Source organism: Kutzneria chonburiensis (assembly GCF_028622115.1).
Lineage (GTDB): Bacteria > Actinomycetota > Actinomycetes > Mycobacteriales > Pseudonocardiaceae > Kutzneria > Kutzneria chonburiensis.
Window position 1 is genome coordinate 1,474,991 of sequence record NZ_CP097263.1, and the last position, 57,671, is coordinate 1,532,661.

At 69.9% G+C, this 57,671-nt stretch carries 35 protein-coding genes and 2 pseudogenes (2 of these 37 running past the window's edge); 18 read left to right on the forward strand and 19 right to left on the reverse strand.

Annotated elements, in window-relative coordinates; genetic code table 11:
- The 6 genes from M3Q35_RS07040 to M3Q35_RS07065 all read left to right on the forward strand — a co-directional run.
- Positions 1-1,189 carry the 3' portion of an EAL domain-containing protein gene (locus M3Q35_RS07040; RefSeq protein WP_273940831.1) on the forward strand. 2,039 nt of this gene lie to the left of the window's left edge, so only the last 1,189 of its 3,228 coding nucleotides appear in the window; its start codon lies beyond the left edge, outside the window; the stop codon is at positions 1,187-1,189.
- Complete coding sequence (locus M3Q35_RS07045) at positions 1,186-2,730, forward strand: ABC transporter substrate-binding protein (RefSeq protein ID WP_273940832.1); 1,545 nt, start codon at positions 1,186-1,188, stop codon at positions 2,728-2,730. The genes M3Q35_RS07040 and M3Q35_RS07045 overlap by 4 nt, the downstream gene beginning before the upstream one ends.
- Positions 2,727-4,022 (forward strand): four-carbon acid sugar kinase family protein, encoded by a 1,296-nt coding sequence (locus tag M3Q35_RS07050; protein WP_273940833.1) that lies wholly within the window; start codon positions 2,727-2,729, stop codon positions 4,020-4,022. The genes M3Q35_RS07045 and M3Q35_RS07050 overlap by 4 nt, the downstream gene beginning before the upstream one ends.
- A gap of 91 nt (positions 4,023-4,113) precedes the next feature.
- Entirely contained in the window at positions 4,114-4,758 is a 645-nt protein-coding gene (locus M3Q35_RS07055; RefSeq protein WP_273940834.1) for a cupin domain-containing protein, read from the forward strand.
- Positions 4,667-4,942, forward strand: coding sequence for a hypothetical protein (locus M3Q35_RS07060; RefSeq protein WP_273940835.1), 276 nt, complete (start codon positions 4,667-4,669; stop codon positions 4,940-4,942). Before M3Q35_RS07055 ends, M3Q35_RS07060 begins: the two co-directional genes overlap by 92 nt.
- Before the next feature lie 11 nt (positions 4,943-4,953).
- Positions 4,954-5,172, forward strand: a complete 219-nt coding sequence (locus tag M3Q35_RS07065) for a hypothetical protein (protein ID WP_273940836.1) — start codon at positions 4,954-4,956, stop codon at positions 5,170-5,172.
- Here the strand turns inward: M3Q35_RS07065 and M3Q35_RS07070 are convergent.
- Positions 5,169-5,831, reverse strand: coding sequence for a response regulator (locus M3Q35_RS07070; protein ID WP_273940837.1), 663 nt, complete (start codon positions 5,829-5,831; stop codon positions 5,169-5,171). The genes M3Q35_RS07065 and M3Q35_RS07070 overlap by 4 nt on opposite strands.
- A complete protein-coding gene (locus M3Q35_RS07075; RefSeq protein WP_273940838.1) occupies positions 5,828-6,925 on the reverse strand; it encodes a sensor histidine kinase in 1,098 nt (365 codons plus the stop codon). The genes M3Q35_RS07070 and M3Q35_RS07075 overlap by 4 nt, the downstream gene beginning before the upstream one ends.
- 157 nt (positions 6,926-7,082) lie before the next feature.
- On the opposite strand from M3Q35_RS07075, the gene M3Q35_RS07080 reads away from it, so the two are divergent.
- Entirely contained in the window at positions 7,083-8,231 is a 1,149-nt protein-coding gene (locus tag M3Q35_RS07080; RefSeq protein WP_273940839.1) for a serine hydrolase domain-containing protein, read from the forward strand.
- Positions 8,232-8,273: 42 nt separating this feature from the next.
- On the opposite strand, the gene M3Q35_RS07085 is transcribed toward M3Q35_RS07080, so the two are convergent.
- Positions 8,274-8,978 carry a class I SAM-dependent methyltransferase gene (locus M3Q35_RS07085; RefSeq protein WP_273940840.1) on the reverse strand — a complete coding sequence of 235 codons (705 nt, stop codon included), beginning with the start codon at positions 8,976-8,978 and terminating at the stop codon, positions 8,274-8,276.
- A 92-nt stretch (positions 8,979-9,070) separates the two neighbouring features.
- Between M3Q35_RS07085 and M3Q35_RS07090 the strand changes: the two genes are divergently transcribed.
- Positions 9,071-9,634 (forward strand): TetR/AcrR family transcriptional regulator, encoded by a 564-nt coding sequence (locus M3Q35_RS07090; RefSeq protein ID WP_273940841.1) that lies wholly within the window; start codon positions 9,071-9,073, stop codon positions 9,632-9,634.
- Between the two features lie 85 nt (positions 9,635-9,719).
- Positions 9,720-10,901 (forward strand): cytochrome P450, encoded by a 1,182-nt coding sequence (locus M3Q35_RS07095; RefSeq protein ID WP_273940842.1) that lies wholly within the window; start codon positions 9,720-9,722, stop codon positions 10,899-10,901.
- Here the strand turns inward: M3Q35_RS07095 and M3Q35_RS07100 are convergent.
- The gene (locus M3Q35_RS07100) at positions 10,895-12,865 is read right to left on the reverse strand and encodes an AfsR/SARP family transcriptional regulator (RefSeq protein WP_273940843.1); all 1,971 of its coding nucleotides are present in this window, start codon (positions 12,863-12,865) and stop codon (positions 10,895-10,897) included. The two genes, M3Q35_RS07095 and M3Q35_RS07100, sit on opposite strands and share 7 nt — an antisense overlap.
- A 533-nt stretch (positions 12,866-13,398) precedes the next feature.
- On the opposite strand from M3Q35_RS07100, the gene M3Q35_RS07105 reads away from it, so the two are divergent.
- On the forward strand, positions 13,399-13,602 hold the full coding sequence (locus M3Q35_RS07105; RefSeq protein WP_273940844.1) for a hypothetical protein: 204 nt from the start codon (positions 13,399-13,401) through the stop codon (positions 13,600-13,602).
- A 44-nt stretch (positions 13,603-13,646) separates the two neighbouring features.
- Positions 13,647-14,450: a class I SAM-dependent methyltransferase gene (locus M3Q35_RS07110; protein ID WP_273940845.1), complete on the forward strand. Its 804-nt coding sequence runs from the start codon at positions 13,647-13,649 to the stop codon at positions 14,448-14,450.
- A 106-nt stretch (positions 14,451-14,556) separates the two neighbouring features.
- On the opposite strand, the gene M3Q35_RS07115 is transcribed toward M3Q35_RS07110, so the two are convergent.
- From M3Q35_RS07115 to M3Q35_RS07145, 8 genes and pseudogenes are all read right to left on the reverse strand, one after another.
- Positions 14,557-14,766, reverse strand: coding sequence for an MbtH family protein (locus M3Q35_RS07115; protein ID WP_273940846.1), 210 nt, complete (start codon positions 14,764-14,766; stop codon positions 14,557-14,559).
- Positions 14,763-20,054: a non-ribosomal peptide synthetase gene (locus M3Q35_RS07120; RefSeq protein WP_273940847.1), complete on the reverse strand. Its 5,292-nt coding sequence runs from the start codon at positions 20,052-20,054 to the stop codon at positions 14,763-14,765. The genes M3Q35_RS07115 and M3Q35_RS07120 overlap by 4 nt, the downstream gene beginning before the upstream one ends.
- The gene (locus M3Q35_RS49130) at positions 20,051-21,280 is read right to left on the reverse strand and encodes a condensation domain-containing protein (protein WP_476408948.1); all 1,230 of its coding nucleotides are present in this window, start codon (positions 21,278-21,280) and stop codon (positions 20,051-20,053) included. The genes M3Q35_RS07120 and M3Q35_RS49130 overlap by 4 nt, the downstream gene beginning before the upstream one ends.
- Before the next feature lie 132 nt (positions 21,281-21,412).
- Positions 21,413-25,974 (reverse strand): annotated as a pseudogene (locus tag M3Q35_RS49135) (amino acid adenylation domain-containing protein); the annotation flags it as partial.
- Positions 25,963-30,279: pseudogene (locus M3Q35_RS07130) on the reverse strand (amino acid adenylation domain-containing protein); the annotation flags it as partial. The pseudogenes M3Q35_RS49135 and M3Q35_RS07130, both read right to left, overlap by 12 nt.
- Positions 30,276-39,266, reverse strand: coding sequence for a non-ribosomal peptide synthetase (locus M3Q35_RS07135; protein ID WP_273940850.1), 8,991 nt, complete (start codon positions 39,264-39,266; stop codon positions 30,276-30,278). The pseudogene M3Q35_RS07130 and the gene M3Q35_RS07135, both read right to left, overlap by 4 nt.
- Before the next feature lie 73 nt (positions 39,267-39,339).
- On the reverse strand, positions 39,340-40,101 hold the full coding sequence (locus M3Q35_RS07140) for an ABC transporter permease (RefSeq protein ID WP_273940851.1): 762 nt from the start codon (positions 40,099-40,101) through the stop codon (positions 39,340-39,342).
- On the reverse strand, positions 40,098-41,033 hold the full coding sequence (locus M3Q35_RS07145; protein WP_273940852.1) for an ATP-binding cassette domain-containing protein: 936 nt from the start codon (positions 41,031-41,033) through the stop codon (positions 40,098-40,100). The genes M3Q35_RS07140 and M3Q35_RS07145 overlap by 4 nt, the downstream gene beginning before the upstream one ends.
- A gap of 150 nt (positions 41,034-41,183) precedes the next feature.
- On the opposite strand from M3Q35_RS07145, the gene M3Q35_RS07150 reads away from it, so the two are divergent.
- On the forward strand, positions 41,184-42,167 hold the full coding sequence (locus M3Q35_RS07150) for a clavaminate synthase family protein (protein WP_273940853.1): 984 nt from the start codon (positions 41,184-41,186) through the stop codon (positions 42,165-42,167).
- Here M3Q35_RS07150 and M3Q35_RS07155 read toward each other — a convergent pair.
- The 6 genes from M3Q35_RS07155 to M3Q35_RS07180 are packed head-to-tail and all read right to left on the reverse strand — an operon-like array spanning position 42,152 to position 49,137.
- The gene (locus M3Q35_RS07155; protein ID WP_273940854.1) at positions 42,152-43,171 is read right to left on the reverse strand and encodes a hypothetical protein; all 1,020 of its coding nucleotides are present in this window, start codon (positions 43,169-43,171) and stop codon (positions 42,152-42,154) included. The genes M3Q35_RS07150 and M3Q35_RS07155 overlap by 16 nt on opposite strands.
- 9 nt (positions 43,172-43,180) lie before the next feature.
- Complete coding sequence (gene sbnA, locus M3Q35_RS07160) at positions 43,181-44,128, reverse strand: 2,3-diaminopropionate biosynthesis protein SbnA (protein ID WP_273940855.1); 948 nt, start codon at positions 44,126-44,128, stop codon at positions 43,181-43,183.
- 15 nt (positions 44,129-44,143) lie between these two features.
- Positions 44,144-45,178: a 2,3-diaminopropionate biosynthesis protein SbnB gene (gene sbnB, locus M3Q35_RS07165; RefSeq protein WP_273940856.1), complete on the reverse strand. Its 1,035-nt coding sequence runs from the start codon at positions 45,176-45,178 to the stop codon at positions 44,144-44,146.
- Positions 45,175-46,155: a TauD/TfdA family dioxygenase gene (locus M3Q35_RS07170; RefSeq protein ID WP_273940857.1), complete on the reverse strand. Its 981-nt coding sequence runs from the start codon at positions 46,153-46,155 to the stop codon at positions 45,175-45,177. The genes sbnB and M3Q35_RS07170 overlap by 4 nt, the downstream gene beginning before the upstream one ends.
- Before the next feature lie 13 nt (positions 46,156-46,168).
- The gene (locus M3Q35_RS07175) at positions 46,169-48,211 is read right to left on the reverse strand and encodes a non-ribosomal peptide synthetase (protein ID WP_273940858.1); all 2,043 of its coding nucleotides are present in this window, start codon (positions 48,209-48,211) and stop codon (positions 46,169-46,171) included.
- Between the two features lie 56 nt (positions 48,212-48,267).
- Positions 48,268-49,137 (reverse strand): LysR family transcriptional regulator, encoded by an 870-nt coding sequence (locus M3Q35_RS07180; RefSeq protein WP_273940859.1) that lies wholly within the window; start codon positions 49,135-49,137, stop codon positions 48,268-48,270.
- Positions 49,138-49,210: 73 nt separating this feature from the next.
- On the opposite strand from M3Q35_RS07180, the gene M3Q35_RS07185 reads away from it, so the two are divergent.
- The 4 genes from M3Q35_RS07185 to M3Q35_RS07200 are packed head-to-tail and all read left to right on the forward strand — an operon-like array spanning position 49,211 to position 51,686.
- A complete protein-coding gene (locus tag M3Q35_RS07185; RefSeq protein ID WP_337960569.1) occupies positions 49,211-50,035 on the forward strand; it encodes an aspartate/glutamate racemase family protein in 825 nt (274 codons plus the stop codon).
- Complete coding sequence (locus M3Q35_RS07190) at positions 49,968-50,900, forward strand: GTPase domain-containing protein (protein ID WP_273940860.1); 933 nt, start codon at positions 49,968-49,970, stop codon at positions 50,898-50,900. Before M3Q35_RS07185 ends, M3Q35_RS07190 begins: the two co-directional genes overlap by 68 nt.
- A complete protein-coding gene (locus M3Q35_RS07195; RefSeq protein ID WP_273940861.1) occupies positions 50,884-51,330 on the forward strand; it encodes a hypothetical protein in 447 nt (148 codons plus the stop codon). Before M3Q35_RS07190 ends, M3Q35_RS07195 begins: the two co-directional genes overlap by 17 nt.
- Positions 51,327-51,686: a hypothetical protein gene (locus M3Q35_RS07200; protein ID WP_273940862.1), complete on the forward strand. Its 360-nt coding sequence runs from the start codon at positions 51,327-51,329 to the stop codon at positions 51,684-51,686. The genes M3Q35_RS07195 and M3Q35_RS07200 overlap by 4 nt, the downstream gene beginning before the upstream one ends.
- On the opposite strand, the gene M3Q35_RS07205 is transcribed toward M3Q35_RS07200, so the two are convergent.
- Positions 51,664-53,187, reverse strand: coding sequence for an AMP-binding protein (locus M3Q35_RS07205; protein ID WP_273940863.1), 1,524 nt, complete (start codon positions 53,185-53,187; stop codon positions 51,664-51,666). The genes M3Q35_RS07200 and M3Q35_RS07205 overlap by 23 nt on opposite strands.
- Before the next feature lie 243 nt (positions 53,188-53,430).
- On the opposite strand from M3Q35_RS07205, the gene M3Q35_RS07210 reads away from it, so the two are divergent.
- Together M3Q35_RS07210 and M3Q35_RS07215 are read left to right on the forward strand one after the other, a co-directional pair.
- Positions 53,431-56,646: a S8 family peptidase gene (locus tag M3Q35_RS07210; protein ID WP_273940864.1), complete on the forward strand. Its 3,216-nt coding sequence runs from the start codon at positions 53,431-53,433 to the stop codon at positions 56,644-56,646.
- 100 nt (positions 56,647-56,746) lie between these two features.
- Positions 56,747-57,671, forward strand: partial view of an MFS transporter gene (locus tag M3Q35_RS07215; protein ID WP_273940865.1) — the 5' portion only. It continues 257 nt past the right edge of the window; 925 of the gene's 1,182 nt are visible here — the first part of the coding sequence; it begins with the start codon at positions 56,747-56,749; its stop codon lies beyond the right edge, outside the window.

Genomic DNA, 57,671 nt, shown 5'->3' on the forward strand with positions numbered 1-57,671 from the left:
CCTTGACGGCTTCAAGGACGTCAACGACAGCCTCGGGCACGACGTCGGCGACGAGGTGCTGACCGAGGTCGGCCGGCGGTTGCAGCACAACATCCGCCCGCTGGACACCGTGGCCCGGCTGGGCGGCGACGAGTTCGTGGTGCTGTGCCAGGACCTGGCCAGCGAGCAGAACGTCGTGGAGATCTCCGAGCGGCTGGCCGGTGTGCTGGCCGAGCCGGTCGTGGTCGGCACCTTCGAGGTCGTGGTCACGGCCAGCGTCGGTATCGCGCTGGCCAACGGGCACCATCCGCAGCCCGAGGACCTGCTGCGCGAGGCCGACGCGGCCATGTACGGGGCCAAGACCCGGGGCAAGAACCGGTGCGAGATCTTCGACGCGGGCCTGCAGGAACGGGCCGTGGACCGGATCGCCATCGCCTCGGCGTTGCGGCAGGGCCTGCGTGACGACAGGTTCGTGCTGCACTTCCAGCCCGTGGTCGACATGGGCACCGGCGACACCGTGGCCGTGGAGTCGTTGGTGCGCCTGGACGATCCCGACCGCGGGCTGCTCGCGCCGGACACGTTCATCCAGGTCGCCGAGGACAGCGGGCTGATCGTGCCGATCGGCACGTCCGTGCTGGAGCAGGCCTGCCGGCAGCTGGTGACGTGGCGGGCCAACGGGGCCGCGCCGAAGGGGATGCGGACCGCGGTCAACCTGTCGGCCCGGCAGGCCACCCGGCCCGATCTGGCCGCGACCATCGAGCGGGCGCTGGCCGAGACCGGCCTGGAGCCGTCCGGGCTGACCCTTGAGCTCACCGAGACCGTGTTGATGGAGGCCGACGCGGCGACCCTGCGGCAGCTCGAGCGGATCCGGGAACTCGGGGTGGGGCTCGGCATCGACGACTTCGGCACCGGGTACTCGTCGCTGACCTACCTGAAGCGGCTGCCGGTCAGCTTCGTCAAGATCGACCGGTCCTTCGTGGCCGGCCTGGTGACCGACCCGTCCGACCGGGAGATCGTGACCGCGGTGATCCGGCTCGGGCAGGCGTTGGGGCTGACCACGATCGCCGAGGGTGTCGAGGAGCCCGAGCAGTTCCAGATGCTGCGGGCGTTGGGCTGCGACCAGGCCCAGGGCTATCTGCTCGGACGGCCCAAGGCCGGGCCGCCCGGGGAGATCACCGTGTTGCGGGCCCTGCGGGCCGCGGTCTCGTGACCGTTTCCCGTCGGAACTTCCTGCGCGCCGGTGCCTTGGTTGGCCTCGGCGGGCTGGCCGCTTGCTCGTCCGACCAGGACAGCCGGGCGGTCAGCGCGGCCGCCCTCGGGCCGTCCAAGCACGGCGGTGTGTTGCGGGTGGGGATCACCGGCGGGAGCGGCGCCGACGGGCTCGACCCGCACCATCCACCGACCTACACCGACCAGGCGCGGGTGTCCAACTTGTACGAGCCGCTGTTCGTGCACGACGCCGCGTACAACCTGCAACCCGTGCTGGGCGAGTCGATGGAGCCGTCCGACCACGGTCGCGTGTGGACGCTGCGGCTGCGGGACGGCGTGGAGTTCCACAACGGCAAGCGATGCGACGTCGACGACGTGATGTTCACCTTCCGGCGCATCGTCGACGTGAAGGGCAACGGGGCCGCCGCGCTGGGCATCATCGACTTCGCCGGCCTGCGCAAGCTGGACGCCCGGACCTTGCGGATTCCGCTGACGCAGCCGTATGTGCAGTTCCAGGACGAGTTGGCGCAGTACTACAACGGGATCGTGCCGGTCGGTTTCGACGTGGCCAAGCCGGTCGGCACCGGGCCGTTCCGCTTCGGCTCGTTCACGCCGGGGGACCGGAGTTCCTTCCCGCGCTTCACCGGCTATTGGCGCGGCGACCAGCCGTACGTCGACGAGCTGGTGATCATCGATTATCCCGGCGCCGAGCCGCAGTTGGAGGCGTTGCTGGGCGGTGACGTCGATGCGATCGACAATCTGCCGGCCGAGCGCATCGCCACCGTGAAAGCCGCCGGGCACAGCGTGTTGGTGTCCGAGACCGGCAATTGGACGCCGTTCACCATGCGGGTCGACAGCGGTCCGTTCGCCGATGTCCGTGTGCGCCAAGCCCTTCGGCTCGTCGCCGACCGGGAGCAGCTCGTCAGCCAGGCCCTCGGCGGTCAGGGCCGCATCGGCAACGACCTGTACGCGCCCTATGACGTCGCCTACGCCAAGCAGTTGCCGCAGCGGCAGCAGGATCTCGACCAGGCCCGGTCCCTGCTGCGCAGCGCCGGGCAGTCTTCGCTTCAGGTCGACCTGCACACCTCCACCGCCGTCGACGCTTCCTCGGTGAGCGCGGCCCTGCTGTTCGCCCAGCAGGCCCAGGCCGCCGGGATCAACGTCCGGGTTCGCCCGGTCGACAGTGGTGAGTTCTACGGCAAGCAGTACCTGTCGTGGCCGTTCGCTCAGGACTATTGGTACACGCGCAACTATCTGCCCCAGGTCGCCCAGGGTTCGCTGCCCAACGCCCCGTACAACGAGTGCCACTGGAACGACCCGGCTTTCATCTCCGTGATTTCCAGCGCCCGCGCCGAGCTCGACGCCGGTCGCCGCACCCGGCTGCTCCAGGACGCGCAGCAGATCGAGTACGACCGCGGCGGATATCTGGTGTGGGGCTTCAAGAACCAGGTGGACGCCGTCAGCAGCAAGGTCACCGGCTTCGTGCCGGACCGCGGCCTGCCGTTGTCGTCGTTCCAGTTCCGCACCGTGTCGTTCGTGTGAGACCGGTCAGGGTGGAGAGCATCCGGTTCGTCGTGTTGGCCGACGACCTGACCAGCGCCGCCGAGGCCGCCGGCCACCTGGCCGACACCGGCCGTCCGGCGTCGGTGATAGTGGACCCGGCGGCCGATGCCGGTCGCGGGGCATCCGAGCTGCTGGCCCCGGCCGCTGACGGCGGCGGCGAGGCGTCGGCGCTGATGGCCGAGACCGGCTGTGGGGTGTTGTTGGCGGCAGCAGCTGGCGGCGGGGCCTGGCCGTGTGTCGACCTGGACACGCGACACCGGCCCGAGGCGGAGGCCGCAGCCCGGCACGCGCGGGCGATCGAGCTGCTGCCGGCGGTGGGCATTTACAAGACCATGGACAGCTCGTTGCGTGGCAACTGGGCGGCCGAGCTCGCGGCCGTGATGAGGGCGTCCCGCCGCTCGCTGGCCGTGGTGGCACCGGCCTGCCCGGCCTACGACCGCCGGACCGTCGGCGGCCATCAGCTGGCCAACGGCGTGCCCGTCCACCTGGGACCGGCCGGCCGTGACCCGGTCCGGCCGGTGCTCACTTCTTCGGTTGTAAGACCCATAAGCCGCCAAGGTCTTACAGTCGCCCCGGTAAGGCCCGAGAACCTCGCGTTGGCCGGCACATCGGGGGTGCTGGTGGTGGACGCGGCCACGACGGCGGACCTGGAGCGGATCGCGGCGGCGGTCAAGGGTCACCTGGCCGAGATCGTGCTGTGTGGCAGCCCCGGCCTGTGGGAGGCGCTGCACCCACTCGGCCAGGCCCCCGGGGGCGGGCCGACAGACCGGGGCCTGCTGGCCGAGCGGGGCCCGGTGGCCGGTGGGGGCCTGCCGGCTGCCCGAAAAGCGCTGGTCCTGATCGGCAGTCTGCATCCGACGACCCGAGAGCAGCTGGCCAAGCTGAAATCCAGCGGCGTGCCGGTGCTGACCACGGACGATGCCCACGAAGCGGTCGCACTGTTCGAGACCGCGACAACGGTCGCAGTGGCCACGCCCGAGACGTCGGTGGTCGGGCCGCATCTCAGTGCTCTTGGCGAGATCGGGGCCCGGTGCGCGGCGGCCGTACCGGGCCTTGGCTTCGTGCTCAGCGGCGGGGACACGGCCCGGGAACTGACGGTTGCCCTGCGCGTCAACGAGATCCGTGCCGCCGGCACCATCGCTCCGGGCATCATGATCGGCACGGCTATCGGTCCGAACCTACCCGTGATCACGAAGGCCGGTGGCTTCGGCGACCCGGACATGCTGATCACTGCCGTCGAAGCACTCACTCGGAGCTCGCGACGGCCCTGACGATCTCGACTGTTGCTCGCCTTTGCTACGTACAACGGTAGCGTCATGAGACGGTCGCGATCGCCGAGGTCGGCTGGTTAACGTCCGGGACATGATGAATCGTCGCCAGTTGGCCCGGGCGGGCGGCGCCGCTGCCGCGCTCGGGCTCACGGCCGCCTGTGCTTCGACGGCGGCTTCCAGCCCGACGGTCGCCTCCGGTCCGACGACGTCGATCGGACCCGGGCCGACCGACGGGGTGGTGCGGGTGCAGCTCCAGCGGCTGGCCTCGCCCAATCCCGGCTGGGACATCGTGCAGACGCGGTTCGAGATCCCGGTGGGCAAGGAATCGGGCCGCCACCGGCATCCCGGCCCGGAGGTGGGCTACATCGTCCAGGGCGACGTGGTGATCGAGTTCGACGACCGGCCCTCGATCACGGTGCATTCCGGCCAGCCGTTCCTGATCCCGACGGGCGTGGTGCACAACGCCCGCAACATCGGCCAGGTGCAGACCATGATGCTGTCGACGTACGTGATCGACGCCGGCAAACCGCTGGTCACGGTATGTCAGGGGAGCAAAGGCGACCCTGCGGCTGATCGGCGGCCCGATGGGGCAGCCCGGCGCGAAGCGGCGGCGCCGGGGCGAAGCGAACCGGATGGTGGTGGGCATGGACCAATGGTTTCTGCCCGATCCCCAGGGGATCAACGGGGCATACATCTATCCCGGCGGCGACGTCACCTGGGACTTCGGCTGGGGTGACGTCACGTTCGGCCCGGCGATCCTCGCGGTCGCCATGCCGGGCTCGCTCGTCACCGCCGGCGGGGACGTGACGACCGTCAGCAATGGCTTCTACCAGGACAACACCGCCCACACCCACTACACAACGCGGCTGACCTCGACCAACGGCGGCGGCTACCGGCTGCTGGTCAGCCGGCTTCGGTGAAAGGACGACCCATGAAGATCGCCGTACTGTCCGACGTGGACGGCCGCCTGATCGGCATCGCGCCCGTGCACAACGAGGTCGAAGGCGGCCCGGTCGGCCGGATTGTCGCCCAGCAGGGTCAGGTCCTGCACGAGATCGAGGTTGCCGACGAGATCCTGGCCAACCCGGAGCGGGTCGCGCGGCTGCACGAGACGCACCGGGTCAGCGCGGGGCGGCTGGTCGAGAGCTAGTCGGACCGGTCGAGCAGACCGGGTACCACCAGGCCGCTCTCGTAGCCGGCGACGACGGCCTGGGCGCGGCTGGACAGGCCGAGCTTGCCCATCAGGTTCTTGACGTGCGTCTTGACCGTCGACTCGCTCAACACCAGCCGCGCGGCGATCTGGGCATTGCTCAGGCCGTGGGCGACCAGGCGCAGGACCTCGGTCTCGCGGGCGGTGAGACCGGCGAGGTCGGCGGTGGCGCGCCGGTGGTACAGGGCGTAGGTCTCGACCAGCCGCTGGGTGACGGCCGGGCTGATCAACACGTCCCCGGCGGCCACGGCGTGCACGGCGGCGACGATGGCGGCCGGCGGGGTTTCCTTGAGCAGGAAGCCGGCCGCGCCGGCGGCGAGCGCGCGGTAGACGTACTCGTCGAGGTCGAAGGTGGTGAGCACGAGGATGCGGGTGCCCGGCGCGGCGGCCAGGATCCGCTCGGTGGCGTCCAGACCGTCGAGCACGGGCATGCGGATGTCCATGACGATCACGTCGGGACGCAGCGCGGCGGCCAGTTCCACCGCCTGGACGCCGTTCTCGGCCTCGCCGGCCACGTCGAGGCCGGCGGCGCGCAGCAGGGCCGACAGGCCGGCGCGGATGAGAGCCTGATCGTCGGCGATCAGCACACGGAGGCTCACACGTCCTCCACGTACGGAAGTCGCAGCACCACGGCGAATCCGCCGCCCGACCGGGGTCCGGCGGTGAGCACGCCGCCATAGAGCTCGGCCCGCTCGCGCATGCCGACGATGCCCCGCGCCGCACCGGCTGGCCGCACCTTCGCCCCGCGGCCGTCGTCGGTGATCTTCAACGTCAGGGTGCGCTCCCCGTAGTCCAGGTCGAGACGGGCCGCAGCGGGCCCGGCGTGCTTGAGCACGTTGGTCAACGACTCCTGCGCCACCCGGTACGCGCACAGGTCAGCTCCGGGCGACAACGCCCGCGGTGGGCCCGTGACGGCCAGCGTCACCGGCAGACCGGTGGCGCGCAAGCGATCCAGCAGACCGTCCAGTTCGGACAGACCGGGCTGGGGCTGCGTGCTGTCGGGCTCGTCCACCCGCAGCACGGCCAGCAGCCGGCGCATCTCGGCCAGCGCCGAGCGGCTGGTGTCGCCGACGATCACCAGCGCCTCCCTGGCCGCGTTCCGGTCACTGTCCACAACGTACTCCGCGACCCCGGCTTGCAGCGAGATCACCGACATGTGGTGCGCCACCACGTCGTGCAGCTCGTGGGCGATGCGGATCCGTTCGTCGGCCACCGCCCGCGACGCCTGTTCGGCCAGCCGCTCCATCCGCCGCGACCAGCGGCTGGTGCTCAGGCCGAGCCCGAACGCGGTCAGCACCTGGAGCATGGAGCTGCCGAACACCGGCCACTTGTGCACGTCGCCGACCAGCACGACGAAGTTCGTCACCAACGCCGCGAGCGCGACGACGAGGGCAACCACGGCGATCGGCCACGGGCGCAGCAGGGCCACCGAGAACAATCCGATCAGCAGACCGATCCCGCCGGTGGGGGAGTCGGGGTAGCCGAGCAGCAGGCCGACGACCAGGGCCGCGCCCATCACGACCGTGATCGTCAACGGCAGCAGCTGGCGCAGTGCGACCGGCGCGAATCCCAGGCCGGTCAGCACATACGCCGGCCACGGCACGTGCTGGTCGACCAGCGACGCGACGGCCAGCACGGTCAACGCGACGGCCAGCACCACATCGACCGGAACGGATCGGAGTATCCCTCGCACCGGCCAACGGTAGCCGGGAAGCCCGGGCCACCGCACCGCCCCACGGGCTGATCCGTGTCTACCCCCAGCGGGGTAGGCCAAGATCCCCCGCCAGACGATGTCGGCCACCCGGTCCCGGCTGGTTCGCTGTGAGGGCAGTCAACTGAGGGGAAATCCGATGTACAGGACAGTGATCGCGCTGGTCGCCCTGACCGGGGTCATGGCGGGCGCCGCGCCGGCCAACGGCGTGGACCGGTCGGTGCTGCAACGGGACGCGGACCAGCTGCTGGACTACGGCGCGCCGGGCGTGCTCGCCGAGGTGGACACGCCGTCCGGCAAGGTGAAGGTGCGCAGCGGCTACGGCGACACCGCGGCCAAGACGCCGGTGCCGTGGAACACGCATTTCCGGGCCGGCAGCGCCACCAAGACGTTCACCGCGACCGTGTTGTTGCAGCTGGTCGGCGAGGGCAGGCTGGCGCTGGACGACACCGTCGACCACTGGCTGCCCGGTGTCGTCACGGGCAACGGCAACGACGGCACGAAGATCACCGTGCGGAACCTGTTGCAGCACACCAGCGGGCTGCCGGAGTACACGCAGGATCTGACCTTTCTCAACAACGCCAAGGACTTCGAGGCCAACCGGTTCCGCACGCTGACCGCGCCGGAGATGGTGGCCATGGCCATGAAGCACCCGTCGAACTTCGAGCCGGGCACGGACTGGCGGTACTCCAACACCAACTACCTGCTGGCCGGGATGATCATCAAGAAGGTCACCGGGCACGACTGGCAGCAGGAGGTGCAGCGGCGGATCATCGCGCCGCTCGGCCTCCACAACACCACGACGCCGTACACGAATCCGTACCTACCCGAGCCGCATGCCGTTGGCTACCAACGGTTCGCCAAGGACGAAGCGGACATCGACGCCACCGTGCTCAACCCGACATGGGCCGGTGCCGCCGGCGCGATCGTCAGCGACACCAGCGATCTCAACACTTTCCTCCGGGCCCTCGTCACCGGGAAGCTGCTCAAACCGGCGCAGCTCAAGGAAATGCAGACGACCGTCCGTGCGTCCGAACTCGATCCGGTGTGGCCGGGCGCACGATACGGTCTCGGCTTGGCGTGGGTGCCGACGTCGTGCGGCGGCTACTGGTCGCACGGCGGCGACATTCACGGCTTCAAGACCCGCGATGCCGTCAGCGCGGACGGCACGCGCAGTGCCGTGATCACCATCAACAGCGACTCGCCGGTGGCCAAGCCGGGCGTGCCGCCGCTCACCCAGGACATGACCGCCAACCTGGTGCGGCACGCCATCTGCGGCACGTCGTGACCATCGTTGTGGCGGCGGCAGAATCCCGCCGCCACAACGGTTTCAGGCGCGGATGGCCCTGATCTGCCAGATCGGGAGCTGCACGTGGCCCTGCGCGTCGACCGCGGAATCCGTGGACAGCAAGGCGGCGGCCTCCGGCGGCATCGCCGCGGCCCACTGCTCGGCGGTGAAAGCCGTGGCATAGCCCCGCATCTGCATGCGGTCGATCCGCCAGTGCTGGCCGAGGTCGCGGCGCAGGCTGGCCGCGTCGGTGTGACCGGGCATCGGGAACAGAGCCTCGGTCTGCTCGGGGAAGCACAGGATGTGCAGCACCGCACCGGGATTGGTGACAGCGTGCAGCGCGGCGAGGTAGTCCCGCCGCTGCTCGTCGGTGAGGCAGTGCATCATCGCCGAGTCGAGTGCCGAGTTGAAACGGCCGTCGATGCCGTCGAGCGTGGTGGCGTCGGCGATGGCGAAGTCGACCTTCAGGCCGCGCTCGGCGGCCTTGGCCCTGGCCTGCGCGACCGCCGTCGGCGCGGCGTCGAACGCGGTGATCTCCAGCCCCCGCTCGGCCAGGAACAGGGCGTTGTCACCGAGTCCACAACCACTTTCCAGCACCGAGCCGGTGAACTCGCCGGCGTCGGCCAGCTCGACCACCAGCGGCTGCGGACCGTCCAGCCGCCACGGGATGACGTCCAGCTCCACGTCGCCGACGGCCACGCTCTGCCCCTGGTAGAGCGCGTCGAAGTCCATCATGTGATCGCTCACCGATCGTCACCCCAGTTTTTAGTAGACGGAGACGTTCACTATGACCGAGCGTAGTGCTGCGCATTGGGAACGTCAACGTCTACTATCGGGTGGTGAGCGCGTCGACAAGCACCCGCCGCCGTGGGGCCGAGCTGGAGCATGCCCTGTACGAGGCGACCGTCCGGGAACTGGCCGAATCCGGCTACGGCCGGCTGACCATGGAGGGCGTCGCCGCCCGGGCCCGCACCGGCAAGGCGGCCGTCTACCGGCGGTGGTCGACCAAGCAAGCCCTGGTACTGGACGCGTTGCGGCACAGCCTGCCGCCGCTGCCCGGCTTCGAACCGGAGATGCCGCCGCGGGACAACCTGCGGGCCGTGTTCACTGTGCTGTGCCAGATCTTCGGCGGCCGCACCTCGTTCCCCGGCCTGGCCGTGATCACCGGCCTGGTGGCCGATCCCGTGCTGCGCAACGCCATCGTCGAGCACATCGTCAGCCCACGGCTACGGGTGATCGAGTCCATTCTGGACAATGCCGTGCGGACCGGCGAGATCGACGCCGTCCGGCCGATGGCCGTCCACATCGGACCGGCGCTGGTCATGCACTCCTTCCTGCTCACCGGGAACCCGCCCGACGAGGCCGAGATCGACCAGATCGTGGACACCGTGCTGGGCGCCTGAGTTGCCACCCGTCCGGCACATCACCGCCACGCCCGCTGACGGGTACGGTTGGGCCCTGGATCGTTGACACCCCAGGGAGTTCGCGATGTCGGAGCCCTACCCGTTCGGCGAAGCCGTGGCGCTGGACCTGCACGACCGGTTCGCCGAGCTGCGGCAGGGCGGCGCGCCGATCAGGGTCACCATGCCCTACGGCGGCGAAGCCTGGCTCGTCACCACCTATGAGCAGGCAAAACTGGTCTACGCCGACCCGCGGTTCTCCCGTGCCGCCGTCGCCGGGGCGGACGTGCCCCGGTCGCGGCCGGGCTACGAGCCGGTGGGCAACATCCTGACCATGGACCCGCCGGCCCACGGCCGGATCCGCACGCTGGTGGCCAAGGCGTTCACCGCCCGCCGCGTCGAGCTGCTCCAGCCGCGAATCCAGGAGATCGTCGACGGACTGGTCGACCAGCTCACCTCGCCCGGCGACCTCGCCGAGACGGTGGCGTGGGAGCTGCCGGTGCAGGTGATCTGCGAGCTGCTCGGCGTGCCGGTCGAGACCCGGCACCAGGTCCGCCGGTGCACGGAGACGATCGTCGCGGTCGGCGGCGTCACCCGGGACGACGTGGTCGCGGCCCGGGACGAGCTGGCCGGACTGCTGACGTCCTTGATCGCGCAACGACGATCGGAGCCCGGCGACGACCTGCTGACCGCCCTGGTCGTGGCCCGGGACGTCGGGGATCGCCTGTCGGACAACGAGTTGCTGATGCTCGGCATCGCGCTGCTGGCCGGCGGCCACGAGACCACCGCCAACCAGATCGGCAACTTCGTCTACCAGCTGCTGACCTCACGCGAACGCTGGCAGGAGCTGGTCGAACGGCCGGAGCTGGTGCCGGCCGCGGTGGAGGAGCTGCTGCGGTACAGCCCGCTGGCCACCGTGGCCGACCTGCCGCGGATCGCCAAGGAGGACATCGAGATCGGCGGCCGGCTCATTCGCGCCGGTGACGCCGTCCTGGTCCAGGCCGACTCGGCCAACCGTGACGAGCAGGCGTTCCCGCGCCCCGACGACCTCGACTTCGCCCGTGCCACGAACCGCCATCTCACGTTTGGATTCGGTGTGCACCACTGCATCGGTGCGCCGCTGGCGCGGCTGGAGCTGCGCGTCGTGTTGACCACGCTGGTCCGACGCCGCCCCAGCCTGCGCCTCGCGGTGCCGGCCGCCGAGATCCGGTGGCGGACCGGCCAGCTGATGCGGGGAGTGCGAGCCCTGCCCGTCGAGTTCGATCAGTAGGCGGCGCGCAGGCTCGGGATGGCGTCGGCCGGCACGTCGAACAGTGTGCTCGGATCGCGCAGCAGGTCCTCCAGCCGCTGCCCGTCGAAGCCGGTGCTGCGGCGGCCGTCGACCGCCATCGACAGCCAGCCCGAGAACACCCGTTCGCACGCGCGGAGCCGGACCTGCCTGCTGTCGTGCTCCTCGCAGAGTTCCTTGGCGTACAAGCGGATCAGCTCCGGCTGCCGGTAGCGCACGGCGCCGGTCGGGTCGGTGCCGACCACGTCCAGCAGCTGGAGGTCGACCAGCCGCTCCATGTGCTTCTCGGCGCGGTTGGCGGTGGTGTCCAGCAGCGCGGCGCCGATCCACACCGACACCTCGGGCACCGTGAGCAGCCCCAACCGGCGGAAAAGCGCCGACTCCGGCTCGGTTAATTCCCGGCAACTGACCGCGAAACCGGCGCGCAGATCGTGCTCGGCCCCGCTGAGCTCGTCCAGGCGGTGGGCCTCGTCGGCGACCTTGTCCAGCAGATGCCGCACCGACCAATGCGGCTTGGCCGCGAGACGTGCGCCGGCTGTGCGGAGCACGAGCGGCAGCCGGTCGCACAGTTCCGCCAGCTGGTGGGTGGCCCCGGGATCAGCTGTGACACGGGCGTTTCCGGCGACGGCGCCGAGCAGTGACACGGCGTCGGTCGGCGCGAGGGCGCCGAGCCGGAGCTGATGCGCGCCGTGTTGACCGAGCAGGTCGTAGAGCTGTCCGCGGCTCGTGACGAGCACGTGGCACTGCGCGCTGCCCGGCAGCAAAGGCCGGATCTCGCCGAACGAGGCGGCGTTGTCCAGCACGACCAGCGCCCGCCGGTCGCGCAGGATGCTGCGGTAGAGCGCCGCCCGCTCCTCGACGTCGTCCCGGATCAGGTCGTCGGGCACGCCCAGCGCCCGCAGGAATGCGCCCAGCACGGCCTTCGGACCGGCGCTGACGTCGGCGAACAGCTGACCGCCCGGGAAGTCGTCGGCCACCCGGTTGGCCCAGTGCACGGCCAGTCCCGTCTTGCCGACTCCGGCACCGCCGGTGATCAGGCCGATGGTCAGCTCGGTGTCGCCGACCATGCCGTCCAGCGCGGCGATCTCGTCGGCACGGCCGGTGAAACCGGGCACGTCGGCCGGCAGCTGCGCCGGAACCCGGTGCCGCAGCGGGGAATCCGCGGTGCGGACCGGGCGGGCCGCGGTCAGGCCCGGGTCGTCACGCAGGATCGCGTCGTGCATCTTGCGCAGCGACGGGCCCAGTTCGAGGCCGAACTCGCTGATGGACAGGCGCTGCCCGTCGCGGAACGTGGCCAGCGACTCGGCCCGGCGACCGGCCCGGTACTGGGCCAGCATGAGCTGGGCCCGGGACTGCTCGCGCAGCGGGTGCTCGCGAACCAGCGTGGTCAGCTCGCCGATGAGGTCGTTGTGCTGGCCCAGGTCCAGTCGGATGGCCGCGTGCTTCTCGTGCACGGCCAGCCGCAGTTCCTCCAGCCGCGCCGCCTCGATCTCCACCGACAGGCCGGAGACCCCGGTCAGCGCCGGTCCGCGCCACAACTTCTGGGCCGCGTCAAGGCATCTGGCCGCCTCGGCGAGGTCGCCGGCCTCGGCCGCCGCCTCACCCTTGTCCGTGAGCTCGGCGAACTCCACCGCGTCGATCCGCACGCCGTCGGTGCGCAGCAGGTAGCCGGGAGCGCTGGTGATGATCACGTCATCGTGGAAACCGGCCGTCTTGAAGGTTTTCCGCAGTGCGGCAACGCAGATCGCCACCTGCGTGCGGCCGGTGGCCGGCGGTCGGCCGTTCCAGACCGCCTCGACCAGCGCGTCGACCGAGACGACCTGGCCCGGGGCAAGGGCCAGCATCGCCAGGATGGTGCGCTGCCGCGAGCCGCCGATGGCGATCTGTGTGTCGCCGACGCCGGCTTGGAGCATTCCGAGCACACCGATGTGCAAGCGGTTGTTCATTGACCCCCCAGTGGTCACGAACGTCATATTCCAATGTGGCCCGGTTTCCCCATGAGTCCCCACCCCTGGTTTCCCGACTCATCCGGGCGATCACAGTGAAGCACGAAAAAGATTGCTTGAGTTGGACTCGACCGTGACACCTGGTGAACTCACCCGCCGTGTACGAACAACCACGGTCTGTCGAACACGTCGAACACGCTACGCACCAGTTGGTCACCTGGATGTCACTTATCAACCACCGGGCGAACATGATATTGATTCGAGTCTCCTTCTGACCAGCATGTATAACTGAGAGTAGCTCTGGATCGATACAAAGTAGCGTAACGTGACAATCGTGATGGAGCCCACCTGAAAAGTCACGCAAATCCGCTCGATAACGGGAAGAAAAGACCCGTGAGTAGAGTCCCGCAGGCCGGCAAGAAGGCGGGCGGTCCTCCGGGCGGTGGCAGTGCGCCACCGCCCCGTTGGAAACGTGACTCATTCGGTCGTCAGGGAAACGGTCGGGCGGGCGACGACGATTGTGGAGGACTTCGATGGCAGAGACGGCAGCGACGGTGGCGTGCATGGTGGCCGTGCTCGGCAGCGTGACCGTCTGGATCGCCCTGCTCGCCCGCAGCCGCGCCCGCCAGTCCGCCGCCCGCGACCTCGCCGACCAGCTCGCCGACCTCGACGGCCGGATGCGCGAGATGAGCGCCGAGGTCACCGCCATCCACCGCCTGTTGCGCGACGTCGACTAGAAACCCGATAGGAGCGGCCCCGCGCCGTCGGTAGCTTCGGGTTCGTGACCGATGTTCCGCAGGGCCGTGCTCTCGGCCGGGTGTTCAACGAGGTTCCCGCACTCTACGACCGTGTTCGGCCGGGCTATCCCGACGAACTGTTCGCCGATCTCGCCGCTGTCACCGACCTGACCGAACAGTCTGCGGTGCTGGAGGTCGGCTGCGGCACCGGGCAGGCGACCCGATCGCTGGTCAAACTCGGCTGCTCGCTGACCGCCATCGAGCCGGGCGAGGAGATGGCGTCGATCGCCCGCCGGCGGACCGATGTCGACGTTGAGACGTCGAGGTTCGAGGACTGGGCCGACCGCGGCCGGCGCTTCGACGTCCTGGTGGCGGCGTCGTCGTGGCACTGGGTCGATCCGGCGATCGGCTGGCGGCGGGCGCACGAGGTGCTGCGTCCTGGCGGCTGGATGGCGCTGCTGGGCAACGTCACCGTCCGCCGGCCGGGCGAGCCTGAGGTCTACGCCGAAACTGCTGACCTGCACGAACAGTTCTGTCCCGGGCACAAGGGCTGGGGTCATCCGCCGCTCGAGGACGAAGTCCGTGCCACGGATCAGGGTTGGGGTCTGGTCGACGATCCCGGCACTCTGTTCGGTCCGACGATCGTGCGCTGGTACCCGACCGTGCAGTGGTTCGACGGCGCCGGCTTCGCCGACCTGCTGCGTTCGCTGTCACTGTACCGAAGTCTCGCCGCCGACGTCCGGGAACCGTTGCTGGCGGCCATCGCCGAGCGCATCCGCACCCGAATGGGCGATCGCGCGCCGCGCCATTATCTGAGCGTCCTTCGCGTGGGACAACGCGCTGAATGAGGCCGGTGTCTTCCTGTTCACCTGCAACCCGGGCTACCAGGACCAGTACTGGCTGGCGGGATGACGGCGTGAGAAGAGGGCCGTGCCGAGGCACGGCCCCTCAGGGTCACTCGGCCATGGCGGCGATGAGGCTGGCCGGGCGCATGTCGGTCCAGGTCCGCTCGATGTAGTCGAGGCTGTCCTGGCGGGGCGCCGGGCCGTTGGCGACGGTCCAGCCGGCGGGCACGGCGACGAACTCCGGCCACAGCGAGTGCTGGTTCTCCTCGTTGACGAGCACGAGGTAGCTGGCGTCGTTGTCCTCGAACGGGTTGGTCATCGCATTTCTCCTTGGTTCATCCTGGTGGCCACGAGCCGCCCGATGGCGGCGCCGTGGTCGGCGTGCAGAAGCTGCTCGTGGGTGGCGTGGAACGGGTGCTGGCTGACGGATCGGACGTGCGGGGCCCAGAGGCCGGGATCGGCCCAAGGGCGCTGGTCCTCGGTGGCGACGACCAGGAGCAGGTCGCCGTCGAAGACGGGGGGCTCGCGGTGGGCGGTGACGACGACATTGGCGACGGTGGCGTCGAGGACCCGGGCGAGCTGGGCCTCGGAGAAGCCACGCATCTCCTCGTCGGTGCCGAGCAGACGGATGAGCTCGGCCGGCCGGTCGGCGGGTGCTTCGCCGGAGGCGACGCCGAGGCGGACGTAGCCGGCGTAGAGGTCCTCGTGCACCTGAGCAGCGGACATGGGCCGGCGCAACGACGGCTCGACCGGATAGGCGTCGAGCGCGGCCAGCAGTGCGACCTCGTCGCCGGACTGTTGGAGGGCGGCGGCGACGGCATGGGCGAGATGCCCGCCCATGGACCAGCCGAGCAGGTGGTACGGCCCGGTGGGCTGCACCTTCCGGATCTGGTCGACGTAGTCGCCGACGAGCTCCTCCAGGCTCGCGGGCGGCTCGCCGCCGGACAGGTTGCGCGACTGGAGGCCGTAGACGGGGGTGTCGCGGTCCAGACCACGCAGCAGGGTGGAGTAGCACCAGCTGAGCCCGCCGACCGGATGCACGCAGAACAGCGGGAAACCGTCGCCGCCGGTCCGTAGCGGCAGCAGCATGGCGAACGGGTCCCGCTCGTCGCCCTCGTCGAGCTGCGCGGACAGTTCGGCGACAGTGGCGGCGTCGAACAGCGTGCGGATGCTGAGCTGTGCGCCGAGCACCACGCCGATCTTGCTGACCAGCTGCGTGGCCAGCAGCGAATGGCCGCCGAGGTCGAAGAAGTTGTCGTCGATGGACACCGAGTCGACCTTGAGCACCTCGGCGAACAGCTGGCACAGCAACAACTCCCGCGGTGAGCGCGGCCCACGGCCCTCGGTGGCGACGTGGGTCGGCGCGGGCAGCGCCCGGCGGTCGACCTTGCCGTTGGGGGTCAGCGGCAACTCGGCGAGCGGCACGAACACCGAGGGCACGTAGTACTCGGGCAGCGACGCGCCGACGAATCGCCTCAGCGCCAACGGATCCAGGTCGTTGCCGACGACGTACGCGACGAGCGCGGCGTCGTGCACGGCGACCGCGACGGCGGCGATGTCAGGGTGGCGCGCCAGAGCGGCCTCGACCTCGCCGAGCTCGATGCGCAGCCCGCGAACCTTGACCTGGTCGTCGCAGCGGCCGACGAACTCCAGCTGCCCATCGGCCCGCCGCCGCACGACATCGCCGGTGCGGTACATGCGGCTTCCGTTGGCGGCAAAGGGATCGGCGATGAAGCGTTCGCCGGTCAGCCCCGGTCGCCGCAGGTAGCCGCGGGCGAGGCCGGCACCGGCGAGGTACAGCTCGCCCGGCACGCCAACGGGGACCGGCGTCAGCCGGCTGTCCAGCACGTACGCCGTGACGTTGTTGACCGGCGAGCCGATCAGCACCGGATTGGCTTCGTCGCCCCAGATCGCGAAGGTGGACTCGATGGTTGCCTCGGTCGGCCCGTAGGCGTTGATCAGCATCCTGGTGGCCGACCACGCCTTGATCACCTCGGGCCGTGACGGCTCGCCGCCGGTCACCAGCACCTCGAGCTTGGGCAACTCGCGTGGTTCCACCGTCGCCAGCACCGCGGCCGGCACGGTGGCGTGCGTGATGTCCTTGGCCGCCAGGTAGTCCCCGAAGTCGGCGCCGGCCGGCGGGATCACCAGGCAGCCGCCGAAGAACAGTGCCTGCGCCAGCTCGGACATCGACACGTCGAAACTGGGGGAGACGAAGGTCAGCACCCGCCGGTCGGGGTTGTCACCGAAGCGCCGGCCGTATTCGGCGATCAGGTTGAGCAGGGCGCGATGCGGCACGACCACACCCTTGGGGCGACCGGTCGAGCCGGACGTGTAGATCACGTACGCGCAGTCTTCCGGCCGCACAACGACTTCGGGGTTGTCGGCGCTCAGATCGACTTCGACCGAGTCGATGACGCACACGGGGGAGACGTCGCCGAGGATGAAATCGATGCGCTCGGCCGGGTAGCCGGGGTCGACCGGGACGTAGCCGGCCCCGGACTTGAGGATGGCCAGGCAGGCGATGATCAGCTCGATCGACGGCCGGAGCGTGACGGCCACGTACTCACCGGGCCGCGCCCCCTGCGCGATCAGCCTGTGCGCCAACCGGTTGGCCCGCGTGTTGAGTTCGGCATAGGTCAAGGTCTCGTCGCCGCACTCCACGGCCGGCAGCGTCGGCGTCCGCCGCACCTGCGCCTCGAAGGCCGCCGGAAGGGTGGTCAACTCATGGACGAAGTCCATACCCCGCAACGGCGTCCGCTCAACGGCGGTGAGCACGTCAACGCTGCTCACCCGATTCTGCGGGGCGGTGACCACGGCTGCGACCAGCCGGGTGAAGCGGTCCACAATGGACTGCGCGGTCGGCCGGTCGAACAGGTCGGTGGCGTACTCCAGCACGCCCTTGATGCCGTCGCCCTCGGCCAGCACGAACGACAGGTCGAACCGGGTGGTGCCGGTGGCGACCTCGTGCGGCCGAACGGTCAGCCCGGGCAGCGTCAGCTCCCCGTCACTGTTGTTCTGCAACGCCAACAGCACCTGGAACAGCGGGTGGTGGGTGAGCGACCGGGTCGGGTTGACCACCTCGACCAGCCGCTCGAACGGCACGTCCTGATTGGCGTACGCGGCCAGGTCGGTGGCGCGAACCCGGTGCAGCAGCTCGGTGAACGTCGGATCGCCGGACACGTCGTTGCGCAGCACCAACGTGTTGACGAAGAATCCGACGAGCTCGTCCAACGCCTCGTCCAGACGACCGGCGACCGGCGTGCCGATGGCGATGTCGGTGCCCGCGCCGAGCCGGTTGAGCAGCGCGGCCAGCGCCGCCTGGAGGATCATGAACGCCGTGGTCCCGGTAGTCCGGGCCAGCTGGGCGATCCCGGCCTGCACGTCCGCACCGAGCTCGAACTCGACGACGTCGCCGCCACGGGTGGCCTGTGTGGTGCGGGGACGGTCGGTCGGCAGCTCGATGGCGTCCGGCAGCCCGGCCAGGGCCTGCCGCCAGTGTTCCAGCTGCCCCGACAGCACGCTGGCCGGGTCGTCGTCGGCACCGAGAACTTCCTGCTGCCACAACGTGTAGTCGGCGTACTGAACGGTCAGCGGCGGCAGGTCTTCGCCGGCGTAGGCGGCCGACAGGTCGCGGAACAGCGGGGCCAGCGACCAGCCGTCACTGGCGATGTGGTGCACCAGCAGCAGAAGCACGTGCTCGGTGTCGCTGATCCGGGCCAGCGTGGCCCGGATCGGGATCTCGTCGGCCAGGTCGAACGCGTAACCAGCGGCCTTCGGAAGCGCTTCCGGCGTCATCTCCACGATCGAGAACGGAACCTCAGCGTCGGCCAGAATCCGTTGGTACGGCTGGCCGTCCACGTCCGGGAACACGGTCCGCAGGCTCTCGTGCCGGGCCAACACCTTGGCGATCGCCGCCCGTAGCGCCGGCAGGTCCAGCGTCCCGGTCAGGTGCAGCGCCATGGTCAGGTTGTACGAGGCGCTGGGGCCCTCCATGCGATGCAGGAACCACAGCCGCCGCTGCGCGAACGACAATGGCACGAACTCGGGGCGTTGTCGAGCGAGCACCGGCGGCCGGGTGGTGCCGCCGGCGGCGACGAGCGAGGCCAGCCCCGCCGCCGTCGGCGTGTCGAAGACGGCGCGGATCGGCAGTTCCGCGCCGAACACCGTGCGGATCCGGCTGAGCAGCTTGACCGCCGACAGCGACTGCCCGCCCAGCGCGAAGAAGTCGGCGTCCGGCCGCACCTGGTCGACGCCGAGGATCTCCGCGAACACCTTGCACAGGATCTCCTCCTGCGGCGTGCGCGGCTCGGCGATCTCCACGGCGACCTCGCCGGCCTCGCGGGCGTCCAGAGCGAGCGCAGCCAGCGGGGTACCGAAGTCGTCCCTGGTCAGCAGGTCGGTGAGCCGGTCGACAACGGCCTGGACCGTCTCCGCGGGGAAGGCGTCCGGCCGGTACTCCAGCCGGAGTTGCAGCCGGCCCTGCCGGGTGCCGGCGGTCAGCCGCAGCGGCAGGTGCGCGGCGTCGTACCCGGCGATGTCCGTGACGGTCACGCCCCGGATCGGCTCCGCCGGCGTCTCGTCGAGCGGGTAGTTCAGGACCACGGTGACGGTGTCGAACATCTCGCCCTGACCGGCGGCCCGTTGGATGTCGGCCAGCCGCAAGTGCTGATGTCCCAACAGCTTCGCCTGCTCGGCCTGGGCACGCACGTAGTTCTCGGCCGGCGACAGCGCACGGTCGACGATGATCCGCACCGGGATGGTGTTGATGAACAGGCCGACCATCGACTCGATGCCCGGCACCTCCGGCGGCCGCCCCGACACCACGGCCCCGAACACCACGTCGTCACGGCCGGTCAGCTCGGACAGCACCACCGCCCAGGCGCCCTGGATGCCGGCGTTCAACGTCAACCCGTTGGCCCGATTGGCATCGAGCAGCCGGCCGGTGTCCGCTTCGGACAGTTCGGCGTCGATGGCCGACGGCATGACCGTGCCGGTCAGCTCCGGCGCGACCTTCGTCGGCCCGGCCAACCCGCGCAGCGCCTCGGCCCAGGCCGATTCCGCCGCCGCCCGATCCTGCTTGGCCAACCACGCCAGGTAGTTACGGTACGGCGTCACCGGCGGCAGCGTGCCGCCGCCGTACAGCGTCCACAGCTCGCCCAGCAGCAGCGGCGCCGACCAGCCGTCGATCAGGATGTGGTGGCAGGTCAACACCACACAGAACTCACTGCCACCCAGGCTGATCACCGCGAAGCGCAGGGCCGGCGGCTTGGCCAGCTCGAACCGCTCCGCCCGCTCCGCGGCCAGGATGCCGTCCACGTCACTCTCCGTGGCGATGATGTCCCGCCAGGGCAGGGTCACGTTCCGATGTAAGACCTGTATCCCCTGATGGGTCTTACGCTGACGGAACCCGGCCCGCAGGTTGCCGTGCCGGCGCAGCAGCTGCTCGGCGGCCGCGCGCAGCGCCGCGGTGTCGAGCGGGCCGCGCACCCGCACGACCAGCTGCGTGGTGTAGACGTCGTCCTCGCCGGACAGGGCGTGGAACAGCATGCCCTCCTGCAACGGCGTCAGCGGCAGGACGTCATCGAACGCGGGCGTCGAGCTCATTCGGCGAACCTCAATTCCGCTTCCAGCGCCTCGATCTCGTCCTGGTCGAGGGCCAGGAACAGGTCGGACGGGGTGTAGCCGCCGGTGTCGTCGCGGCCGGCCAGCGAGCGCAGCGCGGCGAACCACAGCGTGGCCAGCTCCGTCACCTCGGCCTCGGTGAGCAGCGCCGACGGCCACTGCCAGGTCGCGGTCAGCCGCGGGCCCTCGGCGGTGTCCTCGGTGACGGCGCTGAGCTGCACGGTGTGCGTCGCCGGCATGTCGGGCTCGCGACCGGGCGGGCCGTCGACAACATCTGTTGTCGACGGGAACCGGCCCAGGTAGTTGAAGCCCAGCCGTGGGGACGCGACGAGTTCATCGTGGCCGTGCAGGTAGCGGAGCTGGCCGTAGCCGATGCCGTTGTCCGGCAACGCCCTGCGCTGCTCCTTGACCCGCTTGATCGCCTGCGCCTCGTCGTCGCCGGGGTCGAGCCGGATCGGCGCCAGCGCGGTGAACCAGCCAACCGTGCGCGAGGTGTCGATGTCGTCGGGGCGGCCGTGGCTCTCCATGTCCACCAGCACCGGCTCGGTCAGGCCGCGCCAGCGCTGCACGGCCAGCGCCAGACCGGCCAGCAGCACGTCGTCGACGGTGCCGTGCACGGCCGCCGGCAGGGTGGTGAGCAGCGGCTCAGTCTCCTCCGGTGACAGGGTCATGGTGACCTCTCGCAGCGTGGCGACGGTGTCGCGGCTCGGGTCGAGTTCGGGCAGGAAGTCCTTGGCCTGCACCACTTCCCGCCACAGGGGCAGCTCGCTCAGGCGATCCTGGGCGTGCAGGCGTTGCGACCATTCGCGGACGGAGAACGTGGCCGGGGCCAAGGGCTTGCCGGCGATGGCGTCGTGCAGGTCGGGGACCAGGATCCGCCACGACACGCCGTCGACCGCGAGGTGGTGCACGACGACCAGCAGCTTGTCGCCGTCCCGCACAGCCCGGAAGACCTTGCCCTCCAACGGGTTGAGCCATTCGGCGGCGGTGGCGAAGTCGCCTTCGTGCAGGACCGCCGTCACGGCGTCACGGGGCCGGACCTCGAGGTCGCCGTCGGGGAGCAGTTGGAGGCGCAGGGCGTCGTGGGTGTCGAGCAGCGCCTGAAGGGCCTCGACGAGGCGTTCCTGGGTGAGGTCGGCCGGGAGGTCGACGACCATGGACTGGTTGAAGCCGTTGGACGGGCCGCCGAGCTCACGCAGCCAGTGCATGATCGGGGTCGGCGCGAAGCGGCCGATGCCGGCGTCCGGGTCGGATTCGACGTCCGAGGCCTCGGTCGCGACCAGGGCCAATGCCTCGACGGTCTGGTGCTGGAAGACGTCCTTGGCCGTGACGACCAGGCCGGCGGCGCGGGCCCGGGCGACCAGCTGGATGGACAGGATGGAGTCGCCGCCGAGGTGGAAGAAGCCGTCGTCGACCGACACCGTCGGCACGCCGAGCACCTCGGCGAACAGCCCGGCCAGGAGTTCCTCGCGCGGGGTGCGGGCGGCGACGCCGGAGGAGCCTGCGGTGTAGTCGGGGGCGGGCAGGGCCTTGCGGTCGATCTTGCCGTTGGGCAGCAGCGGCAGCGCGTCGAGCCGCACGTAGGCGGCCGGGACCATGTACTCGGGCAGGAGGTCCTTGACCGACTCCTGGTCGGCCTCGCCGACCACGTACGCGACGATCTTGCCGTCCAGGACGACCACCGTGGCCCGGTCGACGGTGTCCTGGTGTTCGAGGACGTTCTCGATCTCGCCGAGCTCGATGCGGAAGCCGCGGACCTTGACCTGGTGGTCGGCGCGGCCGATGTACTCCAGCTCGCCGTCGGCGGTCCAACGGGCGAGGTCGCCCGTACGGTACATGCGGGTGCCGGCCGCGCCGAAGGGGTTGGCGACGAAGCGTTCCGAGGTCAGGGCTGAGCGGTGCAGGTAGCCGCGGGCCAGGCCCGCGCCGGCGACGTACAGCTCACCGACGACGCCCGGTGCGACCGGGTTGAGCGCGGCGTCCAGGACGTACACCTGGGCGTTGACGATCGGCCGGCCGATCGGGGCGACGACTTCGCCGTGCACCGGGGCGCTCATGGTGGCGCAGACGGTGGTCTCGGTCGGACCGTAGGCGTTGATCATGCGGCGGCCCTGGGACCACTGGCCGGTCAGGGCCGGCGGGCAGGCCTCGCCGGCGACAACAAGTGTTGTCACGGAGGGCATGTCCGGCAGGACCGACAGGGCCGTCGGAGGTAACGTCACATGCGTTACTTCGGTTTCGGCGACCAGCGCGGCCATGGTCTCGCCCGGCATCACCCGCTCCGGCGGGGCGACCACCAGGCACGCCCCCGAGAGCAGGCTCATGCACAGTTCCCAGGCCGCGGCGTCGAAGCTCAGCGCGGCGAACTGCAACACCCGGCTGCCCGCCCCGACTTCGAAGGCCCGCATCTGCTGCGTGAGGAGGCTGGCGACGCCGGCATGGGTGACGACGACGCCCTTGGGGCGGCCAGTGGAGCCGGAGGTGTAGATGACGTAGGCGGAGTTGGTCGACCCAGCGCGGGCGTCCAGCGGGGCGTCGTCGAAGGCTGAAGCGTCGAGCGGCTGGTCGATCGTGAGGACCGGGGCGCAGTCTTCGAGCATGTAGGCGATGCGGTCGGCCGGGTAGGTCGGGTCGATCGGCAGGTAGGCGCCGCCGGCCTTGTGCACCGCGAGGACCGTGACCACCATGTCGATCGACCGGGGAAGTGCCACCGCGACAAAGCTTTCCGGGCCGACGTGCTGATCGATGAGCAGCCGGGCGAGCTGGTTGGAGCGACGGTCCAGCTCGGTGTAGCTCAGCTCGGTGCCCTCGAAGATCAGCGCCGGCGCGTCGGGGTTCTCGGTCACCCGACGGGCGAACAGCTCGGGCACGGTGAGCTGGGGGACGTCCTCGGTGGAGGCGTTCCAGTCGACCAGCGTCCGGTCGCGTTCGGCCGGGGTGAGCAGCTGGATGGCACTGATCGGCGCGGACGGGTCGTCGGCGGCCGCGCGCAGGACCGTGATCAGGCGCTGCACCATGAGCTCGGCCGTTGCCCGGTCGAACAGGTCGGTGGCGAACTCCAGCATGCCGGTCAGGCCGTCGGCGGACTCGCCGAGGCTGAGCGACAGGTCGAACTTGGCCACGCCGGCGTCCACCGACTCGATCTCACCGGCCAGGTCGAGCTCGGCCGCCGCGTTGTTCTGGAAGATCAGCATCGTCTGGAACAACGGGTGGTGCGACAGCGACCGGGTCGGCTGCAGGGCGTCAACCAGCCGTTCGAACGGCACGTCCTGGTTGGCGAAGGCGGCCAGGTCGGCGTCGCGGACGCGGGTCAGCAGGTCGTGGAAGGTGGGGTTGCCGCTCAGGTCGGTGCGCAGCACGACCGTGTTGACGAAGAAGCCGACCATGTCTTCCAGGGCTTCGTCGCCGCGGCCGGCGACGACCGTGCCGAGCGGAATGTCGTTGCCGGCGCCGAGCTTCTCGAACAGCACCGCCAATGCCGCCTGCACGACCATGAACAGCGTCGTGCCGGTTTCCCTGGCCAGCCCGGACAACCGCGCGTGCAGCTCGGGCTCGACCGCGACATCGACGTAATCGCCTTGGTAGCTGGCGACATTCGGCCTCGGCCGGTCGGTCGGGATCTCCAGCAGCTCCGGCAGGCCGGCCAGCTTCGCTGTCCAGTACTCGACCTGCTCGTCGATCGGCAGGTTTTGTTGCCACACGGCGTAATCCGCGTACTGGACGGGCAGCGGCTGCCAAGTCGGCTCCACGCCGTCGACCCGGGCCGTGTAGGCGGCCGAGAGGTCACGGCAGAGCGGCGCGAACGACCAGCCGTCGCTGACGATGTGGTGCACCACCAACACAAGGAGGTTGCCGTCGAACAGGGTGGCGCGGATCGGGAGGTCGGTCGTCAGCTCAAAGCCGCGCCGGGCCTCGGCTTCCGGGGTGTCAGCCGGGCCGGCGATGACCAGCGGGAGACGGGCGTCGGTCAGGATCTCCTGGCGGGGACGGCCGTCGGTGCTGGGGAAGACGGTGCAGAGCGACTCGTGCCGGGTGAGGACGTCGTTGAGGGCGGCCTCCAGGGCGGTCGGATCGACCGCGCCGGTAAATCGGATGGCCAGGGGGACGTTGTACGTGGCGTTGGGGCCTTCGAGCTGGTGCAGGAACCAGAGCCGGCGCTGGGCATGGGAAAGCGGGATCTCGGCCGGGCGCGGGCCGGCGGTGACGCGGCTGCGGGTGGCGGCTGCGTCGTCGAGACGGGCCGCGAGTTCGGCGACGGTCGGGGCCTCGAACAGGTCGCGGACCTTGGGCTCGACGTCGAGCGCCGACCGGATGCGGCCGATCAGACGGGTGGCGAGCAGGGAATGCCCGCCCAGGTCGAAGAAGCTGTCGTCGATGGTGACCCGGTCGACGGTCAGCACGGCGGCGAACAGTCCACAGAGGACTTCCTCACGGGGGTGCGCGGGGCACGGCCGGCGCCGGCCGTGAAGTCGGGGGCGGGCAGGGCCTTGCGGTCGATCTTGCCGTTGGGCAGCAGCGGCAGCGCGTCGAGCCGCACGTAGGCGGCCGGCACCATGTACTCGGGCAGCAGTTCGCGGGCGGCGGCGGGATCGGGCGTGCCGACCACGTAGGCCACGATGCGGTCGTCACGGACGACAACCGTTGCCTGCTCGACGGTGTCCTGGTGTTCGAGGACGTTCTCGATCTCGCCGAGCTCGATGCGGAAGCCGCGCAGCTTGACCTGGTGATCGGCGCGGCCGAGGTAGTCGAGCTGGCCGTCGGCGGTCCAGCGGGCAAGGTCGCCGGTGCGGTACATGCGAGTGCCGGGCGCGCCGAAGGGGTTGGCGACGAAGCGTTCCGCCGACAACGCGGAGCGGTGCAGGTAGCCGCGAGCGAGGCCCGCGCCCGCCACGTACAGCTCGCCGACGACGCCGGGGGCGACCGGCCGCAGGTAGGCGTCCAGGACGTACACCTGGGCGTTGACGATCGGGCGGCCGATCGGGGCCACGACCTCGCCGCTGACCGGCGCGCTCATGGTGGCGCACACCGTGGTCTCGGTCGGACCGTAGGCGTTGATCATGCGACGGCCCTGGGACCACTGGCCGAGCAAGGCCGGTGAGCAGGCCTCGCCGGCGACAACAAGTGTTGTCACGGAGGGCAGGTCCGGGAGCTCGGCCAGGGCGGTCGGCGGTAACGTCACATGCGTTACTTCGGTCTCGGCGACCAGCTCGGCCAGCGGTGCACCGGGCATCACCCGCTCCTGCGGGGCCAGCACGACACAGGCGCCGGAGAGCAGACCCATGCACAGTTCCCACGCGGCAGCGTCGAAGCTGAGCGCCGCGAACTGGAGGACTCGGCTGCCGACACCGACTTCGAAGGCCCGCATCTGCTGCGTCAGCAGGCTGGCGACACCGGCGTGCGTGACGACGACGCCCTTGGGGCGGCCGGTCGAACCCGAGGTGTAGATGACATAGGCCGAGTTCGTGAGTCCTGCGCGGGCGTCCAGCGGGCCGTCGTCGAAGGCTGAAGCGTCGAGCGGCTGGTCGATCGTGAGAACCGGGCCGCAGTCTTCGAGCATGTAGGCGATGCGGTCGGCCGGGTACGTCGGGTCGATCGGCAGGTACGCTCCGCCCGCCTTGTGCACGGCCAGCAACGTCACGACCATGTCGATGGACCGGGGAAGGGCCACTGCGACAAAGCTCTCCGGGCCGACATGCCTCTCGATGAGCAGCCGGGCGAGCTGGTTGGCGCGCCGGTCGAGCTCGCCGTAGCTCAACTCCGTGCCCTCGAAGATGAGCGCCCGGGCGCGGGAGTTCTCATCGACCCGAACAGCGAAGAGCTCGGGCACGGTGAGCTGGGGAACCTCCTCCGCCGACGCGTTCCACTCGACCACTGCACGCTGGCGTTCAGTGGCGTTCAACACCTGGTGTGAGCCGATACGGGCCGAGGGGTCGGCGGCGACCGCCCGGAGCACGGTCACCAAGCGGGACAACAGGTTCTGCGCCGTGGCGGCGTCGAACAGATCGGTGGCGTACTCGAGACTGCACTCGATGCCGTCGGCCGATTCACGCAGGTTGAACGACAGGTCGAACTTGGCCACGCCGGTGTCGAGATCCTCGACCGTGCCGGTGAGGCCCGGCATCTCGACCGTGCCGGCGTCGGTGCCCTGGAGGATGACCATCACCTGGAACAGCGGGTGATGGGCCAGCGAGCGCGCCGGGTTGACCCGCTCGACGACCAGCTCGAACGGCACATCCTGGTTCGCGAAGGCCGCCAGGTCGGTGTCACGGACGCGGGTCAGCAGCTCGCCGAACGTCGGGTTGCCGCTCAGGTCGGTGCGCAGCACGACCGTGTTGACGAAGAAGCCGATCAGCTCGTCCAGCGTCTCATCGGACCGGCCGGCGACCACCGTGCCCAGCGGGATGTCGGTGCCGCCGCCGAGGGCATTGAGCAGGGTTCCCAGGGCCGCCTGTATCACCATGAACAGCGTGGTTCCGTTGGCACGCGCCAGTTTCACCAGCTCTGCGTGCAGGCCGGCGTCGATGTGCTCCGTAACCGTCGAGCCGACGAAGCTCGCCGCCGGTCCACGCGGCCGGTCCAGCGGCAGTTCCAGCAGTTCCGGCGCACCGGCCAGCTGCCCCGCCCAGAAGTCCAGCTGCTCGTCCACCGGCAGCTTTCGTTGCCACAGGGCGTAATCCGCATACTGCACCGGCAGCGGCCGCCACTCCGGGACGTTGCCGCCGAGTCGGGCCCCATAGGCCTCGGACAGGTCACGCACCAGCGGCGCGAACGACCAGCCATCGGCCGCGATGTGATGCATCACCAGCGTGACCACGTGCTCAGACCCCTGCGACACAAGCGAAACCCGCAGCGGGACCTCGGCAGTCAGATCGAAGGCATATCGCTCCGGCGCGGGGTCGTCGACCAGCTCCGGCTCGTAGGCATCGAGGATGACCTGGCTGACTTCGCCGTCGACCTCGCGGAACACGGTCCGCAGCGGCTCGTGGCGGGCGGTCAGGTCGGCCAGCGCCAGCCGCAGCGCCTCGACATCGAGCGACCCGGACAGGTGCAGCGCCAGGGGAATGTTGTACGTGGCGCTGGGACCTTCGAGCTTGTGCAGGAACCACAGGCGTTGCTGCGCAAAGGAAAGCGGGAGTCGCTCGGGACGCTTGCCCCGCACCAGGGTTGGCTTGGCACCGACGGAGGCGTCCACCCGCGCGGCGAGGCCGGCGACCGTCGGGTCCTCGAACAGGGCCCGGATCGGGACATCGACATCGAACGCGGTCCGGATGCGGTTGACCAGCTTGGTCGCCAGCAGGGAATGGCCGCCGAGGTCGAAGAAGTTGTCCTCGACGCCGACCTCCGTGCCCAGGACCTCGGCGAACAGGCCGAGCAGTGACGACTCGGTGCCGGAAGCGGCGGCGCGGGAGGAGACGGTGGTGAAGACCGGGGCGGGCAGGGCCTTGCGGTCGACCTTGCCGTTGGAGTTCAGAGGCAGCACGTCGAGAGGCATGAATGCGGCGGGCACCATGTACTCGGGCAGCGCGGCGGCGACGTGGGCACGGAGGTCGGCGTCGGCGACGGGGGAGCCCACGTAGTAGGCGACGACGCGGCGGTCGCCGGCGGCGTGCTCGTAGGTGGTGACGGAAACCTGGCTGATGGCGGCATGCCCGGCCAGCACGGCCTCGATCTCGCCGAGCTCGATGCGGAAGCCGCGGATCTTGACCTGCCCGTCGCCACGGCCGACGAACTCGATCTGGCCGTCGGCGGTCCAGCGGACGAGGTCGCCGGTGCGGTACATGCGACGGCCGCCGGCGACGGCGACGAAGCGCTCGGCGGTGAGGGCCGGGCGGTTCCAGTAGCCGCGGGCGAGCCCGGCGCCGCTGAGGTAGAGCTCGCCGACCACACCGGGCGGCACCGGCTGGAGGTGCTGGTCCAGTACCGCGGCCTGCATGTTGTCCATGGCCCGGCCGATCGGCGGCACGCCGGCGAAGTCGGGGGACAGGCGCAGGTAGGTGGCGAAGGTGGTGGTCTCGGTCGGCCCGTAGACGTGGACAACAGTTGTTGTCGGGCACAGGTCCATCACGCGGCGCATGGCCGCCGGGGAGGCGAGTTCGCCGCCGGTCCACACCTCGTGCACGCCGGCGAAGGCCAGCGGCTGCTCCTCGGCGATCACGTTGAACAGCGCGGTCGTCAGGAACACGCTGGTGATCCGCTCCGACACCAGCAACGAAGCCAGCGCGGACATGTCGACCTGGCCGGCGGGGGCGACGACCACCGAGTGGCCGGCCAGCAGTGGCACCCAGACCTCGTAGGTGGCGGCGTCGAAGGCGTGCGAAGAGTGCACGAGCACCCGCCGCTGCGCCTCGCCGTGCCAGCAATGATCATCGGCCAGCGCCACGATGTCCTCGTGGGTGATGGCCACGCCCTTGGGGTTGCCGGTGGAACCCGAGGTGTACATGACGTAGGCCAGCTGCCGCGGATCGACCGTGACACCCGGGTCGGAGTCGTCGGAAGTCAGATCGGTGGCGAGGATCTCCACCACACCGTCCAAACCGGACGGACGGTCGACCAGCAGCACCGGTGCGCCGGTTTCCTCGATGACCCAGCGCATCCGCGACGACGGGTAGCTCGCGTGCAGCGGCACGTACACGCCGCCGGCCTTCAGCACGGCCAGCTCGGCGACGATCAGGTCCACCGAACGGTCCATCAGCACCGCGACCGGCGTCTCGACCCCGACCCCGGCAGCGATCAGCCTGTGCGCCAACCGGTTGGCCCGAAGGTCCAGCTCACGGTAGGTCAAGGCGTCGACCACGGCCACCGCGTCGGGAGTCCGGGCGACCTGCTCGGCGAACCGGCTCAGAACTGAACCGTCCGGTACAGCGCGGATCGTGTCGTTCCACGCCGCGAGGTCCCGCTCCTCCGCGGCCGTCAGCAGCGGCAACGCGCTCAGACGCACGTCCGCGTTGTCAGCGACAGCCGTGAGGAGGGCGACGAAGCGATCGACCAAAGTCTGAGCGCCGGCCGGGGTGAACAGGTCGACGGCGTAGTCCAGGTCGCAGACCAGCCCGACGGCGGTCTCCTGCATGCTGAACGACAGGTCGAACTTGGCCGCGCCGGCCCCGATCAGCTCCACCGACACGTCAAGCCCCGGCAGCGACGCGGTCAGCTCGCCCGGCTTCTCGAACGTCAGCGCCACCTGGAACAGAGGGTGGTGGCCCAGCGACCGCGTCGGGTTGAGCAGCTCGACCAGCCGGTCGAAGGCAACGTCCTGGTGGTCGAACGCGGCCAGGTTGGTCTGCCGCACCCGGTCCAGCAGCTCGACGAACAGCGGATCACCGGACAGGTCGTTGCGCAGCACGACCGTGTTGATGAAGAACCCGACGAGGTCGTCAAGGGCCTCGTCGTCACGGCCGGCGACCGGCGTCCCGATCGGCACGTCGACATCGCCGCCCAGCCGCCCGAGCAGCGTCGCCAACGCGGCCTGGGCGACCATGAACACCGTGGTGTCGGTCCGCTTGGCCAGCTCCGCCAACCGACCTTGCACGTCAGCCGGGATCGTGAAGTCGAGCGTCGCGCCCCGGTAGGACGCCGTCGCCGGGCGCGACTTGTCCAGCGGCAGCTGGAGCAGCTCCGGCAGGTCGACCAACTGCCTGCGCCAGAAGGAAAGCTGTTCGGTGAGCAGGCTGTCCGGGTCGTCCTCGGACCCGAGCACCTCGGCCTTCCACAGCGTGTAGTCCGTGTACTGCACCGGCAACGGCTCGAACGCCGGCTCGCTGCCGGCAACCCGTGCCGTGTAAGCGAAAGACAGGTCGTTGCACAGCGGGCCCATGGACCAGCCGTCGGCCACGATGTGGTGCATCACGAGCATCAGCACGTGCCGCTCGGGTGCGACCCGGAACAGGCTGGCCCGCAACGGAGTCTCGGCCAGCAGATCGAACTTGTGCCGGGCGGCGGCTTCCATCGCCGCCGTCACGTTCGACACAGGCTGCGCCTCAAGCGAGACCGATACGTCCACAACGGACTGAACGGGATTGCCTTCTACCTCAGGGTAAACAGTCCGCAACGACGAGTGCCGTTGCACGACGTCGTTCAGCGCGGACCGCAGCGCCGGCACATCCAGCGGACCGGACATGCGCAGCACCAAGGGAATGTTGTACGTGGCGCTCGGGCCCTCAAGGCGGTGCAGGAACCACAGCCGCCGCTGGGCGTGGGACAGCGGAATCACAACGCCTCCTGGGTGCGCGGCCGCAGCGCGGGCCGGGCCTTCGCGGGCTTGGTCAGGCGCGCCGCCACCGCCTCCGGGGTCGGCTGGTCGAACAGGGCGCGCAGGGAGAGCTCGGCGCCGAGGTCGGCGCGGATCCGGCTGATCAGCCGGGTGGCCAGCAGCGAATGGCCGCCGAGGTCGAAGAAGTTGTCCTCCACCCCGACCGAGGGCAGCCCGAGCACGTCCGCGAACAGCGCGCACACCGTGCGCTCGCGGTCGTCCCGCGGCTCCCGGCTGCTCGCCTGGACGGCGTAATCGGGCGCTGGCAACGACTTCCGGTCCAGCTTGCGGTTCGCGGTCAGCGGCAGCACGTCCAGCCGCACGAACGCTGCCGGCACCATGTACTCCGGCAGCGCGTCGGCCACGTGCTTGCGCAGCACGTCCAGGTCCGCGTCGCCCACGACGTAGGCCACCAGCCGCTTGTCGCCGGGCTGGTCCTCGCGGACGATCACCGCCGCGTGCCGGACGTCCGGATGGGTGCCGATGCAGCCCTCGATCTCGCCCAGTTCGATGCGGAACCCCCGCACCTTGACCTGGTCGTCGACCCGGGCGATGAACTCCAGGTTGCCGTCGGTGCGCCACCGCCCGAGGTCGCCGGACCGGTACATCCGGCTGCCGGGCGGCCCGAACGGATCGGCGACGAACTTCGTCGCGGTCAGCCCGCGCCGGTTGTGGTAGCCGCGGGTGACCAGGTCGCCGGCGATGTAGAGCTCGCCCTGCACGCCCGGCGGCACCGGCCGCAAAGCCTTGTCCAGCACGTACATCCGGGTGTTCCAGATCGGCTTGCCGATGGTCACCACGCCGGCCCGCACCTCGTCGCCCGGCTCGATCCGGTACTCGGTGCAGCCGACCGTGGTCTCGGTCGGCCCGTACTCGTTGACCACGGTCGTCGATGGGAAGCGCGCCCGCCACTGGTCCAGCACCTCGCCCATCAGCGACTCGCCGCCCAGCACCAGCTGCTCGGTGGGGGAGAAGGCATCCGGCAGGTTCAGCAGCAGCGGCAGGTGGCTCGGCGTGGCCTTGACGAAGGTCGGCTGCTGCGCCACCTGGCCCGCGTCGGCCGACCGGTCCAGGTCGACGATGGTGACGCAGCCGCCGGAGGTCAGCGTGGAGAACAGGCCGGTGACCGTGAGGTCGAACGACACCGGCGAGTGCACCAGCGACCGGCCGCCGACGCCGGGGTACGCCGACCGCGTCCACGACAGGTACTGGTTGAGCGAATCGTGTTGCACGACAACGCCCTTGGGACGGCCGGTCGACCCGGACGTGAAGATCACGAAGGCGGCATTGCCCGGCAACAAAGGAGAAACCGGGTTTTCGATTGGCCCTTCCAAGGCCGGCAACGAGGTCAGCGTCAGCACGGGGGAGACGTCGGAGACCATGAACTCCAGGCGGTCCGCCGGATACGACGGGTCGAGCGGGAGGTATGCGCCGCCGGCCTTGAGAATGCCCAGCAGGGCCACCACGAGATCGGTCGAGCGTGGCATCTTGACCGCGACGAACTTCTCCGGCCCGACGCCCTGCTCGCGGAGCATCGAGGCCAGCTGGTTGGCCCGGGCGTTGAGCTCGGAGTAGGTCAGCGCCGAGTCTCCGAAAACCACGGCCTTGGCCGAAGGCGTTGCCGCCACTTGACGTTCGAACGACTCGACCAGCGTCGCCGACGGCACGTCACGGCCGAAGTCGTTCCACTCCTCGATCACCCGGCGACGCTCGGCCGACTCCAGCAGGTCCAGCGACCCGATCGGTCGAGTCGGATCGGCGACCACCGCCTCCAACACGCGAACCAGCCGGCGCGCCACCGAAGCGGCGGTTGACGGGTCCATGAGGTCGGTGGCGAACTCGACCTCGCCCTCCAGCCCGGCGGGCAGGCCGGTGAGGCTGGGCACCTCGCGGATGTTGAACGACAGGTCGAACTTGGAGATGCCGGTGTTGGCCTCGCCGATCTCCACCTGCACACCGGGCAGCGACAGCGTGGCGTCGCTGTTGTTCTGGTACGTCAACATGACCTGGTACAGCGGGGCGTGCGACAGCGACCGGGTCGGGTTGACCAGCTCGACCAGGCGCTCGAACGGCACCTCCTGGTTGGCGTACGCGGCCAGGCTGGTCTCCCGCACCCGGCGCAGCAGCTCGGTGAACGACGGGTCGCCGGAGGTGTCGTTGCGCATCACCAGCGTGTTCACGAAGAAGCCGACCAGGTCGTCCAGCGCGGCGTCGGTGCGGCCGGCGACGGCGGTGCCGATCGGGATGTCCTCGCCGCCGCCCAACGCCGTCAGCAGCACGGCCATCGCCGCCTCGACGACCATGAACACCGTGGTGTCGGTGTCATGGGCCAGCTTCACCATCGCCTGGTGGATCTTGGCGTCGACGGTGAACGGCAGCAGGTCGCCGCGATAGGTGGCAACCGCCGGGCGCGGCCGGTCGGCCGGCACGGTCACCAGCTCCGGCAGGCCCTTGAGCTGCTCCTTCCAGTGCTCCAGCTGACGGGTGACAAGGCTGTTGCCGTCCCGCTCGGAGCCGAGCACGTCCTGCTGCCACAGGGCGAAGTCCGGGTACTGCACCGGCAGCGGCTCGAACGCCGGTGGGTTGCCGGAAAGCCTTGCGGTGTAGGCGGTTTCGAGGTCACGGCAGAGCGGCGCCCACGACCAGCCGTCGCTGACGATGTGGTGCATGAGCATCAGCAGCACGTGCTCGGTCGGCGAGGCGGCGAACAGCGTGATCCGCACCGGTGCCCCGGCAGCGAGATCGAAGCCGTACTTCGCTTCCGCCACCACGACTTCGTCGATGTCTGAGGTCTCGACGACGTGCATCGGCGTGGTCTGCGGCAGCACCACCTGGTGCGGCTCGCCGTCGGTCTCGGCGAAGGCCGTGCGCAGCGATTCGTGCCGCCACAACACGTCGTCGATCGCCGCCGCCAGGGCATCCCGGTCGATGGGGCCGGTCAGCCGGAGCGTCATCGACACGTTGTAGGTCGAGCTCGGGCCTTCCATGCGGTGCAGGAACCACAGCCGCTTCTGTGCGAATGACAACGGAATCCGTTGCGGGCGCTCGGTCACGGCGGTCACCGCGGTGCGGGCCGGGGCCGCGACTTCGGTGCGGCGGGCCAGTTCGGTGACGGTCGGGGCCTCGAACAGGTTGCGGATCTCGAACTCGACGCCGAACACCGCCCGCAGCCGACTGATCAGGCGGGTGGCCAGCAGCGAGTGCCCGCCGAGGTCGAAGAAGTTGTCGTCGACGCCGACCGTGGACAGGCCGAGGACCTCGGCGAACAGGCCGCAGAGGATCTCCTCGCGTGGGGTGCGCGGTGCCTTGCCCGAGGAGGTGATGGTGTAGTCGGGGGCGGGCAGCGCGGCCCGGTCGAGCTTGCCGTTGCGGGTCAGCGGCAACGAGTTCATCATCACGACCGCCGACGGCACCATGAAGTCCGGCAGCTCGTCGGCCAGGTACGACCGCAGCGCCTGGGTCAGCGCGCCGGCCGACCGCGAACGGCCGGGGTCGTTGGCGTACCGCGACGGGTCGAACTCGCCGCCGCGACCGACGAACACACCGGCCAGATCGACATCCTCCCGCACGTAGAGCACGTCCAGCTCGCCGTCGGAACCGGTGCCCGACCACGTGATCACGGCATTGCCCAGCACGTGGAAGTCCTCGGGATCGGGGACGTTCGCCTCGGTGAGCAGGCTGCGGGCGACCGCGACACCGGAACCCTGTTCCAGGGCACGCATCGCGGCGACCTCGCCGGCGATCCGTCCATTCGGGACACCGGTGATCCGCAGCGGGCCGTCGACCTTGATCTCGGCCAGCTCGGTGATGTCACGGCCCCAGCGCAGTGTGGGAACGTCCGAAACGGACAGTGCGGAGCCCTTGCGCAGCACGGCGTCGTAACGGTAGCGGCTGAGCTCGTTGTGGAACCGGCCCCGCTTCAACCGCACGTCCACCGACTCGAAGCCCGGGACGGCCTCGCCGATGCGGGCGAAGAACTGCGGATCGACGGTGAGTTCGTTCTCCAGCAACAGGTCCTGCTCCACCGCCCGGCGCAGCACCGATGCCGGCACGTCGTCGTCGGCCTTGGTGAGCTCGATGGCCGTGGAGAAATGCCGCAGCAGCCGGTGGTTGCGGACGTCGCCGGCGAACACCACACCACCCTGCACCAGCAGGTCGGCGCAGTTGCGCAGGACGTCGAGGAGGTAGTCGATGCCGGGGAAGTACTGCAACACCGAGTTGATGATGATCGTGTCGAAGTAGCCGGTCGGCAGCCCGTCGACCACGTTCGCCGGCTGGGCCCGCAGCCGCACCCGGGAGGCGAAGTCGTGGCGGTCGACCTCGCCGCGCAGGGTCTCGATCACCACGGACGAGAAGTCGGTGCCCCAGTAGGAATCCACGTGCGGCGCGAGCTGGGACAGCAGCAGGCCGGAGCCGACGCCAATCTCCAGCACCCGCCGCGGCCGCAGTGACCGGATCCGCTCCACGGTCGCCGCCTGCCACTCCCGCATCTGCTCCAACGGGATGGGCTGCTCGTCGTAGCTGCTGTGCCAGCCGGCGAAGTTCTCGCCGAACCCGGAGCGGCCGGCGCTGTCGCTGTACAGGTTCTCGTACAGCTTCTGCCACTCGTCCACGTGCTCGTCGGCGTGGTCCTCGTCGGTGGACGCCGGCACGGCGTAGGCGACCAGGCGCTTGTCGCCGGGCTGGTCCTCGCGCACGACCACGGCCGAGCGGGCGACCGCCGGGTGCGCCGACAGCACGGTCTCGACCTCGCCGAGCTCGATGCGGAAGCCACGGACCTTGACCTGGTCGTCGTCACGGCCGACGAACTCCACGGTCCCGTCGGCCCGCCATCGGGCCAGGTCGCCGGTCAGGTACATGCGGCCGTCGCCGAACGGGTCGGCCACGAAACGCTCGGCCGTCAGGCGCGGGGCGTCGAGGTAGCCGCGGGCCAGGCCGGTGCCGGCGATGCACAGCTCGCCGACCACGCCGATCGGCACTGGACGCAGACGTGCATCCAGGATGTACACCCGCATGTTGTCCAGCGGCCGGCCGATCGGGACGATCGTCGGCACGGCATCGGCGGACCGCATGATGTGGTGCGTGGCGAAGGTCGTGGTCTCGGTGGGGCCGTAGCCGTCGACGACGGTCAGACCGGGGCAGCGTTCCATCACGCGCCGCACCGAGGCCGCCGGCACGACGTCGCCGCCGGTCCAGACCTCGCGGACGTCGGCGAAACAGGTCGGGGCCTCGTCGGCCAGCAGCCGGAACAGGCCGGCGGTCAGCCACAGGCCGGTGATCCGGTGGTCGACGATCACCCGCTCCAGGGCGGTGTGGTCGAGCTCGCCGGGCGGGGCGATCACCAGCTGCCCGCCGGACAGGAGCGGCACCCACAGCTCGTAGGTAGCGGCGTCGAACGCCAGCGTCGAGTGCAGCAGTACACGCTCGTGGGCCCCGCTGCGGAAGGCGCGTTCCCGGGCCAGGTCGACGACGTTGCGATGGGTCACGGCGACGCCCTTGGGCGTGCCGGTCGACCCCGAGGTGTACATCAGGTAGGCCAGCTGGTCCGGGTGGATCCGCACGTCAGGCCGCTCGTTGCTGACAACATCTGTTGTCACGACGGCCGTGCACCCGGCCGGCAGCAGGGCGGCGCCGGCGGCGTCGACCAGGGCCAGCGTGGCCCCGCTCTCGCGGACGATCGCCTCCACGCGGGAGGCCGGGTAGCGCACGTCCAGCGGCAGATAGCTGCCGCCGGCCTTGAGCACGGCCAGAATGGCGACCACGGCGTCGACCGACCGCTCCTGGAGCACGATTACCGGGGTCTCGGCGGTGACTTCCAGGGCCAGGCCGTTGGCCCGGCGGTCCAGCTCGGCGTAGCTGATCTCCACCTCGCCGGCGACCAGCGCGATTGCGTCGGGGGTGCGGTCGACCTGGGCGTGGAACAGCTCGACGATGGACGCGTCGGGGGCGTGTACAGCCGTGTTGTTCCAGGTGTTCAGTACGAGTGAACGCTCGGCATCGTCGAGCAGGTCCAGGTCGTCCAGGGCGATCGACGGGTTGTCCGCGACCTGGGACAGCAGGCGGACGAGGCGGTTGGCCAGGCGCTCGACGGTCTCGCGGTCGTACAGGTCGGTGGCGTACTCCAGGTCCACGCGCAGGCCGCCGGCCCGTTCAACCACACTGAAGTACAGGTCGAAGCGGGCGACGTCGGCCGCGGCATCGGCCAGCTCGGCGCGCAGGCCCGGGAAGTCCAGCGTCGCCGAGGCGTTGTTCTGGAACGCCAGCATGACCTGGAACAGCGGGTGGTGCGAGAGCGACCGCACCGGGTTGATCTGCTCCACCACGCGCTCGAACGGCACGTCCTGGTTGGCGTACGCGGCCAGGGCGTTGGTCCGTACGCGGCCGAGCAGGTCGGCGAAGGTGGGGTTGCCGCTGGTGTCGGCCCGCAGCACCAGCGTGTTGACGAAGAAGCCGACCAGGTCGTCCAGGGCCGAGTCGGTGCGGCCGGCGACGACCGTGCCCAACGGCAGGTCGGTGCCCGCGCCGAGCCGCGTGAGCAGGGCGGCCAGGGCCGCGTGCACGACCATGAACAGCGTGCCGTTGGCCTCGCGGGCGAGGGCGCCCAGCCGCTCGCACAGCTCGGCGTCGATGCCGAACTCGACGATGTCGCCACGGTAGGAGGCGACGGTCGGCCGGGGGCGGTCGGTGGGCAGCGGCAGCAGCTCCGGGGCACCGTCCAAAGCGGACACCCAGTGGTCCAGCTGGGCGCGGATGGCGCTGGTGGGGTCGTCCTCGCTACCGAGCAGCTCCTGCTGCCACAGCGTGTAATCCGCGTACTGCACGGCCAGCGCCTCTTGGGTCCGTCCCGCGTAGCGGTCGGCGAGATCGGCGCACAGCGGCGCCTGCGACCAGCCGTCACTGGCGATGTGGTGCGCCAGCAGGAGAAGGGTGTAGTCCTGAGCCGAGGACTTGAACAGCGTCACCCGGAACGGCAGGTCGGTCGACAGCTCGAACTCGTGCCGGACAGCGGCCTTCAGCGCCTCGTCCAGGTTCGCCGGCTCGACCACCTCGAAGGGGATGGGCGTGTGCACGATCTGCTGGTACGGCCGGCCGTCGGCCTCGGGGAAGATCGTGCGCAGCGACTCGTGCCGGTCGGCGACCTCGTTCACCGCCCGCCGCAACGCTTCCACGTCGACCTCGCCGGACAGCTTCAGCACCGTCGGCAGGTTGTACGTGGGGCTGGGGCCCTCCAGCCGGTGGAGGAACCAGAGCCGTTGCTGCGCATAGGAAAGCGGCACCCGATCCGGACGCTCACGGCGCTCCAGCTGGGCCCGGGCCGCAGCTGCCTCATCGAGGCGACAAGCCAGCTGAGCCACCGTCGGGGCGTCGAACAGCATGGCGATCGGGACCTCGACGCCGAGCTCGGTGCGCAGGCGGCTGATCAGCTTCGTGGCCAGCAGCGAGTGTCCGCCGGCCTCGAAGAAGCCGTCGTCGATCGACACCGTGTCCAGACCGAGAACCTCGCTGAACAGCGCGCACAGCGTCACTTCACGCTCGGTCCGCGGGGCGCGGCCGGCGCTCACGAAACGCGGCGCGGGCAGAGCCTTGCGGTCGATCTTGCCGTTGGGCGTGAGCGGGAACTCGGCCAGCTCGACGAAGATCGCCGGGACCATGTACTCGGGCAGGGTCTTCGCGACATGTTCGCGCACACCGTCAGCCGCGCCAACGACGTAACCGACGAGACGCTCGTCGCGGACGACCACGACGGCCCGCTCCACCGCCGGATGCGACTCGGCGGCGGCCTGGATCTCGCCCAGCTCGATGCGGAACCCACGAAGCTTGACCTGCTCGTCCACTCGGCCGAGGTACTCCAGCTCGCCGTCCGCGTTCCATCGGGCCAGGTCACCGGTGCGGTACATACGGGTACCGGCGTCGCCGTGCGGATCGGCGACGAAACGCTGCGCGGTCAGCTCCGGCCGGCCGAAGTAGCCGCGGGCCACGCCGTCGCCGGCGATGTACAGCTCGCCGATCTCACCCGCCGGCAGCTCGGCCAACGCGTCGCCGAGCACCCGGACTTCCTGGTTGCGCAGCGGCTTTCCGATGGTCACGGCGGCATCGGTCACGGGCGACGCCGTGGACCAGATGGTGGTCTCGGTCGGCCCGTAGAGGTTGACAACAGATGTTGTCAACGCCGCCATCTTCGCCGCCAGCACACCCGGCAGCGCCTCGCCGCCGACCAACATCCGCAGTCCACGCAGCCGTTCAGGGTGGCTGGACACCAGCGCCTGCCACAGCGACGGCGTCGCCTGCATGACCGTCACGCCCTCGGCGGCGATCAGGGACGTCAGCGCCGCCGGGTCACGGACCTCGGCCTCGGTGGCGATCACAACCCGGCCGCCGTGCAGCAGCGGGAGGTACATCTCAAGCCCGGCGATGTCGAAGGCGATCGTGGTGACGGCCAGCAGCGTGTCGGCCGGGGTGAGCGGGGCGTGCTCGGCGACACCGTCGAGGAAGTTGACCAGGTTGGCGTGCGTGACCGCGACGCCCTTCGGTCGGCCGGTCGACCCGGACGTGTAGATGACGTATGCGATGTCGGAGTCCAGCTGAATGTCCTCAGAGGACAGACCGGCTGCGGCGGCCAGCTCGCCGCCGACCAGCTTCGTCACCGCGTGGGCGTCGTTGAGGACGTACTCGATCCGGTCGGCCGGATAGGTCGGATCCACCGGCAGATAGGCCGCACCCGTCTTCTGCACGGCCAACAGCGCGACCAGCAGCTCCACCGACCGCCGTTGCGCCACCGCCACGACCCGGCCCGGGCCCGCGCCACGGGTGATCAGCAGCCGGGCCAACCGGTTGGCCGCCGCGTTCAGCTCCGCGTAGCTGAGCCGCTCGGGACCGCAGACCACGGCGGTCGCGTCCGGCGTGCCGGCCGCCCGCGCTGCCACCAGCCGCGAGACCAGGTCTTCCATGCCGATCGACTCCTCAGGTGTGCGAAAGAACGGGTTTCGGTGTGACGCTGAGCGGGACTCGCGGGGGTGGGGGTTAGGTGCGGTTGCGGTAGCGCAGCACGGCCAAGGGGGCGAACACGGCCATCAGGCCGACGCTCCACGCGATCGCGCCCAGCGCGGAGCCGGCGACCGGGCCGCCGACCAGCAGGCCGCGGCAGGCGTCGGTGACCAGGGTGGTCGGGTTGACCGCGACGAACGCCTGCAACCAACCGGGCATGGTGTCCGGCGGGGCGAAGATGGAGCTGCCGAACTGGAGCGGGATCATCCACAGGAAGCCGACCGTGGACACCACCTGGGCGTTCTTCACGCTCAGCCCGACAAAAGCCGACACCCAGCACAGCGCGGTGCCGTACAGCAGGAGCAGGGCGAACGCGCCGAGCACGGCGACCGGATTCGTGTGCACGCGGAAGCCGACGACGAAAGCGAAGGCCAGCATGACCAGTTGTCCCAACAACAATCGGCAGACGTCCGAGCCGATGCGACCGGCCAGCACGGCGGCGCGGGAGATGGGCAGCGACCGGAAGCGGTCCATCACGCCCTGGCCGAAGTCGGTGTTCAGGCCGATACCCGTGACCGTGGAGGCGAAAGACGCGGTCTGCACCATGATCCCGGGCAGCAGGTACTCCCGGTAGTCCAGGTGGTCGCCGCCGATCGCGCCGCCGAGCACGTACAGGAACACCAGGGTGAACACGATGGGCATCACCGTGGCATCCAGCAGCTGCTCGGGATCGTTGCGGATGTGCACCAGGTTGCGCCGGCAGATGGCCAGCGAGTGCCGCAGGGTGGACGCCGTCATGCCGACCTCTTCGTGAACGTCAGGAAGACCTCGTCCAGGCTGGGCAGCCTGGTCTCGATCTCGGCGATGGTCAGGCCGAGCCCGCCGATCACACGCAGCGCGGCGGTCAGCCACTGCTCGTCGGCCATGGGCAGGGACAGCCGGCCGGCCGGCTCATCCGTGACCGCCGCGCCCAAACCCGCGTCGGCCAAGGCTTTTGCCGCGTCCGTGACCTCGTCGGGCCGCTCCATCCGCACGTGCAGCACGCGGCCGCCGACGCGGGCCCGCAGCTGGTCGGGCGTGCCGCCGGTGACCACGCGGCCGTGGTCGATCACCACCACCCGGTCGGCCAGCGCCTCGGCTTCCTCCATGTACTGCGTGGTCAGCAGCACGGTCGAGCCACCGGCCACAAAGGACCGAACCTCGTCCCACAAGTCGTTGCGGCTGCGGGGGTCCAGCCCGGTCGTCGGCTCATCCAGGAACAACACCTTGGGATTGCCGACCAGACTCGCGGCCAGATCGAGCCGTCGGCGCATGCCGCCGGAGTAGCCCCGCGCCGGCCGGGACGCGGCGGCGGTCAGGGCGAAGCGTTCCAACAGCTCGTCCGCGCGGGCCTTCGCCCTGCGTGCGGACAGATCCAGCAGCCGGCCGATCAGGTACAGGTTCTCGCGGCCGGAGATGTTCTCGTCCACCGAGGCGTACTGCCCGGTCAGGCCGATCAGCCGGCGCACCTCGTTGGCCTGCGCCACCACGTCGTAACCGCCGACGAAGGCCCGTCCGGCATCGGGCCGCACCAGCGTCGCCAGCGTGCGGACCGTGGTCGTCTTGCCGGCGCCGTTGGGGCCGAGCAGGCCCAGCACGGTGCCCGCTTCGACCTCCAGGTCGACGCCGTCCAGCGCCCTGGTGTCGCCGAAGCGCTTGGCCAGGCCCTCGACGCGGATGGCAGCTGTCATAACACGGGACGCTAGAGAATCGCCTTATCGGCCAGATATCGACGCGGCGATGTCCGTCCACAGGGGAGTCACGGCGAAATGCCGGCGATAACGGAACAAAGCCGCCGCTGCCTACCGTCGCGGGCGTATCCGAGTGGAGGTAGGACAGCTATGACGGTGGTCACCGAAACCACAGCGGGTTCCGCGCCGGTCACGTTGGCCACGGCCGACGCCGAGGCCGTCGACCAGCTGGCCCGTGCTCTCAGTGCCGTGGAGAACGATCTCGTCGACGCCCCGGAGTGGGTGGACGACGCGCGCCGGGCCTGGGACGAGGCCCCGGTCGGCCTGCGCCGGCCGCTGCGCCGGTTCCGCCGTGACTCCGGGCCGCAGGGCTCGATGCTGTTGCGCAACCTGCCGGTGAACGAACACGGTCTGCCCGACACACCAACGGTGAACGGCTCCGTGCAGCGCACTGTCGCGGTGCCGGCCGCGGTGCTGATGATGATCGCGACCGGGCTCGGCGACCCGGCCGCCTTCCTGCCGGAGAAGACCGGCGCGCTGGTGCAGGACGTGGTTCCGGTGCCGGGCAAGGAGGAGTTCCAGGGCAACGCCGGCTCGGTGCTGCTGGAATGGCACACCGAGAACGCGTTCCACCCCAACCGTCCCGACTACGTGATGCTGCTGTGCCTGCGGCAGGACCACGAAGGCGTCGCCGGCCTGCGTACCTCGTGCGCCCGCACGGTGCTGCCGATGCTGACCGACCAGGCGCGGGAAGCCTTGTTCAGCCGGGAATTCGTCACGCAGGCGCCGCCGTCGTTCGGTCTCGGCAGTGACGGGGCCGTTGAGCACGCGGTGCTGTTCGGTGCCGAGGAGGACCCGAACCTCCAGGTCGACCTGGCCGCCACCACGCCGCAGACGCCGCGTGCCGCCGCGGCGTTGGAGGAGCTGCGGGACCGGTTCAACGACGCGTCGCAGACGTTGCGGCTGCGTCCCGGTGATCTGGCCATTGTGGACAATCGCGTGACCGTGCACGGCCGCACCGGTTTCACGCCCCGCTACGACGGCAAGGACCGCTGGCTCCAGCGCACGTTCGTGATGAACGACCTGCGGCGCAGTCGGTTCCAGCGGCCCGGCGACGGTTACGTGCTGGTCTGAGCCTTGGTGAGGGGTCGGCGTGACCGCCGCTCGTGCAGCGCGATCACGGCGAGGGCGAACAGGCCGACCCCCACCCCGGTCAGCCCGGCGAACTCCTGTTCGACCAGGTCGAAAACCTCGGTGAACAACACCGTGACCAGTGCGGCGTACCGACTCCAGCGCAGCATGGCACTGCGGTCGTCGGACCATTGCAGGACAAGTGCCACGATGGCCAGTACTCCGGCGATGGCCGCGCTGATCAGCTGCCCGAAGCCGGCGATCAGTTCGGCGCCGTGCGGATCGGTCAGCAGCACCAGCAGCGAGCCGACGATGCCGGCCGCAGCCTGGCCGATCAGCAGGATATTGGTCAGCCACACCAGAACCCAGCTCTGCGGCAGGTAGGACGGCAGGCGGTTGCGGACCGTCTGCACGAAGTGTGGCGTGGCCCGGCCTGGCGGGCACAGAGCGACCACAGTGGACAGCGCGGCCGTCATCTCGGCGTTCGCGCCGCCTTTCGCCGCGCGCATGAGCAACCGGTTGGCGACCGCGCGCTGTGCCTTGGGCAGCCCGGCGACCACGCCTTCGGCCGCGATCGCCGCCGCGTTGGCCAGCTGCTCGGCCGGGCCGCGCGGCCGCCGGTCGTGCACGAGCCGGCCGGCCAGCACGATCACCACGAAGACGACGTACATGATCGCCACGGCCGGCCGGTAGAAATAGTTGTTGTCGGCCGTGACGAACTTGCCGACCTCGTCGATGAACAGCCCGAAGCCGACGCCGCCCAGCACCGCGGCCAGCGGCTTGGTGACCGGCCCGAGGTAGGACAGCACCAGCAGCTGCGACAGGAGCAGCAGCAGCCCGCCCCACAGCATGTGCGCGATGTGCAGGCCGCCGCTGCCGATCTTCGGATAGCCGGTGGCGCCGAGGAACGAGCGCGTGATCAGGATGGTCGCGACCGCGCAGACCACGAAGGCTTCCAGGTGTTGCCAAGCATTGCGGTCACGCACCAGCGCCGGTCCAACAGCCATTGGCCGAACCTACACCAGCAGCGGGCTGCCGTAGTGCTGCTCGACCCACTCGGGCTGGTACACCGAGTCCAGATAGCGTTCGCCCAGGTCAGGGGCGATCGCCACGGCGGTGGTGGCGCCGTTGTCGGCCAGCCAGCGCTCGGCCCCGCTGACCACGGTCCCGGTGGAGCCGCCGAACACGAAGCCGGCGGCGGCCAGCCGGTGGCACATCTTCACCGTGTCCTCCTCCCGCACGTGCACCACGTCGTCCACAAAGGACTCGTCGAGCAGCTGCGGGCGGACGCTGGTGCCGAGGCCGGGAATGAGCCGCGGCGAGGCCGGCCCGCCGAACGTGACCGAGCCGACCGCGTCGACCGCCACGATCCGCACCGACGGCCGGTGCTCACGGAAGTAGCGCGCGCAGCCCATCAGCGTGCCGGTGGTGCCGGCCCCGACGAACAGCACGTCCAGCTCGGGGAACGCCTTGGCGATCTGCGGCGCGGTGCTGCCGTGGTGGGCCAGCCAGTTGCCGCTGTTGGCGTACTGGTTGAGCCACACGTACCGCGCGTCCTGCCGGCACATCCCTTGCACGTAGCCGATCCGCGCGCCGAGGAAGCCGCCGTCCGGATCGGGCTCGGTGATCACGTGCACCCGCGCCCCGAACGACTCGATCAGCCGCCGGGACGCGGTGTTGCAGCGGGCGTCGGTGACACACAGGAAGCCGTAGCCGCGGCTGGCCGCGATCATCGCCAGCGCGATGCCGAGATTGCCCGACGAGGACTCGATCAGCACCGAGCCCGGCGCGAGGCGGCCGTCCCGTTCGGCCGCGTCCACCATGGCCACGGCCGCCTTGAGCTTGACCGAGCCGGCGAAGTTGAACGCCTCGCACTTGAGGTGGAGCGCCAGTCCCACCGCCCGCCGCAGGTCCACGTAGAGGTCGTCGACATGGAACTCGTCCGGGCCGGAGATCACCTGCATGGCCAACCGCCTTCGTCAGGACCTGCCGTATCGGGAGAGCTCATGGAAGAAGTCCGGCACGGTCGCCAGCTCGCCGGCTGCGGCCAGCTCGTCCAGCACGTGCTTGCCGACAGCCAGGTCCAGCACGCCGAGACCGAAGGGGGAGAACACCAGCGGCTTGTCGGTGGGGAGCTCCAGTCCATTGAGGACGTCGAACAGCGTGCCGTCCAGGAAGTCCCGGTTTCCGGTTCGCTGCTCGGCCAGGTGCGGCGAGGTGTCGGCCTTCAGGCAGTGGTCCACGTCGTCAACGATGTTGGTCGAGGCCAGGATGATCTCCGGCGACAGGTCGCGCAGGGACACGTGCAGCACCAACGGGTTGTGCGCGAACAAGTCCACATCGGACACGTGCGGCTGACCGGCGACGGTCGCGAACACGACGACGTCGCTGTTGCGGATGAGGTCCTCGGCGGTGTCCCGGACGGTGATCGTCGCTCCGGTGCCGCTGCGCTCCAGGTAGCCCTTGAAGCCCTCGGCGTGCTCGGTCGACAGGTCGTGCACGCCGATCTCGTCGAAGTCCCAGCCGGTGCCGGCGAGGTAGGTGTGGATGTACCGGGCGATCAGGCCGACACCGAAGAAGCCGATCCGGCGGGGCCGGTTTCGACCACGCGTCAACACATCCGCGGCCAATGCGGCCGACGCGGCCGTGCGCGCGGCGCTGATGATCGACGCTTCCATGCAGGCCAGCGGATAGCCGGTGTCGTGGTCGTTGAGGATCAGCACCGCCGAGGCCCGAGGCACGCCCCGCTGCACGTTCTCCGGGAAGCTGGAGATCCACTTCACGCCGTCCACGTCCACCTCGCCGCCGATCGAGGCCGGCAGCGCGATGATGCGCGAGGTGGGGCGGTCCGGGAAGCGCAGGAAGTAGGACGGCGGGTTGACGGTGTCGCCGCCGCCGTGCACCCGGTAGGCCGCCTCCACGATCTCGACGACACGCTTCTCGCTGCCGGACAGCACCTGGTGCACCTGCCGGCCGGGGATGACGGCGAACGGGGGCACCTGCGGGTCGGTCATGAACGGCTCCATCTGATGTCGGTGCGCCGCACGGGATCCCCCATCGCGACGACGATCTCGCGGTCGCCCTCGTAGGGCTGCCGGCTGTGCGCGGTGCGGAGGTTGTCGACCAGCATCAGGTCACCGCGCTGCCACGGGATGCTGGCGGTGTGCCGCTGGTAGACCTCGTTGATCACGTCGACGACGTCGGCCGGTATCGGCTCGCCGTCGCCGAAGCGGGTGGTGAACGGCAGGCCGTCCGGGCCGAGCACCATGGCCAGGTACTCGCGGACGTCCGGGTCCATGGTCAGCTCGTTGAGGAACGCGATCTGGTTGAACCACAGGCGTTGCCCGGTCACCGGGTGGTACGCGACGGCGGTGCGGACCTGCCTGGTCCGCAGGCCGGCCTCGGTCCACTCGAACTCGGTGTCGTTGGCCCGGCAGTACGCCTCCACTTCGGACTGATCATCAGTGCCGAAGGCCTGCTGCCACGGCACACCGATGGTCTCGCCGTAGTTGCGGATCAGCTGCCAGCCGTCCTTCTCGAACCGGTTCACGATGTCCGGCGGCAGGTCGGCCAGTACCGCCGCGGCATCGGCCACCGCCGTCTCGCCGCCGCTGGTCGGGGCCTGGAGGCAGGCGAAGACCATGGTGCGGGGGAGTTCCTGGGCGTAGCTGAGCTCGTGGTGCATGCACATCGGCTGGTTGGCCGGCCACGCCGAGGAGGAATAGACCTGTGGCGCGTAAGCGGTTCGCGGCGCGAACGACTCCCGCTCGGTGATCAGCTCGGTGGTGATCAGCCTGGCCAGCCGGCCGGTCTGGGCCGCGTCGGCGACGTCGAGGCCGCGCACCAGCACCGTGCCGTGGCCGTTCAGCGCGGCCCGCAGCACGTCCAGGTTGTCGGCGACCCAGCCCTCGGCGTCGCTGTCGGCGTACGCCCGCAGCACCGGCGGTCTGCCTTCGAGCAGCGGCGCGTACGCCTCCACCAGGGAAGACATCGTCAGATTCCTTTCAGCCGGCCTGTTCGACCAGCGCGGCCAGCTTGCTCAGGGTCGGGGCGGCCGTGATGTCGGTCAGCGACACCGCCGGCTTCAGCTTGATCGCCAGCCGGACCGCGCTCAGCGACGTGCCGCCCAGCTCGAAGAAGTCCGCGTCGGCGCCGATCCGCTCCACCGGTAGCCCGAGCACGTCGGCCCAGGCCGCGGCCAGTGTCCGCTCCGCATCCGTGGCCGGCGCGACGTACTCCTGCTTGCTCAGGTCGTTGGCGGCGGCCCGGAGCGCCTTCTTGTCGATCTTGCCGTTGTCGGTCAGCGGCAGCTTGTCCATGCGGTGCACCGCGGCCGGCACCATGTAGTCGGCCAGCGTGACGGCGGCGTGTTCCCGCAGCTGTTCTCCGGTGAGGTCTCCGGTGGCGGAGAAGAACGCCACCAGCTGCGGGCCGTCGGCCACGACCACGGCCGCGTCCTTCACGCCGGGCGCGCCGAGCAGGCGGTTCTCCACCTCGCCGATCTCGATCCGGAAGCCGCGGATCTTCACCTGGGCGTCGCGGCGGCCGAGGAACTCCAGGCGGCCGTCCGGCAGCCAGCGGCCGAAGTCACCGGACCGGTACATCCGCTGACCGGGCCGCAGCGGGTCGTCCATGAAGGCGGCGGCCGTGCGCTCGGGGTCGTTGATGTAGCCGCGGCCGACGCAGATGCCCGAGAACGCGATCTCGCCGACCGACCCCAGCGGCACCGGCCGCAGCCGCTCGTCCAGCACGTAGACGGTGGTGTTAGCGATAACTTTGCCCAGTGGCACGGAATCCGTGGTCGGGGTCGCGGTCATGACCTCGTGGTTGGTGTCGTCCGAGGTCTCGGTGAGGCCGTAGGCGTTCACCAGCGTCCCGTGTGGACGGTGGGTGAACCAGCGCTGCACCAGCTCCTTCTTGATCGCCTCGCCGGTGACCGAGACGCAGCGCAGCGCCGGCAGGTCACGCGGGCGGACCTCCAGCTCGGAGAGCACGACCTCCAGGAACGACGGGACCAGTTGCAGCACCTCGACGTCGGCCGCCTCGACGGTGTCGAGGAACCGGTTGATGTCGAGGATGTCCTGCTGCGGCACGATGACCGTGCGACCGCCGACCAGCAGCGCCGACACCAGCTGCCACAGCGAGATGTCGAAGCACTGCGGGGCGGTCTGGGCAACGACGGCACCTTCGCCGATGCCGAGGTCGTCGATCTTGGCGTAGAGGTGGTTGATCATGCCGCCGTGCTCGCACATGGCGCCCTTGGGCTGGCCCGTCGAGCCCGACGTGAAGTAGATGTACGCCAGTTGGTTCTGCGCTACGGGAACGCCCGGGCTGGTCGTCGGACCGTCCGTGATGGCGTTGAGCGTTTCCGCGGTGAGCTGCACTTTCGCGTCGCTGCGGGTGAGCATGGCCTCGATGCGCTCGGCCGGGAAGTTCGGCTCGATCGGCAGGTAGACCGCGCCGGCCTTGAACACGCCGAGCACCGCGGCCATCCAGTCCAGGGTGCGCTCGGAGATCACCGCGACCACGTCCTCGGCCCGGATGCCCTGGCCGAGCAGGAAATGCGCGATGCGGTTGGCCCGCTCGTCGAGCTCGCGATAGGTCCAGGTTTCGCTCAGGCACTGCGCCGCGACGGCGTCCGGGTGGCGCTCGACGCGCTCCTCGAACAGCTCGTGCAGGCGGCGATCGGGCAGATCACGACGGCGTCCGGCCATTCCGTGCACCTGGAGGTGCAGTTCCTCATCGCTCAGCAGGGTTTCCGCGTCGTGATCGGCGTCGGGGTCGGCGATCAGCAGCCGGACCGCCTTGGCGTGATATCCGGCGGTGCGCTCGTCCATGGCTGGGCAGGTCTGGCCGTTGACGGCCTTGGTCGCCTCGACGAGGTCACGCCAGGTTCCGTCGCGGACCACGACGTCACCGTGACCGTAGTGGACGGCGCCCTCGCCGGTGAGCACGCTGTGCACCTTGGCGTGCGCCGCGAGCAGCAGGATCTCCTCGGTCACGCCGAGCAGTCCCGCCGTCTCGGCAAGACCGTGGGCGCTGTCCATACGACCCCCTACGAACGGTTCGGTTTGCTACCGAGCCGCCACGCTAGCCAGAGGCCTTATTGGCGCATTATTGCGTCAACTACCGGGAGCGCGTCGAGCAGTTGGGCTGCCTCCGCCGGAATGTGCCGATCGGCCAGCCAGACCGCGATCACCCGGTGCAGCGGCGGGTCCAGCTCCCGCGTGACGATGTCGTCGCGGCGGTGTGCGGCAAGGGCGAGGCCAGGTAGCACCGCGATACCCTGGCCGGCGGCGACCATCGCCTGCATCAAGACGTAGTCGTCGGTGACCTGGTGATGCAGCGACGGTCGAATTCCCTGCTGGGCACAGTGTTTGAGGAATCTGTCCTGACACAGTGGACAGCCGGCGATGACCGTGTCCAGCTCGGCCAGTGGGATGGTTTCCCGGTCCGCCAACGGATGCGTGACCGGCAGCGCGGCGAGCAGCGGATCCCGGCCGAGGACCGTGACCCGAGGTCCTTGCGGCGCTTCGTCATGGAAGGTCACGGCGACGTCGACCGTGCCGTCTTCCAGCGCCGCCAACGCTTCCGGTGGTTCCGCTTGCCGGACGTCGACACGGAGATGGCCGAGGGAAGTCACGGCGTCGACCACCAGCGTCGCGCAAGCCGTCGGGAACGCCGCCACCCGAAGCCGCGGCGCGTGACCTTGCGCCAGGTCCGGCAGGCAGTTCTGGGCGGCCGTCAGCGAGGCCGCGATCTCCGCGGCATAGCGGGCCAGTGTGCGCCCCGGTTCCGTCAGGCGGACTCCGCGCCCGTGCCGTTCGACCAGCTCACAGCCGGCCGTGCGCTCCAGGCGCTTGACGTGCTGGCTGATCGCCGGGTGCGTCCAGCCGAGCTCCCGCGCCGCCGCCGACATCGAGCCCGTGCGGTCGATCAGGTGCAGCACCACCAGGCTGCGTGGGTCCAGCATGTAACGAATTCTGCCAGGTGATGTCACGAGATCGCACTTTTACTTATATCAGGACGGGACGATCCTGGAGGTCATGGACCTGATCGGCATCATCGGCGGCCTGAGCTGGGAGTCCACCGCCGAGTACCTGCGCCGGCTCAACCAGGGCGTTCGGACCCGGCTCGGCGGTCTGCACTCGGCCCGGCTCCGTGTCGCCACCGTTGACTTCGCTCCCATCGAGGCGATGATGGCCGCGGGGGAGTGGACGTCGATCGCCACCGTGCTGGCTGGTGAAGCCCGCGCGCTGGAGGCCGCCGGCGCATCGTTCGTGCTGCTGGCGACGAACACCATGCACAAGGTGTACGACGACATTGCCACTGCGGTGTCCATCCCCGTGCTACACCTGTGCGACGTCACCGCCTCCGCCGCGCTCGCCGCCGGCGTCACCCGCGTAGGATTGCTCGGCACCAAGTACACGATGGAGCAGGACTTCTACCGCGACCGCCTGTCCCGCAACGGTGTTAGCGCTATCATCCCGGCCAGGGCGGACCGGGACACCGTGCAGCGCATCATCTTCGACGAACTCTGTGTCGGGACCGTGGATCCCTCATCCCGTGACCGCCTGCTCGACATCTGCCGTTCCCTGCTGGCCGCCGGCGCCGCGGGCATCGTGCTGGGCTGCACCGAACTCGAGCTCAGCATCGGCCCCGCGGATCTTGCTGGCCCGATCTTCGCGACCACCGCGCTGCACTGCGCGGCGGCCCTCGACCTGGCCCTCGCGGCACCCGTAACGCCGGACCCGGCCGTGGCGAAGGGACAGCGGGGTGGAGAGCCGGAGGTTTCGTGCCGTGGTGGACTACTGGCGACCGATCCGGGATCGCTGGGACGAGCTGACCCGGGTGGTGCTCCATCCGGGTGACACGGCCCGGGTCGACTACCGGATGAAGCGCTGGCTGAACCCGTTCGCCCTGTCGGAACTGGCTATCGCGCTCACCGGCATGCGCGGCGCCGGCAAGACGACGCTGCACAAGGCGTTGCGGCACAGGCTGCCGATCGGCGAGTCCGCGAAGCGCGGAGAGAGCCCGGACAAGGAGCGGGACCGTTTCGTCCTCGAGACACCCGTCGGCCGCAAGCGGGTGAAACTCGTGGTGGTGCCGGGCCAGAAGGACTCGCCGCCGGGCAGGCGCACGATCAGCGAGGTCTTCATGGGCAGCAGCGCCCCGACCGGCGTCCTGCACTCGACGTCCTGCGGGTACAGCACGATCTGGGATCCCAACACCCAGCGTGCGGCCCTCGACCTGGTGCCGGCCGGGGCCCCGGCGCTGCCGGCCGTGCAGCGCATCCAGAACTACAACCTCCAGCACGAACTGGACGACTTCCTTCAGACCAAGGACCTGTTGCAGCAGGCGTGGCAGTACACGACCAAGCCGATCTGGCTGGTGCTGGCTGTGTCCAAAGTGGACCTCTATCGGACGCAATCCGCGCTCGACGACGCCGGCCGGTACTACATACCCGCGGCCGATCCGGCCAAGGACTCCGAGTTCTCCCGCGAGTTGCGCGGACTCGTCGACTTCGTCGGCCAGGGCCGGTTCGTCCACAAGGACGGTGGCGGGCAGCCGGTGATCCGGATCGCGGTGCTGCCGGTGTGCGCCTATCTGGAGGCGTACTCGGCCACGGCGGTCAACGCGCAGGCGCCGTCGCACGGCGACCTCGATCTCATGTCGGCGCTGCTGGCCAAGGTCATGAACACGATCGGAGAGTTCTGCGGTGTTGAGCCACGATAAGGAAAGCTGGGACGCCGCACAGCCGGAGACCGACCTGGAGGCGGCGCTGGAGCACGCGGAGCAGATGCTGGCGTCCTATGACCGTGCGGCCCGCGAGCTCCGGTACCTGTACGTCGCCCGCAACGGCATTCTGGTGGCGTCGCCGCTTGTCATCGCCGTGATTGTGCTGAGCAGCCAGGACTTCGCCACGGGACTGGTGCTCGTCCTCGGCTTCATGGCCGGGCTGTTGGGGCTGGCCGCCCTGCTGCACGAACCGATCGTGGCCGCGCACCGGCGGCGGGAACGCGACCTGTCCGGGCTGGTCCCGATCGCCCGCGTGGTCCGGGACACGTTGCCGGTCGTGGCCAAGGCCGAGCACTGGGGCGAGCTGCGGCACCTGACCATGCGGGCCCGGATCGCCCGCTTCCCGATCTCGGAGAAGAGCACGTGACCAGGCCGAAGTTCTCGTCGCAGGCGGTCGGCCAGGTCGCCGACCTGCTGTCGATCACCGTCCCGGTCGTCAGCCTCGTGCTGTTCGGGCTGGCCGCTTTCGGCCTGAACCCGTTCACGGAGGAGCAGACCGCGGCCGTCTTCATCACCATGGTGGCGTTCGGCGTGACCGGCATCGTCGCGGTCGGCACCGCGTTCGTCCTCAGCGGACGCGACGGCGTCGCCTTCTCCGACACCCTCCAGGCCGGCGTCCGCACCCTCTACCGAGTTGGCTTGGTGCTGTTGTTTCTGGCCGTCGCAAGCGGACTGCTGCTCTTCGTGCACCCCGCGCCGGTCAGCTGCCCGCCGGGTCACTGACCCCGGCGAACTCCTCTCGTAGCTCGCGGCGCAGCAGTTTGCCGGTGGCGGTGCGGGGGAAGTCGCTGCGGAACTCGATTCGCTTGGGGCGCTTGAACGACGCGAGCCCGGCGGCGCAGTGGTCGAGCAGTTGCCGGGCGAGGCCGTCGGAGGCGACGGCGCCCCTGCCGGGCTGGATGACAGCCAGCACGCTCTGGCCCCACTCGGCATCGGGCACGCCGATCACGGCCGCGTCGGCGACGGCGGGGTGGGTGAGGAGGTGCTGCTCGACCTCGGCCGGATAGACGTTGACGCCGCCGGTGAGGATGAGGTCGGTACGCCGATCGAGCAGGTACAGGTAGCCCTCCGCGTCGAATCGGCCGAGGTCGCCGACGGTGTGCAGGCCGCCGACGCGGTTGGCCGCCGTCTTGCCGGGATCGTTGTGGTACTCGAAGGGATCGCCGGGAGTGTCGTAGTAGATGGTGCCGGCTTCGCCCTGCGGCACCTCGTGACCGTTGTCATCGAGCAGCTTGACGGTGATGGTGGGCAGCGGCCGCCCGACGGTTCCGGGGTGGCTGAGCCATTCCACGGGGGAGACGATGCTGACGATGCCCTCGGTGGCGCCGAGGTACTCCCACACGCGGGGCCCGATCCAGTCGATCATCTGCTGCTTGACCTCGACCGGGCACGGCGCGCCGGCGTGGATCAAGGTGCGGAGGCTGGACAGGTCGTAGCGGCCGCGTACCTCGGCCGGCAGTCGCAGCATGCGTACGAAATGAATCGGCACGACGTGGCTGTCGGTGACTCGGTGCTGCTCGATGGCTCGCAGCACAGCCTCGGCGTCGAACTTGCGGTGCCAGACGATGGTGTGCCCGAGGTGCAGCGCGGACATGGAGAAAAAGTGCGGCGCGGCATGGTAGAGCGGCGAGCACACGAGGTGCACGCCGTCGTCGGGCCGCATTCCGAACGGGGCCATGCCGTCGGCCATGGCCTGGGCGATGGTGCCCGGCGGCCGGCCGGTCAGCTCGCGCTGCACGCCCTTGGGACGGCCGGTGGTGCCGGACGTGTACATCATCACCCGACCCTCGACCAGATCCGAGGGGTCCTCGGTATCGCTGGTCAGGTCCTCGTAGGCCGACCAGCCCGGGACGGGGCCGTCGATGGAGAGCTTGTGTGGAACGGACAAATCGAGCTCGGCGGCGAGATCGGCGTGCGCGATCATGACCTGCGCCCCGGAGTCGGCAACGATGAACGCGACCTCGGACGGCGTCAGGTGCGTGTTGATCGGCACGAGGTACAGCCCGAGCTGTCCGGTGGCCAGCACCAGCTCGAAGTACGCGGCGGAGTTGTGCACCATCGCGGCGACGACGTCGCCGGGAGTCAGGCCGAGCGCCCGGAGCGCGTGGCTGACCGTGTTCACCCTGGCCCGCAGCTCGCCGAAGGTCGTCACCTGGCCGTCCGGGTCGATCAACGCCGGCCGGGCCGGATCCGCCGCGGCCAGCCCGTAGAACCCGTTCGCCATCCCCAGATCCCTTCGCGAAGGAGCGTCACCTCCGACCGTACGGCCGTTGCCGTGTGTGCGGCGTGTTCCGCTGCCCGGTCGACGACTTTCGATGCCCTCACGGCCAGGGTGCGGAACTGGTCGTGGGTGACTTGTTCTGGTTGTTCTGTTTAAGTTATGGCTTCTTTTCGTCCCGATCTTTCGGGATCGTGGCGGTAAAATTTCATCCTGCGCCGCCGACTGGAACGACCCTGAGGAGCCCAGTTGAGGTGCAGAGTGCTCGCCGCCGGCCTTGCCACGGCAGTGATCACCGGGTTGGTGCCCGGCCTGGCCGCGCAGGCGGCGCCGCTGCCGCCGCCCGATCCGGCGTCGACAATCACGTTGATCACCGGCGACAGGATCAGCGTGCACGGCTCGGATGTGTCGCCGCTGCCGACACCTGGCCGTGCGGGAACCGCTTTCCACGTCTACCGAGCTTTCGGCCATACCTATGTGGTGCCGCTGGACGCGGCCGCCGCCGTCGCTTCCGGGCGGCTCGACCGACGGCTGTTCGACGTCACCGCACTTCAGCAGTTCGGCTACGGCACCACGGCCGACATCCCGCTGATCGTCACCGGCACCGTCTCCGGAGTAACGGCCAGGGCGTTACCCAGTCTCAAGGCTAACGCTGTGACCGTTACCAAGGGACAGGCCTGTGCGCAGCTGAAGGACAGCGCGGCCAAGGTGTGGCTGGACGGGAAACGCCAGGTCAGCCTGGACGAGAGCGTGCCGCAGATCGGCGCGCCGGCGGCCTGGCAGGCCGGCTTCACCGGCAAGGGCGTCACCGTCGCGGTCCTCGACACCGGCATCGACGCCACCCATCCGGACTTCGCCGGGAGGATCGCCGACGTCAAGGCGTTCACCAGCGACAACAGCACCGACGACACCATCGGCCACGGCACGCACGTCGCGTCCACCATTGCCGGCAGCGGCGCGGCCTCCAACGGCAAATACCGCGGCGTCGCCCCGGATGCGACGCTGGTGGTGGGCAAGGTCTGTCAGGAGGGCGGCTGCCCGGACAGCGCCATCATCGCCGGCATGGAATGGGCGACCAAGGAGAAGAAGGCCCAGGTCGTCAACGTGAGCCTGGGCGGCGTCGACACCTCGGACATCGATCCGCTGGAAGAGGCGGTCAACCGGCTGACCGCCGAGACCGGCGCGCTGTTCGTGGTGGCCGCGGGCAACGAGATCAACGGGTACAACCAGGTCAGCTCGCCCAGCACGGCCGATGCCGCGCTGTCGGTCGGCGCGGTGGACAAGAAGGACGTCGAGGCGCCGTACTCCAATGTCGGGCCGCGGCTGGGCGACGGCGGCGTCAAGCCGGACATCGCCGCCCCGGGCACCGACATCACGGCGGCCCGCGCGGCCAACAGCGGCCTGCCGTCGACCGACGGCCCGTACACCACGGCCAGTGGCACCTCGATGGCCACGCCGCACGTCACCGGCGCGGCGGCATTACTCTTGCAGCGCAACAAGAACTGGCACGCCGCAGACGTGAAGTCGGCACTGGTGTCGAGCGCCCGGCCGACCGCGCAGGCCAACATCTTCGTCGAGGGCGCCGGTCGGGTCGACGTGGCCCGGGCGATCAAGCAGGATGTTGTCGCCGAGACGCCGAGCGTGAACTTCGGTGCACAGCGGTGGCCGCACACCGATGATCAGCCCGTCGACCGCACGGTCACGTACCACAACGCCGGGGCTACTTCGGTCAGCCTGGACCTGGCCACCACCGCGGCGACGTTCTCCTTGGCGCAGAAGCAGGTCGTCGTGCCGGCCGGCGGTGACGCCATCGTCACGGTCACCTCGGACACCCGCACCGGCCCGACCGGCACGCTGGCCGGCCGCCTGGTCGCGACCGGCGGCGACGTGCGGATCTCCACGCCGCTCACCGCGAACAGCGAGCCGGAGAGCTACAACCTGACGCTGAACCAGATCGGTCGCGACGGCGCGCCCGCGGCGATCAGCATGATGTCCTTGCTGGGCATGGACGCGCTGTCGGTCGAGTTCCCGAGCGCGCCCAGCGGCACGATCACCATCCGCAAGCCCAAGGGCAACTACATCGTCGACAGCCTGGTGCTCAAGGACAACGACGTCGCCCACCTGACCCAACCGTTGGTGAAGCTGGACCACGACACCACCATCACGCTGGACGCCCGGCAGGCCCAGTTGGTACAGCCGACCGTGCGTGGCGTGGACGCGGACGTTGCCCTATCCGATGTGGGCCTTGGGCGGCAGTTCGACAGTCCGCAGGGTCGGGTGGAGTTCGACAGCGGTGTGGTCCAGAACGGCATCGGCCACGAGCTGTTCACCCTGTACACCAAGCAGTACGGCGGGAAGATCGCCGACAAGGACTTGCTGGCCTGGGTGAACTTCTCATTGGGCAAGGCCGGCGCCGACCGCGGCTTCCTCAACAGTCCCTTCGCCTACCACATGTTCTGGGACTTCAAAGGCGCGTACCCGACCGGCTTCGCGCCGCAGGTCTCGCCGCGCGAGTTCGCGGCCGTGCGCCAGCATTACCACGCCCAGAGCGCGCAGCCGCAGTACGGCTGGACGTGGTCGTTCGGGTCCACGAAGGACAGTCCACACCGGACTGATGCGCCCATGGTCATCACGCTGCCGCTCGAACGCACCGAGTACTACCTGGCCGACGGGCGGCAGTGGTTGCAGGAGTTCGGTCGCAGCCGCATCGCCGAGGGCTTTCCCGACCTGGGCACCGAGGACGGCCCGACCGAGCAGTTGACCGCCGGCCGCACCTACCGGCGGGACTGGAACCAGGGCGTGTACGGGGCGGCGTTCGCGCCGGCCGGTTCGCCGCCGCAGTACAGCTCCATCCGCAAGGACGACATGATCAACACCCACGCCCCGGGCTACGCCGACGGCGTGGCCGGCCGCTGGGGTTACGGCGCTACCACGAAGTCCTCGCGGATCGCGCTTTACCGGGACGGCCAGCTGGTGTCCGAACGGGACAACCTGTTCGACTGCCTGTTCACCGGGCAGCCGGCCCAGGAAGCGACCTACCGGGCCGAGGTCGACCTCCAGCAGGACGACACGATCATGCCGCTGTCCAGCCGGACCAGCATCGCCTGGACGTTCCGCTCGTCCCATGTGGACGGTATTCACCCGCTGCCGCTGATGACCGTGAAGATCAGCCCCGAGCTGGACATCATGGACACGGCCAAAGCCGACCGGCCGCTGGTGCTGCCGATCCGGATCGAGCGCAACCCGGACAGCGCGCCGTCGGAGACGAGCCAGGTCGCCCTGGAGTCGTCCTACGACGACGGCGTGACCTGGCACCGCATCCCGGTGCTCAAGGTCGGCGATGCCTGGTACGCCGTGACCATGAACGACACTTCGGCGCCGTTCGCGTCGCTGCGGGTCACGGCCAAGGACCGGGCCGGCAACCAGGTCGAGCAGACCTTCATCCACGCCTACCGGATCAAGTAGCCACCGATCCCGGTTTCCTACCACTGCCAGTGGTAGGAAACCGGGGCGTACGTTGAACCGAGGTCTGGGTAACCGCTTACCGCCGAGGCACGCTCACGTCGTGACCGAAACACTGAGCACACCCTCCCGGACCCGGCTGCCGGGCAAAGCCCTGTTCGGGCTGTTCCTCGCCGGCTTCGTCGCCATCCTCACCGAGTGCCTGCCGGCCGGCCTGCTGCCGGCGATGAGCGCCACGCTGCACACCGACGTGGCGTTGACCGGCCAGGTCGTCACCATCTACGCGCTGGCCACGGCCATCGGCGCCATCCCGCTGTCCCGGCTGACGGCCAACTGGCCGCGACGGCACGTGTTGATGGTGGCGCTAACAGTCGTCCTCGTCACCAATGCCCTCACCGCGCTGTCCACCGACTACACGCTGACCATGATCATCCGTTTCGTCGCCGGCCTCGGCACCGCGATGGTCTGGCCGCACCTGGCCGGGTACGCCGCCCGCCTCGCCCCCGAGGGGCGGCAGGGTCGCGCTGTCGCCATCGCGTCCGCCGGTACGCCGCTCGGCCTGGCGCTGGGTATCCCGCTCGGCGCGGCGATCGGCAGTATCGGCGGCTGGGAGCTTGCCTTCTACGCCGCCGCGGTGCTGGCCGGGTTGAACATGCTGTGGATGGCGGCGACCCTGCCCAACCGGCCGGGTGAGCCCGTGGACGACCGTTTCGCGCTGACCAGGGTTCTGCTGATTCCTGGCCTGCGTACAGTATTGTTCGCGCTAACAGCGTACATGGTGGCCCACAACATCCTGTACACCTACGTCACCGACTTCCTGGCCTACGCCGGCATGGCCAGCCAGGCCGGCTGGGTGCTGTTCGCCTTCGGTGTCACGTCGGTGTTGAGCGTGGTGGTCGTCGGCACGCACATCGACCACCATCTGCGCCGGCTGACCGTCGGCAGCACCGTCCTGTTCGGTGCCAGCGCACTGGTGCTCGCCGTGTTGGCCGGCCTGCCCGTGCTGGTCTACGTCGCCGCGGCGGCCT

Excerpts from the sequence above, each read along its gene's own strand:
- M3Q35_RS07100 (WP_273940843.1), bottom strand. The coding sequence starts at position 12,865 with ATGAACAACCGCTTGCACATCGGTGTGCTCGGAATGCTCCAAGCCGGC.
- M3Q35_RS07065 (WP_273940836.1), top strand. The coding sequence starts at position 4,954 with ATGAAGATCGCCGTACTGTCCGACGTGGACGGCCGCCTGATCGGCATC.
- M3Q35_RS07180 (WP_273940859.1), bottom strand. The coding sequence starts at position 49,137 with ATGCTGGACCCACGCAGCCTGGTGGTGCTGCACCTGATCGACCGCACG.
- M3Q35_RS07140 (WP_273940851.1), bottom strand. The coding sequence starts at position 40,101 with ATGACGGCGTCCACCCTGCGGCACTCGCTGGCCATCTGCCGGCGCAAC.
- M3Q35_RS07095 (WP_273940842.1), top strand. The coding sequence starts at position 9,720 with ATGTCGGAGCCCTACCCGTTCGGCGAAGCCGTGGCGCTGGACCTGCAC.
- M3Q35_RS07145 (WP_273940852.1), bottom strand. The coding sequence starts at position 41,033 with ATGACAGCTGCCATCCGCGTCGAGGGCCTGGCCAAGCGCTTCGGCGAC.
- M3Q35_RS07170 (WP_273940857.1), bottom strand. The coding sequence starts at position 46,155 with ATGTCTTCCCTGGTGGAGGCGTACGCGCCGCTGCTCGAAGGCAGACCG.
- M3Q35_RS07155 (WP_273940854.1), bottom strand. The coding sequence starts at position 43,171 with ATGGCTGTTGGACCGGCGCTGGTGCGTGACCGCAATGCTTGGCAACAC.
- M3Q35_RS07135 (WP_273940850.1), bottom strand. The coding sequence starts at position 39,266 with ATGGAAGACCTGGTCTCGCGGCTGGTGGCAGCGCGGGCGGCCGGCACG.
- sbnB (WP_273940856.1), bottom strand. The coding sequence starts at position 45,178 with ATGACCGACCCGCAGGTGCCCCCGTTCGCCGTCATCCCCGGCCGGCAG.
- M3Q35_RS07150 (WP_273940853.1), top strand. The coding sequence starts at position 41,184 with ATGACGGTGGTCACCGAAACCACAGCGGGTTCCGCGCCGGTCACGTTG.
- M3Q35_RS07120 (WP_273940847.1), bottom strand. The coding sequence starts at position 20,054 with ATGAGCTCGACGCCCGCGTTCGATGACGTCCTGCCGCTGACGCCGTTG.
- M3Q35_RS49130 (WP_476408948.1), bottom strand. The coding sequence starts at position 21,280 with ATGCACTGGCTGCGTGAGCTCGGCGGCCCGTCCAACGGCTTCAACCAG.
- M3Q35_RS07115 (WP_273940846.1), bottom strand. The coding sequence starts at position 14,766 with ATGACCAACCCGTTCGAGGACAACGACGCCAGCTACCTCGTGCTCGTC.
- M3Q35_RS07185 (WP_337960569.1), top strand. The coding sequence starts at position 49,211 with ATGGACCTGATCGGCATCATCGGCGGCCTGAGCTGGGAGTCCACCGCC.
- M3Q35_RS07060 (WP_273940835.1), top strand. The coding sequence starts at position 4,667 with ATGGACCAATGGTTTCTGCCCGATCCCCAGGGGATCAACGGGGCATAC.
- M3Q35_RS07205 (WP_273940863.1), bottom strand. The coding sequence starts at position 53,187 with ATGGCGAACGGGTTCTACGGGCTGGCCGCGGCGGATCCGGCCCGGCCG.
- M3Q35_RS07055 (WP_273940834.1), top strand. The coding sequence starts at position 4,114 with ATGATGAATCGTCGCCAGTTGGCCCGGGCGGGCGGCGCCGCTGCCGCG.
- M3Q35_RS07105 (WP_273940844.1), top strand. The coding sequence starts at position 13,399 with ATGGCAGAGACGGCAGCGACGGTGGCGTGCATGGTGGCCGTGCTCGGC.
- M3Q35_RS07175 (WP_273940858.1), bottom strand. The coding sequence starts at position 48,211 with ATGGACAGCGCCCACGGTCTTGCCGAGACGGCGGGACTGCTCGGCGTG.
- sbnA (WP_273940855.1), bottom strand. The coding sequence starts at position 44,128 with ATGCAGGTGATCTCCGGCCCGGACGAGTTCCATGTCGACGACCTCTAC.
- M3Q35_RS07080 (WP_273940839.1), top strand. The coding sequence starts at position 7,083 with ATGTACAGGACAGTGATCGCGCTGGTCGCCCTGACCGGGGTCATGGCG.